The sequence below is a fragment of the Nocardia sp. NPDC058705 genome (assembly GCF_042749305.1).
Classification (GTDB): domain Bacteria; phylum Actinomycetota; class Actinomycetes; order Mycobacteriales; family Mycobacteriaceae; genus Nocardia.
The window spans coordinates 1-56326 of the sequence record NZ_JBHYRN010000001.1 but is presented as its reverse complement, the minus strand read 5'-3'; the positions used below and the strand labels follow the sequence as shown (position 1 = coordinate 56326).

At 66.0% G+C, this 56326-nt stretch carries 56 protein-coding genes; 23 read left to right on the top strand and 33 right to left on the bottom strand.

Features of this window, described 5'->3' with window-relative positions; genetic code table 11:
* Window positions 1–390, bottom strand: coding sequence for a nuclear transport factor 2 family protein (locus tag ACFW6D_RS00280; RefSeq protein WP_379323188.1), 390 nt, complete (start codon window positions 388–390; stop codon window positions 1–3).
* Window positions 391–450: 60 nt separating this feature from the next.
* Between ACFW6D_RS00280 and ACFW6D_RS00275 the strand changes: the two genes are divergently transcribed.
* A complete protein-coding gene (locus ACFW6D_RS00275; protein ID WP_379323186.1) occupies window positions 451–1050 on the top strand; it encodes a TetR/AcrR family transcriptional regulator in 600 nt (199 codons plus the stop codon).
* Between the two features lie 28 nt (window positions 1051–1078).
* Here the strand turns inward: ACFW6D_RS00275 and ACFW6D_RS00270 are convergent, their stop codons facing one another.
* The gene (locus ACFW6D_RS00270; RefSeq protein WP_379323184.1) at window positions 1079–1792 is read right to left on the bottom strand and encodes a methyltransferase domain-containing protein; all 714 of its coding nucleotides are present in this window, start codon (window positions 1790–1792) and stop codon (window positions 1079–1081) included.
* A gap of 294 nt (window positions 1793–2086) precedes the next feature.
* Between ACFW6D_RS00270 and ACFW6D_RS00265 the strand changes: the two genes are divergently transcribed.
* The gene (locus ACFW6D_RS00265) at window positions 2087–2230 is read left to right on the top strand and encodes a hypothetical protein (RefSeq protein ID WP_379323182.1); all 144 of its coding nucleotides are present in this window, start codon (window positions 2087–2089) and stop codon (window positions 2228–2230) included.
* A gap of 38 nt (window positions 2231–2268) precedes the next feature.
* On the opposite strand, the gene ACFW6D_RS00260 is transcribed toward ACFW6D_RS00265, so the two are convergent.
* Entirely contained in the window at window positions 2269–3390 is a 1122-nt protein-coding gene (locus ACFW6D_RS00260) for an acyl-CoA dehydrogenase family protein (RefSeq protein WP_379323180.1), read from the bottom strand.
* A gap of 90 nt (window positions 3391–3480) precedes the next feature.
* Here ACFW6D_RS00260 and ACFW6D_RS00255 point away from each other — a divergent pair, with 90 nt between their 5' ends.
* Window positions 3481–4179, top strand: a complete 699-nt coding sequence (locus ACFW6D_RS00255) for a winged helix-turn-helix transcriptional regulator (protein ID WP_379323178.1) — start codon at window positions 3481–3483, stop codon at window positions 4177–4179.
* A 3-nt stretch (window positions 4180–4182) separates the two neighbouring features.
* On the opposite strand, the gene ACFW6D_RS00250 is transcribed toward ACFW6D_RS00255, so the two are convergent.
* Window positions 4183–4731 (bottom strand): hypothetical protein, encoded by a 549-nt coding sequence (locus ACFW6D_RS00250; RefSeq protein WP_379323176.1) that lies wholly within the window; start codon window positions 4729–4731, stop codon window positions 4183–4185.
* Between the two features lie 116 nt (window positions 4732–4847).
* On the opposite strand from ACFW6D_RS00250, the gene ACFW6D_RS00245 reads away from it, so the two are divergent.
* Together ACFW6D_RS00245 and ACFW6D_RS00240 are read left to right on the top strand one after the other, a co-directional pair.
* Window positions 4848–5087, top strand: a complete 240-nt coding sequence (locus ACFW6D_RS00245; RefSeq protein ID WP_379323174.1) for a hypothetical protein — start codon at window positions 4848–4850, stop codon at window positions 5085–5087.
* A 76-nt stretch (window positions 5088–5163) separates the two neighbouring features.
* Window positions 5164–6366, top strand: a complete 1203-nt coding sequence (locus ACFW6D_RS00240) for a site-specific integrase (protein WP_379323172.1) — start codon at window positions 5164–5166, stop codon at window positions 6364–6366.
* A gap of 1 nt (window position 6367) precedes the next feature.
* On the opposite strand, the gene ACFW6D_RS00235 is transcribed toward ACFW6D_RS00240, so the two are convergent.
* Window positions 6368–6850 (bottom strand): nitroreductase family deazaflavin-dependent oxidoreductase, encoded by a 483-nt coding sequence (locus ACFW6D_RS00235; protein ID WP_379323170.1) that lies wholly within the window; start codon window positions 6848–6850, stop codon window positions 6368–6370.
* A gap of 341 nt (window positions 6851–7191) precedes the next feature.
* Here ACFW6D_RS00235 and ACFW6D_RS00230 point away from each other — a divergent pair, with 341 nt between their 5' ends.
* The gene (locus ACFW6D_RS00230; protein ID WP_379323168.1) at window positions 7192–8514 is read left to right on the top strand and encodes a family 1 glycosylhydrolase; all 1323 of its coding nucleotides are present in this window, start codon (window positions 7192–7194) and stop codon (window positions 8512–8514) included.
* 38 nt (window positions 8515–8552) lie between these two features.
* Window positions 8553–9275, top strand: a complete 723-nt coding sequence (locus ACFW6D_RS00225) for a TetR/AcrR family transcriptional regulator (RefSeq protein WP_379323167.1) — start codon at window positions 8553–8555, stop codon at window positions 9273–9275.
* Between the two features lie 11 nt (window positions 9276–9286).
* Here the strand turns inward: ACFW6D_RS00225 and ACFW6D_RS00220 are convergent, their stop codons facing one another.
* From ACFW6D_RS00220 to ACFW6D_RS00205, 4 genes are all read right to left on the bottom strand, one after another.
* A complete protein-coding gene (locus ACFW6D_RS00220) occupies window positions 9287–10285 on the bottom strand; it encodes a diiron oxygenase (protein WP_379323165.1) in 999 nt (332 codons plus the stop codon).
* A gap of 146 nt (window positions 10286–10431) precedes the next feature.
* Entirely contained in the window at window positions 10432–11025 is a 594-nt protein-coding gene (locus ACFW6D_RS00215; RefSeq protein WP_379323163.1) for a hypothetical protein, read from the bottom strand.
* Between the two features lie 87 nt (window positions 11026–11112).
* Window positions 11113–11853 carry a TetR/AcrR family transcriptional regulator gene (locus ACFW6D_RS00210; RefSeq protein WP_379323161.1) on the bottom strand — a complete coding sequence of 247 codons (741 nt, stop codon included), beginning with the start codon at window positions 11851–11853 and terminating at the stop codon, window positions 11113–11115.
* Window positions 11854–11860: 7 nt separating this feature from the next.
* On the bottom strand, window positions 11861–12574 hold the full coding sequence (locus ACFW6D_RS00205; protein WP_379323159.1) for a MerR family transcriptional regulator: 714 nt from the start codon (window positions 12572–12574) through the stop codon (window positions 11861–11863).
* Window positions 12575–12674: 100 nt separating this feature from the next.
* Here ACFW6D_RS00205 and ACFW6D_RS00200 point away from each other — a divergent pair, with 100 nt between their 5' ends.
* Together ACFW6D_RS00200 and ACFW6D_RS00195 are read left to right on the top strand one after the other, a co-directional pair.
* Entirely contained in the window at window positions 12675–14402 is a 1728-nt protein-coding gene (locus ACFW6D_RS00200) for a GMC oxidoreductase (protein ID WP_379323157.1), read from the top strand.
* Between the two features lie 102 nt (window positions 14403–14504).
* Window positions 14505–15440 (top strand): NAD-dependent epimerase/dehydratase family protein, encoded by a 936-nt coding sequence (locus tag ACFW6D_RS00195; protein ID WP_379323155.1) that lies wholly within the window; start codon window positions 14505–14507, stop codon window positions 15438–15440.
* A gap of 3 nt (window positions 15441–15443) precedes the next feature.
* On the opposite strand, the gene ACFW6D_RS00190 is transcribed toward ACFW6D_RS00195, so the two are convergent.
* The 7 genes from ACFW6D_RS00190 to ACFW6D_RS00160 all read right to left on the bottom strand — a co-directional run bounded on the left by ACFW6D_RS00190 (window position 15444) and on the right by ACFW6D_RS00160 (window position 23580).
* A complete protein-coding gene (locus tag ACFW6D_RS00190) occupies window positions 15444–16325 on the bottom strand; it encodes a DUF5995 family protein (protein WP_379323153.1) in 882 nt (293 codons plus the stop codon).
* A gap of 105 nt (window positions 16326–16430) precedes the next feature.
* Window positions 16431–18008, bottom strand: coding sequence for a regulator (locus tag ACFW6D_RS00185; RefSeq protein ID WP_379323151.1), 1578 nt, complete (start codon window positions 18006–18008; stop codon window positions 16431–16433).
* Between the two features lie 15 nt (window positions 18009–18023).
* A complete protein-coding gene (locus ACFW6D_RS00180) occupies window positions 18024–18701 on the bottom strand; it encodes a cysteine hydrolase family protein (RefSeq protein WP_379323149.1) in 678 nt (225 codons plus the stop codon).
* Window positions 18698–20080 carry an allophanate hydrolase gene (locus ACFW6D_RS00175; protein WP_379323147.1) on the bottom strand — a complete coding sequence of 461 codons (1383 nt, stop codon included), beginning with the start codon at window positions 20078–20080 and terminating at the stop codon, window positions 18698–18700. The genes ACFW6D_RS00180 and ACFW6D_RS00175 overlap by 4 nt, the downstream gene beginning before the upstream one ends.
* 57 nt (window positions 20081–20137) lie before the next feature.
* On the bottom strand, window positions 20138–20800 hold the full coding sequence (locus ACFW6D_RS00170; RefSeq protein ID WP_379323145.1) for a GntR family transcriptional regulator: 663 nt from the start codon (window positions 20798–20800) through the stop codon (window positions 20138–20140).
* A 42-nt stretch (window positions 20801–20842) separates the two neighbouring features.
* Window positions 20843–22150, bottom strand: coding sequence for a hypothetical protein (locus tag ACFW6D_RS00165; protein WP_379323143.1), 1308 nt, complete (start codon window positions 22148–22150; stop codon window positions 20843–20845).
* A gap of 500 nt (window positions 22151–22650) precedes the next feature.
* Window positions 22651–23580: an IclR family transcriptional regulator gene (locus ACFW6D_RS00160; protein WP_379323141.1), complete on the bottom strand. Its 930-nt coding sequence runs from the start codon at window positions 23578–23580 to the stop codon at window positions 22651–22653.
* A gap of 77 nt (window positions 23581–23657) precedes the next feature.
* Here ACFW6D_RS00160 and cysD point away from each other — a divergent pair, with 77 nt between their 5' ends.
* From cysD to ACFW6D_RS00130, 6 genes are all read left to right on the top strand, one after another.
* Complete coding sequence (cysD, locus tag ACFW6D_RS00155; protein WP_379323139.1) at window positions 23658–24563, top strand: sulfate adenylyltransferase subunit CysD; 906 nt, start codon at window positions 23658–23660, stop codon at window positions 24561–24563.
* Window positions 24563–26479: an adenylyl-sulfate kinase gene (gene cysC / locus ACFW6D_RS00150; RefSeq protein WP_379323137.1), complete on the top strand. Its 1917-nt coding sequence runs from the start codon at window positions 24563–24565 to the stop codon at window positions 26477–26479. Before cysD ends, cysC begins: the two co-directional genes overlap by 1 nt.
* A complete protein-coding gene (locus tag ACFW6D_RS00145; RefSeq protein ID WP_379323135.1) occupies window positions 26476–27696 on the top strand; it encodes a hypothetical protein in 1221 nt (406 codons plus the stop codon). The genes cysC and ACFW6D_RS00145 overlap by 4 nt, the downstream gene beginning before the upstream one ends.
* Entirely contained in the window at window positions 27693–28478 is a 786-nt protein-coding gene (locus ACFW6D_RS00140) for an SDR family oxidoreductase (protein ID WP_379323133.1), read from the top strand. Before ACFW6D_RS00145 ends, ACFW6D_RS00140 begins: the two co-directional genes overlap by 4 nt.
* Window positions 28479–28490: 12 nt before the next feature.
* Window positions 28491–29624: a sulfotransferase family protein gene (locus tag ACFW6D_RS00135; RefSeq protein WP_379323131.1), complete on the top strand. Its 1134-nt coding sequence runs from the start codon at window positions 28491–28493 to the stop codon at window positions 29622–29624.
* A gap of 248 nt (window positions 29625–29872) precedes the next feature.
* Window positions 29873–30448 (top strand): Uma2 family endonuclease, encoded by a 576-nt coding sequence (locus ACFW6D_RS00130; RefSeq protein WP_379323129.1) that lies wholly within the window; start codon window positions 29873–29875, stop codon window positions 30446–30448.
* Window positions 30449–30621: 173 nt separating this feature from the next.
* On the opposite strand, the gene ACFW6D_RS00125 is transcribed toward ACFW6D_RS00130, so the two are convergent.
* Entirely contained in the window at window positions 30622–31794 is a 1173-nt protein-coding gene (locus tag ACFW6D_RS00125) for a serine hydrolase domain-containing protein (RefSeq protein WP_379323127.1), read from the bottom strand.
* A 167-nt stretch (window positions 31795–31961) separates the two neighbouring features.
* Window positions 31962–32435, bottom strand: a complete 474-nt coding sequence (locus ACFW6D_RS00120) for a MarR family winged helix-turn-helix transcriptional regulator (RefSeq protein ID WP_379323125.1) — start codon at window positions 32433–32435, stop codon at window positions 31962–31964.
* Between the two features lie 106 nt (window positions 32436–32541).
* Between ACFW6D_RS00120 and ACFW6D_RS00115 the strand changes: the two genes are divergently transcribed.
* Window positions 32542–33672: a GDSL-type esterase/lipase family protein gene (locus ACFW6D_RS00115; protein WP_379323123.1), complete on the top strand. Its 1131-nt coding sequence runs from the start codon at window positions 32542–32544 to the stop codon at window positions 33670–33672.
* 15 nt (window positions 33673–33687) lie between these two features.
* Here ACFW6D_RS00115 and ACFW6D_RS00110 read toward each other — a convergent pair whose 3' ends face one another.
* Window positions 33688–33885 carry a hypothetical protein gene (locus ACFW6D_RS00110; RefSeq protein WP_379323121.1) on the bottom strand — a complete coding sequence of 66 codons (198 nt, stop codon included), beginning with the start codon at window positions 33883–33885 and terminating at the stop codon, window positions 33688–33690.
* Between the two features lie 215 nt (window positions 33886–34100).
* Here ACFW6D_RS00110 and ACFW6D_RS00105 point away from each other — a divergent pair, with 215 nt between their 5' ends.
* On the top strand, window positions 34101–35399 hold the full coding sequence (locus ACFW6D_RS00105) for a hypothetical protein (RefSeq protein ID WP_379323119.1): 1299 nt from the start codon (window positions 34101–34103) through the stop codon (window positions 35397–35399).
* A 137-nt stretch (window positions 35400–35536) separates the two neighbouring features.
* Here ACFW6D_RS00105 and ACFW6D_RS00100 read toward each other — a convergent pair whose 3' ends face one another.
* Entirely contained in the window at window positions 35537–36283 is a 747-nt protein-coding gene (locus ACFW6D_RS00100; protein ID WP_379323117.1) for a 3-hydroxybutyrate dehydrogenase, read from the bottom strand.
* A complete protein-coding gene (locus ACFW6D_RS00095) occupies window positions 36283–37647 on the bottom strand; it encodes an MFS transporter (protein WP_379323115.1) in 1365 nt (454 codons plus the stop codon). Before ACFW6D_RS00095 ends, ACFW6D_RS00100 begins: the two co-directional genes overlap by 1 nt.
* 99 nt (window positions 37648–37746) lie before the next feature.
* Between ACFW6D_RS00095 and ACFW6D_RS00090 the strand changes: the two genes are divergently transcribed.
* Window positions 37747–38715, top strand: coding sequence for a LysR family transcriptional regulator (locus ACFW6D_RS00090; protein WP_379323113.1), 969 nt, complete (start codon window positions 37747–37749; stop codon window positions 38713–38715).
* Window positions 38716–38794: 79 nt separating this feature from the next.
* Window positions 38795–39352, top strand: a complete 558-nt coding sequence (locus tag ACFW6D_RS00085) for a nitroreductase family protein (RefSeq protein ID WP_379323111.1) — start codon at window positions 38795–38797, stop codon at window positions 39350–39352.
* Between the two features lie 77 nt (window positions 39353–39429).
* On the opposite strand, the gene ACFW6D_RS00080 is transcribed toward ACFW6D_RS00085, so the two are convergent.
* The 5 genes from ACFW6D_RS00080 to ACFW6D_RS00060 form a co-directional block, all read right to left on the bottom strand.
* A complete protein-coding gene (locus ACFW6D_RS00080; RefSeq protein WP_379324195.1) occupies window positions 39430–39846 on the bottom strand; it encodes an SRPBCC domain-containing protein in 417 nt (138 codons plus the stop codon).
* A gap of 348 nt (window positions 39847–40194) precedes the next feature.
* Window positions 40195–40959, bottom strand: coding sequence for a MerR family transcriptional regulator (locus tag ACFW6D_RS00075; RefSeq protein WP_379323109.1), 765 nt, complete (start codon window positions 40957–40959; stop codon window positions 40195–40197).
* Window positions 40960–41046: 87 nt separating this feature from the next.
* Window positions 41047–41589 carry an MOSC domain-containing protein gene (locus tag ACFW6D_RS00070; protein WP_379323107.1) on the bottom strand — a complete coding sequence of 181 codons (543 nt, stop codon included), beginning with the start codon at window positions 41587–41589 and terminating at the stop codon, window positions 41047–41049.
* A 62-nt stretch (window positions 41590–41651) separates the two neighbouring features.
* Entirely contained in the window at window positions 41652–42977 is a 1326-nt protein-coding gene (locus ACFW6D_RS00065; protein WP_379323105.1) for a TerD family protein, read from the bottom strand.
* 77 nt (window positions 42978–43054) lie between these two features.
* On the bottom strand, window positions 43055–43513 hold the full coding sequence (locus ACFW6D_RS00060; protein ID WP_379323103.1) for a hypothetical protein: 459 nt from the start codon (window positions 43511–43513) through the stop codon (window positions 43055–43057).
* Between the two features lie 190 nt (window positions 43514–43703).
* Between ACFW6D_RS00060 and ACFW6D_RS00055 the strand changes: the two genes are divergently transcribed.
* Together ACFW6D_RS00055 and ACFW6D_RS00050 are read left to right on the top strand one after the other, a co-directional pair.
* Window positions 43704–44960, top strand: coding sequence for an MFS transporter (locus ACFW6D_RS00055; protein WP_379323101.1), 1257 nt, complete (start codon window positions 43704–43706; stop codon window positions 44958–44960).
* Window positions 44961–45053: 93 nt separating this feature from the next.
* A complete protein-coding gene (locus tag ACFW6D_RS00050; RefSeq protein WP_379323099.1) occupies window positions 45054–45920 on the top strand; it encodes a glucosyl-3-phosphoglycerate synthase in 867 nt (288 codons plus the stop codon).
* A 35-nt stretch (window positions 45921–45955) separates the two neighbouring features.
* On the opposite strand, the gene ACFW6D_RS00045 is transcribed toward ACFW6D_RS00050, so the two are convergent.
* The 7 genes from ACFW6D_RS00045 to ACFW6D_RS00015 form a co-directional block, all read right to left on the bottom strand.
* Entirely contained in the window at window positions 45956–47791 is a 1836-nt protein-coding gene (locus tag ACFW6D_RS00045) for an ATP-binding cassette domain-containing protein (protein ID WP_379323097.1), read from the bottom strand.
* A 12-nt stretch (window positions 47792–47803) separates the two neighbouring features.
* On the bottom strand, window positions 47804–48973 hold the full coding sequence (locus ACFW6D_RS00040; RefSeq protein WP_379323095.1) for a type III polyketide synthase: 1170 nt from the start codon (window positions 48971–48973) through the stop codon (window positions 47804–47806).
* A 46-nt stretch (window positions 48974–49019) separates the two neighbouring features.
* Entirely contained in the window at window positions 49020–50486 is a 1467-nt protein-coding gene (locus ACFW6D_RS00035) for a fatty acid desaturase (protein ID WP_379323093.1), read from the bottom strand.
* Window positions 50487–50740: 254 nt separating this feature from the next.
* Window positions 50741–51547, bottom strand: coding sequence for an LppX_LprAFG lipoprotein (locus tag ACFW6D_RS00030; protein WP_379323091.1), 807 nt, complete (start codon window positions 51545–51547; stop codon window positions 50741–50743).
* Between the two features lie 210 nt (window positions 51548–51757).
* Entirely contained in the window at window positions 51758–51892 is a 135-nt protein-coding gene (locus ACFW6D_RS00025) for a hypothetical protein (RefSeq protein WP_379323089.1), read from the bottom strand.
* A 206-nt stretch (window positions 51893–52098) separates the two neighbouring features.
* Window positions 52099–53664: a carboxylesterase/lipase family protein gene (locus ACFW6D_RS00020; protein WP_379323087.1), complete on the bottom strand. Its 1566-nt coding sequence runs from the start codon at window positions 53662–53664 to the stop codon at window positions 52099–52101.
* A gap of 251 nt (window positions 53665–53915) precedes the next feature.
* The gene (locus tag ACFW6D_RS00015) at window positions 53916–54260 is read right to left on the bottom strand and encodes a hypothetical protein (protein ID WP_379323085.1); all 345 of its coding nucleotides are present in this window, start codon (window positions 54258–54260) and stop codon (window positions 53916–53918) included.
* A gap of 210 nt (window positions 54261–54470) precedes the next feature.
* Here ACFW6D_RS00015 and ACFW6D_RS00010 point away from each other — a divergent pair, with 210 nt between their 5' ends.
* Window positions 54471–55028: a hypothetical protein gene (locus ACFW6D_RS00010; RefSeq protein ID WP_379323083.1), complete on the top strand. Its 558-nt coding sequence runs from the start codon at window positions 54471–54473 to the stop codon at window positions 55026–55028.
* 590 nt (window positions 55029–55618) lie between these two features.
* Window positions 55619–56209 carry a hypothetical protein gene (locus tag ACFW6D_RS00005; protein ID WP_379323081.1) on the top strand — a complete coding sequence of 197 codons (591 nt, stop codon included), beginning with the start codon at window positions 55619–55621 and terminating at the stop codon, window positions 56207–56209.
* The last annotated feature ends 117 nt before the right edge of the window (window positions 56210–56326 follow it).

The following is a 56326-nucleotide window of genomic DNA, read 5'->3' as shown; positions in this document are numbered from 1 at the left end:
TCATAGCGCGTCATGCCACGGCTTGGTGTCGGTGACCTGGACCAGCGACGTGATCTTTCCGTCTCGCACGCTCAGATCGTGCACGAACGAGGCTTCGAAATGGTTGCCCGTCGACCGGGCGGTCCGCCGGTAGGCCCCGAAGACGATGACCCGTTCCCGGTCCACTTCGACGAACTCCTCGGGGTAGGGCGCAACGTCGTACTCGACGGACACGGCGCCCCACACGTTCACAAGCATGGTTTTCGGATCAGGAACGGCGCCGCCGACCCCCAGTGGCATGCCCGCGCTCACGCGTGCCGTGAACGACCGATCCAGCAGGCCGGCGAGCACCCCGCCATCGGAATTCGCGAACGCCGTGTAGAGACTCTCGGCCACATCTCGTGCTGTCATGACGATCCACCATTCTAGAGAGACACCTCTAAAACAGAATTAGAGCATAGTCTCTAATTCATGGGAAGACCTCCGAGGCACGACCAGGACAGCTTGTTGGATTCCGCCGTCCAGCTCTTCGCCACGGGCGGGGCCCGCTCGGTGACGATGGCTGCGGTGGCACGGTCCGCCGGAGCGCCCAGCGGGTCGGTCTATCACCGCTTTCCGGACCGCCCCGCACTACTTGCAGCCCTCTGGTTGCGGTCGACGCGCCGGTTCTTCGATCAATACCTGCAGATCATCGGGGCGACACCGGAGCCGAGCGAGGCAATTGCCGCGGTCGCCTGGATCGTTGACTGGTGCCGAGGCAACCTCGCCGAGGCGATCGTGCTGCAAGCCGGCGCCCGCACGTTCGAACCGGACGAGTGGCCGGAGCAGGCCCGAAACGAGCTCGCCGAGCACGACCACGCACAGAACCAGGCAATGACGACCATCGTGCAAGCAATTGCCGCACGCACCGGCCACCCCCACGACCACATCACGTTCGCCCTCATCGACCTGCCGCTGGCAGTGGTCCGCCCCTACCTCCTCCAGGACGAACCGCCACCGGCACGGGCAACTGAATTGGTCACCGAACTCGCGGAATCGCTTCTCGCGATCACTCGCTACAACAGTGCCTGATCACCGTCGCTACGGCCGGGAGGTCGATTCAGCGCCCGATCCGGCACACCAGCATCTCGTTCCCGCCGATCTGGAACTCGTAGTCCACCTTCACGATTCGACTCCGGATGCCTGACCGAGACAACCCGTCCATCAACTCCTCGAGCCGCGGGTACCGCACCGAAGCACCGACGGGCATCAACGGAAACAGGCGAACCTCGGCGACGGCGACACGGGTTAGCTCGGTGATCGCCTGGAGGTGGAAGTCGTAGTCCAGGTCGTCGGCGTAGCTGAACAGCAAGTGCGAGCTCAGGACGAGGTCGAAGCTGTTGTCGGGGAACGGGAGTGTGGGGAGGCGAGCCGGGATGTAGTGCTGTGGGGAGGTGCGGGCGTGGGCGACGAACTGTTGTGCGGACTGGTGGCGGGCGTGCTGGTGGTCGTCCGGGTCGTCGAAGAATGTCCAGCGGTAGGCATCCGCGCGCTCGCGGATATACCTGTTGCCTCGGTCCGCTTCGGCCACGGCGGTCGCGGCCACGCGTTCGAGCCCGTCGTCGAAATAGGCGATGTCACAAGCAGTTACGTCGCCACCGCGGCCGTTCACCTCAGCGGCGAACCCCGCCGCACCACCCGGACAGTCCAGAATTCTGCGCCCGAGATCGTCTTCGGTGAGCGCGAACATCGCCTGATACTCGGCGAGTGAACGCGAGCTGACGAGAATCTCGCCGAATCCCCCGGTCCCCGTAGACGTGTCGTTGTCGATCATGGTCGTCCTTCCATTCCGGGACCGCCCGCAGGGCCGGAACAGATGTCGTCACGACAGATCTGGCCACCCGCAGGGCGGCCGCGCACAACTCGGTCAGCCGCTGGTCAGCGGCCACCACAGTTGCGCGAACATCATCACCCGGCGATTGAACCACGCGGACATATTCTCAGTCATGCGAAATTCTCCGCCTGGGACCTGGAGTTCCGAAAATGCCGACGACCATGTGCCGTTCGGGTGCCGCGTCGGACCGGTGCAGAACAGTCCGCTCCCTGCGGCCACCCTTTCCAGGCCTGTATGGACGGATCTGCCGATGAGCTCCACGGCGTGGTGCTTTCACGCGACGAAGGCCTGGTCCATCCGCGTCTTGCCGAGTTCTGGCGGGTCGTTGACTTCGTGCTGGCCAACGAACCGACCGTCACCGCCCACCTGTACAGGTAAGCCGGCGGGGCCATCCGTAGACGACGGCCCCGCTGAGCTCAGTCGAGGGGGTTGTGGCCCAACAGGACTCGGCCGGTGAAGTGGGTCTGTTTGGCCCGGGGCAGGGGGTGGAATTGGACGCCGTGGATGTCGCGGTAGAGGCGTTCGAGGTCGCAGGTGCGCGAATAGCCTGCGCCGCCGGTGGTTTCGATGGCAAGGCGGATGGTGGTGATGAGGGCGTCGGCGGCGACGGTTTTGCGGCTGAGGGTGCGGGCGGCGTAGGTGTCGGTGTTGGGGAAGGTGAGGTTCTCGGAGTCGGTGAACATCGCGGTGATGAGGTCGGTGGCGGTGGTGTAGGCGTTGAGCATTTCGCCTGCTGATTGGACGATGTGGGTGTCCGAGCGGCCGTTCAGCAGGTGGGCGGTGAGGTCTACGGCAGTGTCTGCGACGCCGAGGTAGGCGGCCAGCACCAGCGGAAGTGCCGCGCCGATCACCACATTCAGGACCGGCGGCCACGGACCGGCCGGGCGGGTCAGCGAGATCGCGGCGTCGGGGACGAACACGTCGTCGAGCACGACCGTGTGTGAACCACTCGCCCGCAAACCGAACGAATCCCAGGTCTTGTCGATACTCACGCCGGGCGCGGACAGCGGGATCGCGAAATGCAGCACCTCACCGCCGAAACGGACGCTGGTGACCAGCACGTCCCCCACCTCACACCCGCTCGCGGGCGCCTTGCGCGCACTCACCCGATACCCACCCTCGACACGCTCGGCATGCCCGTTGGAATCGACCCAGTCCGACGCGCCGGTGCTGACCAGAATCGCCCCACCCGCCACTTTCGCGAACACCGCCGACGCATCCACCCCGTGGTTGTGCCGCCACACCTGCGCCGCCACCAGATGTGAATGCATCGCGAACGCCACCGCCGTCGAGGGATCATGCCTGCCGAGTTCGCGCAGGATCTCCCCCATCTCCCGATGCGAGGCACCCCCACCGCCGAACTCGACCGGTACGAGGGCCGCCGAAAGCCCGCTCGAACGCAAACGGTCGAACGCGGCGACGGAGATCTCGCCGGTGCGGTCCCGCTCAGGAACCTCCAGGCGCAAGGTTTCACCGATCTCGCGGGCGAGGGAAACCCGGTCGGTGCTGGACGTGGTGTCAGAAACTGTCGAAGTCATGTTTCGAAGGTAAGAAGCGCCGCGATAACCAGATAGTCCAGAAAGTGGACTCCCCCGGTCCAGAAAATGGACCCCGTCGGTGAGGTGACCATGACAACCACGACCGTAGGCTACGGCCAGTACTGCCCGATCTCGCGCGCGCTCGACGTGCTCGGCGAACGGTGGTCGCTGTTGATCCTGCGCGACCTGTTCCTCGGCACCACCCGGTTCAACGATCTCGCCCGCGGCCTGCCCGGCCTGTCACGCAGCCTGCTCGCCAAACGCCTACGCCAGTTCGAACGAGCCGGACTCATCGAGAAACTCGGCACCGAACACCTGCTCACCGAAGCGGGCCGACAGCTCCAACCCATCCTGTTCGGCCTCGGCGAATGGGGCGCGCGCTGGACGTTCGGCGCACCGCAGGCAGACGAACTCGATGCCGCGCTCCTGGTGTGGTGGATGCATTCGCGCGTCGACACCTCGATGCTGCCGGGCCGACGGCAGGTGCTGCAGGTGCGGTTCACCGATGATGTGCGCCGGTTCTGGATCGTGGTCGAGGCCGCGGTGCCGTCGGTGTGCGAGACCGACCCCGGCTATCCCGTCGACGTCACCATCAGCGCCGACGTCGCCGGGCTGTACGAGGTGTGGTTGGGGCGCATGCCGCTCACCCACGCCCAGCGCACCGGGCGGGTCACCTTCGTCGGCCCGCCCGCCCTCACCCGTCGCATGTCGGCCGTTCTCCAGCTGAGCCCGGTCGCCGGATATGTTGCCGAGGCGGCTCGGCCGGAGACGGCAGCGCGCGCATCGTGAGAACTATTCGCCGGTACGCGCGGCGATCCGCATCGCCCAGTGATAGAACTGCGCGGGATCCCCCAACGTCGCCCGTGCCGCAGGGCGAGCGAGGACACCGTTCGCCGCGGACAGCAGGTCGTACAGGCCCAGATAGGTCCAATCCCACAGCATGCTGTCGAAGTTGTACGACATCATCGCCCGCTCCACACGCCCACGGATCTCGACGATCTCCTCCGGCGACAACCCTGCTCGACGCAAGCGTGTCTCGGTTCGGCGCTGATGTTCGGGGCCGAAGGAGGTGTCGAGAAACGGCTCGAGCAGGTCGCCCCAGATATCAGGATCGGCACGCACTTCGATCCCGTTGCGGCGGCAGAATTCGTCGAGTGCGGGTCTGTCCGCGGCGAGGACGAACAATGTCTCGCCGGTGACGGAGCGCAGCTGGGGCGGGATCGCGGAGGGGTCGGCACAGGCGATCTCGGACACCGCGATCGCTCCATCGGGGTGGACCGACGCGCCCGCGAAAGGATACGCGAGAAACCGGATCTCCGCGTCGGCGATGTCCACTCGCATCGCTCCATCATGGCCCAGACCCGGCGTCGTGAACTATTTCGAACAAAACGTGGCGGTTATCACTACTTGCCGTGTCATGTTGGCAACCGCCGTAATCAAAACGTTAGGCTTCGACCATGGTACGTACCGGAGCAGCACCCTCAGAGCCGTACGAACCGAATGTTCCTCTCCCCCAGCAACATCCGGCGCGTCTCGAACTGGTCAGTGAAACCGTCGACGCCACCGCGGCACCGACCGAAGAGGCCGACGACCACTTCCCACGCCTCGGCGACACCAGCTTCCTCACCGGAGCGGCCCGGCATCGGCTCGCCGCCTACATCCACACCCAGCTCGCCGAACTCGAAGAGATGCCGTGACATCACTCCGGTGAATTAAGCTGCGACGCCGGGCAATGAACGGCGGCAGCGGCGATTCACACGAGGAGTGGCGAACTTGAGCGACGCATCGGTCGTGCTTCCCGAACAGGTCCGCACCGAACTGCGCCGTGGGGTGCGCAGCGTCCTCGTCGACACCGCGGCCCTGCGACTGGTCCGCGAACGCTTCGACGACAACCAGGCAGCCGCGTTGCGCCGCTACCTCGAAGCGTCCCAGTCGGCGAACACCCTGCGCGCCTATCGAACAGACTGGATCGCCTGGGCAGGCTGGTGCGCGGTCGAGCAGCGGCAGGCGCTGCCCGCGGACCCGCTCGACGTTGCGGTGTACTTGGCCGCCTCCGCCGACGCCCGACGGGAAAGCGGCGCATGGGCATTCAGCCCGGCCACCCTGGATCGCAAGTCCGCCGCCATCGCCGCCGTCCACGCCGCCAACGGTCTCCCCTCGCCGACCCGCTCCGACGTCGTCCGGCTCACCCTGCGCGGTATCCGGCGCACCCGGCGCACCCCACCGACCCGTAAACGCCCGGTCCTGCTGCACACCCTCGACCAACTCCTCGCAGAACTCCCCGCACCCGAGTGGCCCACCGAACCCGCGCGCCGCCGAGACGGACTGGCACTGCTGGTCGGTTTCGCCGGCGCGCTGCGGCGCAGCGAACTCGCGGGCCTGCGGATCAGTGACGTGCACGTGCGCACCGACCACGCCACCGGCGAACCGCTGCTCATCGTGCACCTGCCGACGACCAAGACCGACCCCACCGGCGTCGCCGAGCAACGCATCGCCCTGCCCCGCGGCAAACACCCACGCACCTGCCCGGTCTGCGCATTCGCCGACTGGGTCCGGCTTCTGGAAGTCCACGCCGACTCCGGCGACGCGGGCGCGCGATCCTGGACCACGAACAACCTCGCCACCGACACCACGATCCACCGCTGCCACGGCTTCACCGGAACTCCGCTCGGTACCGACGAGGACCGCCCGCTGTTCCCCACGATCAACCGGCACGGATCGATCGGCGCCACGGCGCTGTCCGGCCGAGCGGTGGCCGAACTCGTCAAGCGCTATGCCGCACGTGCCGGCCTCGACCGCGACCTGTTCTCCGGGCACTCCCTGCGCGCCGGTTTCGCCACCCAGGCCGCACTCGGCGGCGCCAGCGACCGCGAGATCATGCGCCAAGGCCGCTGGGCCAACCCGCGCACCGTCCACGGCTACATCCGCACCGCGAACCCACTCGAAGACAACGCGGTCACCAAACTCGGTCTGTAGATCAGGCGATGCGGTCGAGGCGGAAGATTCGGAACTCGCGACCGGCGGCGAGCTTGTATTCCATTTCGTAGCCGGGCCAGAACTCGACGACCTGGTCCCACACGGGCTTGCGGTCGACACCGGTGATCTCGGCGACGGTTACCGGGAAGGCGGAGCTGCCGTTGAAACGGGCTGATGCGGTGCTCGCCGCACGGAGGTTCGCCGACCAAGCCGGATGCTGAGGTTTACCCCAGTTCGAGGCGACGAGAAAGAAGCCGTCACCGTCGGGGACACACAGCAGCGAGGTGGTACGCGGCTGGCCGGACTTGCGCCCGACCACCGTGATCTCGATCGACGGCAACCCGGCCAGATCGAGAACCCCGCGCCGTCCACCCGTGAGTCTGCGCAGCAGGCGCTCGGCAGGCAGCACGACGCCTGCACCATGCATCGCCCATGACTGCACGGCGATCAGGCGCGCGAGGCGCTGCGAGGGATTCCGAACCATTCCCGAATCCTGGCTCGAGCGAACCGGATTCGCCCACTCACGACCGGGCGCTGAGAGGGAACTCACTCGATCGACCGCGCCGTAGCCATCGACCTCGCGCCAGAGCGGAACCCCTCCCCTGTCTGTGCTGGTGAGTGCTTGTTCGGTTGGCACATGTCGAGAGCTGTGATGTGGATGCGGACCGAGGGTGAATACATATTTAGATGCGCATATCTACATAACCACATGTAGTAATGGTGACTGCTTCCAATGTCCGCCGCTCCGTTCCAATTCCCCCGCACAACCACCGCGATATCGCACACTGATCTCACCCCCCTCCTCCCCTAGCTGCCAGGAGCGCCATGCCCTCCCCCAGCGGTCGCCGCTTCCTCGCTACGGTCGCTCTGGCCGCCGCTGCCCTGCTCGCGACCAGCCCCTCCCCTGCCCTCGCCAGGCCACCGGCGCCAACCCACTTGGCACCTCTCGGGCCCGAATTCCTCTGGGGCGTGGCTGCTTCCGGCTTTCAAGCCGAAGGGGATGCGCCGGACAGCAATTGGCGTCGCTATGCCGAATCCGGTTCCACCGCCGACCCGTATCTGAACTCGGTCGACTTCCGCAACCGCTACCGCGCCGACATCGCCCTTGCCGCGAAACTCGGTGTGCGCGTGTATCGCATCGGCATCGAGTGGGCGCGGGTGCAACCGCAACCGGGCGTGTGGGACGAGGCGGCGCTCGCGTTCTACGACGATGTCGTCAGCGCCATCACCGAGGCCGGCATGCGGCCGATGCTGACCCTCGATCACTGGGTATATCCGGGCTGGGCGGCTGACCGCGGTGGGTGGCGCGATCCGGCGATCGTCGCGAACTGGCTGTCCAACGCTCGTCTCGTCGTCGACCGTTTCGCCGGGGCCGACCCGCTGTGGGTGACGTTCAACGAGCCGACGTTCTATCTGGTCAACGAGCTGCGCCACGGCGGGATCGGCGCCGCGGACGTCCTCACCATGGGTGAACGAATCGCCCAGGCGCACAACAGCATCTACGACTACATCCATGCCGTGCACTCCGGCGCGCAGGTGAGCAGCAATGTCGCCTACATCCCCGGCGTCGACGATGCGATCAGCGGACCACTGCTCGATCGGATCTCGGCACGCCTGGACTACATCGGCATCGACTACTACTACGGCCTGTCCCCCACCCAGCTCCAACTCCCCGATCCCGACAAACTATGGACGCTTCCGCTACAGCCCGAAGGTATCTACTACGCGCTCGACCACTACGCGCGAAAGTTCCCCGGCCGACCGCTCTACATCGTCGAGAACGGCATGCCCACCGAGAACGGGCGCCCCCGCGCCGACGGCTACACCCGAGCGGATTCGCTGCGCGACACCGTCTATTGGCTGCAGCGTGCGGTCGCCGACGGTATCCCGCTGATGGGTTACAACTATTGGAGCCTCACCGACAACTACGAATGGGGCTCCTACACACCACGTTTCGGCTTGTACACCGTAGATGTGCTGACGGACCCGACGCTCACCCGCACACCCACCGACGCGGTCGCGGCCTACCGGGCGATCACCGAAGCCGGCGGCGTCGCCCCCGACTACCGGCCGACGCGCCCCGTGGCTCCGTGTTCGCTCGTCGACGGACTCGCCAGTTGCACTGATCCGGTATCAGTGCCTCGGTAGCGGTTTGAAGCATCGTCGATTGCTCTACACTCGGGCGGGTGTCCAGCACAGCGTCACGCCCCTCCAACGCCGTGAGCGGCAGGCAGGCCCGGTGGCAGCCGCACAACGACAGCCGCCGCGAGCGGATCGTGCTGGCCGCGGTCGAGTTGATCGAGCAGGCGCCCGCCGGTGTCGAGGTTCCGATCGTGCAGATCGCCGAACACGCCGGTCTGGCGAAATCGGTGATCTACCGGCAGTTCGCGGGCCGTGACGAGCTGGATCGCCGGGTCAGGACCGAGATCGCCGACCGCTTCGTCGCCGACATCGAAGACGCGCTCGACATCGCCGAGGGTTCGATCCACCAGATCCTGGTGCGCACGATCGGTGGCGTCGTGACCTGGATCCAGGACCACCCCCGATTACGTGATTTCCTGCGGACCGGCCCGTCGGAGGCCGACCCCGATATCGATGCGATGAGCGCGCTCATCACCACCATCGCGGGGTCGACCAGGGCGCTGGTCACCGGCCTTGCCGGGGTCATCGGCGTCACCGACGAGGCCTCGGCAGACACGATGACTTTCGCCATCGTGTCGATGACCGAGGCCACCGTCACCCGGTGGGCCAACGACCCGAGCCCGGCGTTGTCCAGGGATCAGCTGATCGAGGAGGTCGCCTCCTACGCCTGGCACGTGGTCGACGGTGTCGCCCGCCGCCACGGCCTGAACCTCGACCCCGACCAGCAGCTGACCGATATCATCACGCAGCTGCTCGCCGGCGCCTGAACCGCGCTCACTCAGGCGACGCGGCGCGCGCTCCGTTCGGGCTCGCTGCGGTAACGCGACACGGGCCCGTCGATGCCGAATTTCCGCCACAGCCACTTCGCGGTGGGGTTCATCAGACCGAGGTCGGTGGCCAGCTTGCGCATGTCGCCGAAGTAACCGGCCAGGATCTCCTGGGAATGATCCGACTTCCAGAAGGCCTGCTCGATGACCTCGCGCGGAATGTCGAACTCGCGCTCGAACGACCGCGGCGGCGCCATGATCTCGTTGGCGAGCCAGCGCATCGCGATCGGGAACGCCACCGAGCAGACACCACGATTGAACTTGCCCATCCGGCCGATGTGGGCGGTGAGGAAATCCCCCGCGAAGGAGATGTGGCGCGCCTCCTCGGCGATGTGGATCTGCATGGTGCGCAACACCATCGGCGGGAGCGACGCACCCTCGCGGATCATTGCCTTCTGGTAGTGATCGATCGGTTCCTCGCCGCCGAGGATGCCGATGAACAGGATGACGTGGGCGTAGCCGCCCGCAACCCCGATCAGTGGCGAGAGTGCCCGGAACAGCGGCCGCATGCCCGGCACGTCGACGTCGATGCGGTTGACCAGTTCCTGGAACATCTGGATGTGGTTGCACTCTTCGGTCATCTCGTGCAAGCAGTACCGGAACTCGGGCGAGCCGTTCGGCAGCTTCATGATGTATTGCATCATTCCGCGGATCAGCACGCTCTCGAAGGCGGCACCGACCTTGATCGCGTTGGCGGTGCGCCACTTGCCGATCTCGATACGCCGTTCGAGGGGTTGGTCGCGGTACCACTGCGTAGCGCCAAGGGGGTCGACATTCGGTGAGAGAACCCACCGCACGTCGTTCGGGTCAAGGGCGAGCTCGGGCGAATCCCAGTCGATATCGAGGTAGGGATCGAAATGACGGTCGACAGACCCCTGCGACAGGGTTGCCAATGCCTCTCGGTACTCCTCGGTGATGAGTCCGCCACGGCTCGATTCAGTCAGCGTCATCGGTGCCTCCTCGGGTTGCGCGTGACGATGTACCCGGCACTGTTAGCGCCGTCACACCGTGACTCAAGAATAACTGAGACTGCCGGTCCCACGCAATCCTGACGCGATAAAACTCCACACCGAAAACCATCGGCCCGAACGATCGCCTATTCGACGAGCAGAACCACCAACTGACGAGCCAGATCGACGTCGCCGGGGCCACCGAGCCAGATCAAGGGGCGGCGTTGGTCGAGGTGGTCCAGGGCTTCCGGGAGCGCGGCGTAGATGCGGTCGGCACGCACGACGCACACCTGGGGAATCGGCTCGGAGACGTCGGGTCCACCGTCGACATCGAGGGCCAGCGACCCGGTCGACGCGTCGCCTGCGACCGCATCACGCACCACCGCGTCGCCGGATTCCGCCGAGTCCGAACCGCTGTGGACAACCAGGTGGCCGGGCGCGCCCGCCCAGTGATCCAGCCACGCCGGGCCGGGTTCGACCGCGGCGAGCACTGTCTGCACACTCATGCCGTAGAGCACGTCGGCGACCGCGGCCGGCAGACCGGCGACGTCGACGGTGCGCACCACCGAGCCGTGCTCGCGTACCCGTTCGACGAACCTGGCGAGCACCTCGGCCCGCTCGGCCGGGTCCACGAGCGCGTGCCTACCCGTCGACCGGCGCATAGGTACCCGGCGCTCGTCCTCGGGCAGGTCGAGCAGCCCGTCACGGACCCGGCGCAAGATCTCCTCGCGGGAATTCACTCGCCGCACTCTCCTTCGTTTGGCGACACACCCGCGTCGCCGTTCACGCATTCCTCTCCCCACATACCGCGGGAACTCTTCAGATCGCTACCGTACCGACCGGTCCACACCATCCGGGCACGGCACGACGAAGCCGAGCAGATGCAGTAGCTGATCGATGTTCAGGTCGAAGATCTCGGCGCGATCAGCGAAGGTGTCGCGGCCGTACATATCGAACACGTCGAAGTTCACGGCGCCGAACAGCGTGGTCCAGGCGGTGAGGGCGGCCGCGATCACCCGATCGGGAGCGGCGAGCCCGAACTGCTCGCGGATCGTCGCGAAGTCGGCCGCCGTCCGCGGAGTAATTGCCGGGCCGGTCGTCGGGCCGCTGAGCAGGCCCTGACGGTAAGCGCTGTCGACGATGCCGAGCAGAGTCGCGATCACCCGGACGCCCGGCGCCTCGGTGTCGGCGGCGGGCGCGGCATAGCCGGGGACGGGCGTGCCGAAGAGCAAGCCGTACCAGGCGGGCTCTTCCATGGCCCATGCACGGATGGCTCGCGCGGTCACCCGGAAACGGGTCGCGGGATCTTCCGGTGCGTCGAGCAGTGCCGCGTCGACGGCGTCGCCGAGTGCGTTGTAGCCGTCGACCACCAGCAGGGTCAGCAGCTCGTCGCGACTGCGGACATACCGATACACCGCCGAGGACACGACACCCAGGTCGCGCGCGACAGCGCGTAGCGACAAAGCCGCGGCGCCCTGGGTGGCGAGGTGCTCGCGGCCGATACGTTTGATGTCGGCGATCGTCTGCGCGCGAGCGAGGGCGCGCGGACCGGGTCGGTCGGAGCTCATGGTCCGATCATCGTCCACTCGCGGCGCGAGCAGGCGCACGGTGGGCCGCTGTGTCTTCTTCGGCGGCGGCCCGTTCGACCTCCGCGGCGAGGGTGGCGCCGCCGACCTCCCAGGCCATGGCGAGCAATCGGTCGCGGAAGCGGCTCAGGTCCACTCCCACGCCCTCGCCGCCGTAGCCGGTGCCTGCGGCGTCGCGCACGGTGTGCACCAGTTCGTCGGCGAGCACGGCGATGCGCGATTGGATCATGGTCCGCAGCACCCCGCTGAGCGTGACGTCGATGCCGACGTCGTAGAGGACGAGCGCGGCCTTGAACATCGAGTGGTCCTCGATGAACCAGCGATCACCACGGCGGGCCAGATACCCGGCCGACACGAGTTCGGCGAGCACGTCGGCGCCGCGGTCGCCCAGCAGCACGACGAGTTCGGCGTCGTCGATGAAGGACGAGCGTTCCACGGCCTGGCTCGCGCGCGGATCGAACAGCGCGCGCCAATCACCGGCCTGCGGTTCGGTGTCGAAGACCTCGCGGATGGCCTCCAGTCGCAGCCCGCGGGCCTGCATCGCGACGATGTCGCGCAACCGGTCCAGGTGCTCGTCGGAGTAGACGACTTCCTTGCCCGCGCGGCTGGGTTTCGGCAGGACGCCGAGTGAGTGGTAGTAGCGGATGGTGCGCGACGCCACGCCGCTGACGTCGGCGAGTTCCGCTCGGGTGTATCGGGCCACCGGACCAGCATAGGTCGAGCCGTGAACCTACTTTGACAGCTCTGGCTGTCGCCATTAGCGTTACCCGCGTCACTGTCGACACCGATCGAGGAGCTCCCCCATGCCCGAGCGCACCACCGATTTCGACGTTCTGATCGTCGGCTCAGGCTTCGGTGGCAGTGTCACCGCACTGCGCCTGGTGGAGAAGGGCTACAAGGTCGGCGTCATCGAAGCCGGTCGCCGCTTCGCCGATGACGAGCTCCCCAAAACCAGCTGGGACCTGCGCAAATTCGTGTGGGCACCCAAGCTCGGCTGCTACGGCATCCAGCGCATCCACCCGCTGCGCGACGTCCTGATCCTGGGCGGCGCCGGTGTCGGCGGTGGCTCACTGAACTACGCCAACACCCTGTACGTGCCGCCGGAGCCGTTCTTCCAGGATCCGCAGTGGCGCGAGATCACCGACTGGCGCACCGAACTGACCCCTTATTACGAGCAAGCGAAGAAGATGCTCGGTGTGGTGACAAATCCCCACATGACACCGGCCGACGAGATCTTCAAAGCCGTCGCCGAGGACATGGGCGTGGGCGAGACCTTCGTACAGACTCCCGTCGGCGTGTTCTTCGGAACCCCGGGCGAGACCGAGGCCGACCCGTACTTCGGTGGTGCCGGTCCCGAGCGCACCGGCTGTGTGGAATGTGGCGACTGCATGGTCGGCTGCAAGTTCGGCGCCAAGAACACCCTGGTGAAGAACTACCTCTACCTCGCGGAAAAGGCTGGGGTGCAGGTCATTCCGATGACCACTGTGTCGTCGCTGCGGCCGCTGCCCGACGGCACATGGGATGTGACCACCGAGCGCACAGGCGCCTGGGTGCGCAAGGCGCCCAAGACCCTGACCGCCAAGCATGTGGTGCTCGCGGCGGGCACTCTCGGCACCCAGAAGCTGCTGCACTCGATGCGCGACGAGGGAGCGCTGCCGAACCTGTCGGACAAGCTCGGCCTGCTCACCCGCACCAACTCCGAGTCGATCGTCGGCGCGGCGACCAGGACGCTCGGCCCGGATCAGGACTTCACCAAGGGTGTCGCGATCACCTCGTCGATCCACCCCACGCCCGATACCCACGTCGAGCCGGTCCGCTACGGCAAGGGCTCCAACTCGATGGGCATGCTGCAGACGCTCATGGTCGACGGTGGCGGTCGATGGCCGCGCTGGCTGCGGTTCCTCGGGCTTGTGCTCACCAATCCGCTGACCTTCCTGCGGTTCATGAGCACGAAGAACTGGAGCGAGCGCACCATCATCTCCCTGGTGATGCAGCACCTCGACAATTCGATCACCACCTACACCAAGCGCGGACTGTTCGGCGGACGCAAGCTGACCTCCAAACAGGGCCACGGCCAACCGAATCCGACCTGGATCCCCGCGGGCAACGATGTGACACGACGGGTCGCCGACAAGATCGGCGGCGTCGCCGGCGGCACCTGGGGTGATGTGTTCAATGTGCCGATGACCGCGCACTTCCTCGGCGGTGCGGCGATCGGCGCCGACCGCGAGCAGGGCGTGATCGACGCCTACCACCGCGTGTACGGCTACCCGACGCTCAGCGTCGTCGACGGCGCCGCCGTGTCGGCCAACCTCGGCGTCAACCCGTCGCTCACCATCACCGCCCAGGCCGAGCGTGCGGCCGCGTACTGGCCGAACAAGGGCGAGGTCGATACCCGTCCCGAGCAGAGCGCCGGTTACACCAAGATCTCCCCGGTCCGCCCGAACCAGCCGGTCGTGCCCGCCGGTGCGCCTGCCGCGCTGATGCTGCCGATCGTCGAGATCCGCAGTTCGGAGAAGACCGCTGGCTGATTCGACGAAAGATGGCCCCGGCCTTGTGGTTACCCACCGCGAGCCGGAGCTGTTTCGTCTCCCGGACACGTAACATCGCTGCTGACGACGGGGAGGCCTGCGATGGCGGTACTGGTTCTGGGCGGATACGGCACGGTCGGTGCGCATCTGGTGCGATTGCTGCGCGCCGAGGGGATCCCAGCGGAAGCGGCCGGGCGTGACGCGGCCCGGGCGGACCGGGTGGTCGATGTAAGTGACGGCGCCAGTGTCGACGCCGCCCTGGCCGAGACTTCCGTGGTGGTGAATTGTGTAGGCGCGGAGGATGTTCAGCTGGCCAGGACCTGCGCTGAGCGTGGGATCACCTTCGTCGATATCTCGGCCACATCGGACTATGTGCGGTCCCTCGAGGACATCGACCGGCCCGCGGTGCTCGGTGTCGGGTTGGCGCCCGGACTGACGACCCTGCTCGCCGTCGACGCGCTCGAGCAGCACCGCGGCCCTGTCGACATCATGATCGGCCTCGGCTCCGGCGAAACCCACGGCCCCGCCGCGACCGCGTGGACCTACCGACTTCTCGGTCAGCGGTTTCCCGACGCGGACGGCACGAGCATTCGCAATTTCACCGGGCGACAGAGCTTTTCACTACCCGAGGCGGCCGGTTATCGACCGTTTCCCGCCGTGCGCGCCGACTTCGCCGATCAGCATCGCCTCACCCGCGAATTCGGCGTTCCGGTGCGCACCTACCTTCGCCTCGACTCCCGGCTCGCGACTCTCGGTCTCGCCGCTCTCACCTGGGCGCCCGCCCTGCAGTCGCGCGCGCCCGCCCACATGCCGGGGAGCAGTGACCGCTGGGTCGCGCTCACTCGAGCCGCGGACGGATCGACCAGGTCGGCGAGTGGCCGTGGGCAATCACTGGCGACAGCCGTGGTCGCGGCCATCACGGTTCGCACGCTGATCCGCAACCCCGTTTCGGAGCCGACCTGGATCCACCAGCTTCTCGCGCTCGACGACATCCGTCGTGACTCGCTCGCGGCCGAGTTCCGGTTCGACCAATCCTGACGATCAGAGTGCGTTGATGCGGGCCAGTGCCTCGAAGGCCAGATCGCCCGCCTGCCACAACGCCGAGATCTCGGTGCGGATAGCGGGCGCGAGGGCTGGGTCCTGCAGGGCGAGACCATTGGTGAAGATCACCGTGTTCGCGCCGAGGTCGGCGGCGATGAGCATCTGTTCGGTGGCGACTCCGGCGCCGAACAGCTGGTCGAGTCCCTCGCCGACGAAGTAGAACCGCCACAGCGGGCCGAGATCGGCGCCGTAGGCCGCCTTCGTTCGATCGATGATGACGTCGCCGACCGAGGCGATACCCGCCACGATCTTGAAATAGTCCGGTGCGTTCTCGGGCTTGCTACCGACCGCCGCCACCGCATACGTCAGGTCGACGGTCAGATGTGCGTTGTAACCGGCCATGGCCGTGCGAGCACGGGATGCCCCGCAGTCCTTGGCGAGCGAAAAGTAATGCGCCCATTGGGGTTCTGCGATGCCGCCGGTGAACTCGGCATGCAGGTTGTCGAGGAATCGACGCAGCAGGTCGAGGCTGATCGCGTGGGCGTACTCACGGTCGACGAAAGCGGCGGGGTCGCGCTGCATCGGCATCACCGCGGCGTATTCGACGCCGTCGAGCCCGATCGCGAACAGCCCGCGGAGGTCACGGTGCTCAACGAGGATCTCGGTGATTCGATGATGGCGCGCCACCGCGTCCTCGAGCCGGTCCAGGCTGTCGGCGCCGTCGATCGCCGACGTGTCGGACAACCGCGCGAGTTCGGCGATGTCGGTCTGCGACAAGGTCGATCCGCAGGCGGTGTCCTGCACCGCGCCCGCCGCCGGGCCTACGGGCAACGCCAGCGCCACGACCGTGACACAGGCTGCGATTCCACTCGATACACGCACGCGCTGATTCCACCACCTCATCCGGCTGTTCGTACATCGACGCGCGTGCCGACACGCCCAGCAGGCATGTCGGCACCGCGATTTCCTACTCTCCAGCTACCGAGGTCAGCTGGCTTCTACGGCGGTCTCGTCGGCACGCGTCGCAGGTAGCACCGAGTAGGCCAGACAGACCAACGCGAAGAACAAGTACCCCAGTGCCACACCGGGCGCGGCAGCCCATTCCACCGCGTGCGCGTGGATCAGTCCGATCCAGCTCAGTCCCGCACCGATGAGCGCCGCCGCGCCCGCCGCCCTGAATCGTTTGTCGAGAACGAACGTGACGATCGCGCCGAGCACCAGACCGGCAAGCACCGCACCGGACCCGAACACCTTCAGCCCGTCATAGACCACACCCGCCTGCCCGAGAGCGTCGGACCCGACCTTCGTCGCCGAGGTCCCCGCCGCGGACAGCGCGTTGTCGATCTGGGTGACGGCCCACTCCGCCAGGTTGGGCAGCAGGGCGGCCACGACCGCGACCGCGTGGATGCGCGGCACCGCCTGAAACGCTTGCGCACCGATCAGCAGGCCGATATAGAGCAGGATCGGGACGATCGCCGGTATCGGCAGCAGCGTCGCGAGAATGCCGAAAAGACCGAGCAGACACATGATTCCGATGGTCAGACCGCTGGCGAGCGAGTAGCCGGTGCGCCCGCCCGCGTCCTTCCATCCGGGGTGGCCGATGTAGACCGCGGGCGGGAACGGTGAGCCGAAGCCCGCACCGATCACCGCGCCGAAGCCGTCGGCCAGCAGCACGCTGCGCAGGTTGTAGTTGTCGCCCGCTGCCGCGGCGCTTTCCACATTGCTCATGGCTTCGGTGAAGTTGTAGATGCCCAGCGGGATGGCGGTGGCCAGCAGCGGGGCGAGGTTGCTCAGCCCGTCGAAGAGCAGGCCGAGGCGCAGATCCGGCAATCCGAGCGCGATGTCGTGCGCTGCCTGGGCGACGTCGGGCGCCGACATGTACCCGCCGATCCAGCCGATCGCCGTGCCGACCAGCAGCGCGACCAAGCCGACCGGGATATTGCCCGGCAGTTTGATGTCGGTGAAGAAGCCGATCAGGATGATGGCCAGCACCGGCAGCCCGATCCAGGCGACCTCCCACATCTGCGCGGCGGGGCGCATGGCGATGAAGGTGATCGAGATACCGGCCAGCGTGCCGAGCATCGCGGCCCGCGGGGTGACCTTGCGGATGTAGGGGCCGACGAAGGCGCCGATCATCACGATCACGCCGATCATGAAGGCCCAGGCCAGACCGGCTGCCCATGCCCGCAACGGATCTCCGGTCGCCAGGTAGATCGGCAACATCACCACGAACACCACGATGAACATGTGCGGCACGCTCGGCCCGTAGGGCAGCGCGGTGACATCGGAGCGTCCTTCGCGGCGGGCCAGGCGCCGCGCCAGCACCATGTAGTAGAGGTTGCCGAGTACGAGGGCGATGCCGAGGGCGGGCAGCACCGTGCCGAGGACATCGGTACTGGGGATCTTCACCACGGCGATGGTGAGGGTGGTCAGAGTGAGGACGTTGACCAGGATGTTGAACGCCAGCCCGAAGAAGGCGTTGGTATCTCCCCTGGTCCACCACGGAAGTGCCAGTGGCGCAGGTTGTTCCGGAGTGGTGGTCTCTTTCGAGGTGTCGACGGACATGGTGGATCCTGTTCGCTAGGCCGTGACGGTGGTGCCGAGTGCGGCGATGACATCCGCGGAGTCGGCCACCCAACCGAAGATCGCGCCCTGGGCCGCGATCATCGCCAGTCCGACGCGCTGGAATTCGGGAAAGTACGAGCCGACGCAGTCCGCGACGACGAGGCATTCGTAGCCGCGATCATTGGCCTCGCGGACGGTGGTGTGCACGCAGACCTCGGTGGTGACACCGGTGACGAACAGGGAGGTGATCGAATTCTGCTGCAGCACAGTGGCGAGTTCGGTCCCGTAGAAGGCGCCCTTGCCCGGCTTGTCGATGACGGTCTCACCGGCGACCGGTGCCAGTTCGTCGATGATGTCGTGACCGTACTCACCGCGGATCAGGATGCGTCCGAAGCGGCCTGGGTCACCGATGCGCTGAGAGGGGTTGCCGCGCAGCAGTTTCGCCGGTGGGCAGTCGGAGAGATCGGGCAGGTGGCCTTCTCGGGTGTGGATCACCGTCATGCCCGCCGCTCTGGCGGACGCGAGCAAGGCGGCGAGGGGTTCGATGACCGTGCGCAGCAGCGCCACGTCGTTGCCGAGGCTTTCGCCGAAGCCGCCGGGCAGCAGGAAGTCTCGCTGCATGTCGATGATGACGAGCGCGGTCGTGGTGGGGTCGAAGGTGAACGGGCCTGGGGTGGCAGGGATTTCGGTCATCGTCGCTCCTGGAGAGATACCGGGCCGAGGTGGTGGGGCAGTGCCGCGGTGCGCGGTTCGTCCAGGAGCCATGCGGCGGCGGCGAGAACGACGTCGTCGGCCAGTGCCGGGCCGAAAACCATGAGCGAGACCGGCCTGCCGTCGCGGGTGGTGCCCGCGGGGACCGCGATCGCGGTCAGGTCAAGGAGGTTGCCGAAGTGGGTGTAGTGGCCGAGCACGGTGTTGGTCGCGATGGGGTCGGCCAGCACCTCTGGCACCGTGAAGGTAGTGCCGATGGTCGGCACCACGACCACGTCGACCTCGTCCCACATCCGGGCCACCTCGGCACGCAGTTCCTGCAATCGTTGCTGGGCGCGGAACACGTCCACCGCGCTGAATTGCCGTCCACTGTCGAGGATTTCCCTGATCACGGGCAGGATCGAGTCCGGCTTCTCGGTCAGGAACTCCTCGAATTCGACCAGGCGTTCCGCCACCCACGGGCCTTGATAGAGCAGCGCGCCCGCCGCCAGAAACGGTGTGAGTGTCGTGTCGACGCAGCTGAATCCCTTGCCGGGCAGCCTGTCCCGCGCGCCGAGATGTGCCGCGCGCATGGCGTCGTCACCGAAGAACTGGAGTTCGTCCGGCGCCGGTAGTCCGAGGCGGATCGGACCGCCGGGGAATCGCGCTCCCCTGGCTCTGGTCCACGGGTCCTCGTGATCGATCGCCATGATCACATCGGCGACCAGGTCCAGGTCCTCGACGGTGCTCGCCATGAGGGTGAGGCAGTCCAGCGATTTGCACGCGGGCACGAGCCCGACGGTGCTGATCAGGCCGCGCGAGGGCTTCCAGCCGACGATGCCGTTGAGCGCGGCGGGCACCCGGCCCGAACCCGCGGTGTCGGTGGCCACACAGAACGGCACCTGGCCGAGTGCGACCGCGAGCGCCGATCCGGAACTCGAACCGCCGGAGATCAGGTCGCCGCCGAAGACGCTGCGCGGCACCGGGTATGGGGTGCGGGTGCCGTTGAGGCCGGTCGCGAACTGGTCGAGATTGGTCTTGCCGACGAACAGCGCACCCGCGTCGAGCAGCCGCTGCACGGCCGGCGCGGTGCGGGTGGCGAGGTAGGCGTAGTCGGGGCAGGCCAGCGTTGTCGGGTAGCCGGCGACGTCGATACTGTCCTTCACCCCGAACGGCACGCCGTACAGCGGCAGCGTCCGTGCGCCCGGCATCCGTTCGATAGCCGCTGCGGCGGTGAGTAATTCAGCACGGGGTACCGGGGTGATCCAGGTGCCGTCGTCGCCGCGCGCGGCGATCGCGTCGGCCACCCGCGCCGCGGTTCTGGTCGGGGAGCCTGTGCCTTGATGCTGGGCGAGAATCTCCGTGACCGTAGAGCCTGTCATGTTGTCGATTGTCGACAGAATGCGTGACGGCGGTGGGCTCCGTGTGTTTCGGATGCGTTAGGAGATACCGAGTTTCAAGTATGTTTGCTCGCCGTGGCGGCGGAGCGCGGTCTCCGCCCGGAGCGGGTCGTTGGTCTCCAGCGCGGCGAGCAGCTCCTGATGCCTGCGCACCCCTTCCCGACGGGCGCCCACCTCGGTTTCCTCACGCAGATTGCGTGCCATCGCGAGCTGCAGTTTCACGAGGACCTGCTCGTACACCAGGTCCAGCTGCCGATTGCCCGCCAGCGCGACGATTTCGGCGTGGAAGCGGCGATGTGCGTCGTCGCGGGCGACCCAGTCCTTGCGCCGGTCGGTGGCGGTGAGCTCCGCGAGGGCGGTGCGTACGCGCCCCAGACGTAGATCCTCGCTCGGGAGCGCGACGGACAGCGCGTGCTGTTCGAGGGCCCGCCGCACTTCGAACAGCTGCACGATGTCGTGCGCCGACCACACCACCACGCGATACCCGCGGCGCGGCAGATGTTCGACCAGGCCCTGTTCGGCCAAGCGGCGCAACGCTTCCCGCACCGGCGCGCGACTGATACCCAACTGCGCGCACAGCGCTTCCTCGCCGACCCGCTCCCCCGGCGCCAAGGCACCGCTGAGCACCACCGCGCGCACGTGTTCGGCGGTCATCTCCACCAGACTCGCCGGGAGGTCGGTCGAATTCGATGCGGCCGTCATGAGTCGAGTCTACGAACACCGACGGCGCGGGGTTCGCCGCCGCTAGACCAGGCGCAGGCTGTTGATCATCTTCTTGGCCTGGTCCGCGGTGAGTTCGCCGGTAGCGTTGCGGTCGACGAGGATGGTCAGCACCAGGACGGTGCCCGCGGCATTGCGGAAGCCGAAGGTGTAGATGGAGTACGCGTTCGCGGTGCAGCCAGGGACCGCCGGGGCCCACGGACCCGAGGATTCCACGAACTGACCCTCGATGCCGCTCTGGGTTTTCATCGATGTCGCCGCCGTGACCTTGCCGCCGGTCGGGTCCGAATAGCCGCCCTCAGCAGAGCTTTTCGCGATGGTGGTGGCGGCCGCCGCCAGATCCTTCTCGGTAGTCGAGGTGACCGCGGCCATCGCACGATAGGCCGAGCCCGCGCAGTAGGCTTGGCCCTCGGTGGCCTGGCCGCGCCCGTCGATCGTGGCGAAGTTGTTGGTGATCTCCAGCGGATCTGTTGCGGCGTGGATCGTCCAGGCGGTCGGCACGTCGTAGGCGACGCGATAGGTCGGGATCAACACGCCTTTCGAGCCAGGGGCGATCGGCGCGGTGCTGGTGCCCGACAGCGGAGCGGCTTTTGTCGTCGTGATGGCTGTCGAACTCGGCGCGGCCGAGGTTTCGTCGGAGGAGCCGCCCGCGAAGGCCAGCGCGACTGCCACGCCGACCGCCAGCACCACGACCACGGCGACCACCGCGATGATCGCGCCTTTGCCACCTTTACGAGGCGGCGAATACTGCTGCGGCGCGCCGGAATAGCCGTACTGAGGCTGGCCGTATGCCGGTTGCCCGCCGAATGGTTGCTGGCCCGGTCCGACCTGCTGCCCGTACGGCTGCTGGCCGACCCCCGGCTGCGCCGGGTACTGGCCCTGCCCCGTCGGCGACTGCCCATACGGTTGCTGCCCGATCCACGGCTGTCCACCCGCCGGCGGCGCATATGGATGCTGCCCGCTACCGGGCTGACCCGGTCCCGGATGCTGCCACTGCTGCCCGGTCCCGGGCGGCCCGACCGGCTGCTGACCGAAAACGGTCGGGTCCGCGGGCGGGTGCTGTCCGCTGTAGGGCTGGGCCGGTGGTGGTTGCCAGGGCGGCTGTTGGTCGGCGGGTTGCGCGAAGACGGTCGGCGGCGCGATCGGATGTTGGCCGCTGCCGGGTGGGGTCGGCGGCGACTCCGGGGTGGGCGGCGCGCCGTCCTGTGGTCGGGCCGCCGGGTCGTTGGGCTGCCGCAGGAGGGTGGGGTCGGCGGGAGGTTGATCGGCGGGTTCAGGGGCGGCGCCCGACATTCCGGGTGCCTCCCACCACCGATCGGCGTCGTTTGCCACGTCCGTAGTCCTTCCTCGCCCTCTGACGCCGCGACCGTCGAGCACGGGCCGCGTTCGGTCAGATCCACCCGTCAGCGTAATGGTCAGGAGCCGCTGTCGAGTACTCGAAAACATGCGATCGAAACCTGTTCGGTGCGATAGGTGTTCGAGAACACCCCGCAGACGGACACGAGCCCCTGGCGGTGCCGCCCTTTCGGACAGCGGCCGACACACTCCGCCCAGTCGCCCGCCACCTTTGTCAGTGAGACGCCGGGCCCCGAGCGCAACTCCGCCCCCGAGCGCCACGTCCGACGCCACTCCCCAGCCCGCCGACGGTGACTCGCTCCCCGCAGCGGAGCCGGTGCCGGCAGGACCGAGACCTCACTCTCCCGTTCGCCGACGGCAATTCGGTTCGCCACAGCGGAAGTCACCCCCAATCCACTAACGGTGACTCGGCCCGCCCCAACGGACGCCAATCCCCCAGCCCATCGGCGGTGATCCGCTCCGCCCCAAAACGGATGTCACTCCGCCGGTTCGCCGACGGTGATTCGGTCCGCCGCAGCGACTGTTGCCCGCCCCAGTTCTCCCAAAGCCCGAGTGGACAGGCGAGTATCGGGGCAGCTGACGACCGCGGCGACGACGGCGCCGTTGCGGTCGCGGATGGGGGCGGCCAGCGTGACGACGGCGTTGTCGGGGCCGAGTTCGTCGGGGAGGTAGTCGATGGTGATCAGTTCGGTGATCACCGAGCTGAGTTGGGCGCGCAGTGCGGCGGTGATCGGTGAATCGCGCAGGCCCGCCATGACTTCCAGCATCGGGGCCGAGTCGTCGACCAGGCGCTCGACGGAGTAGCCGCGGGCGCGGATCTCGGCGAGTACGCGGGCGAGGCGTTTCCGGTGGGCCGGATCGGCGGCAGCGAGCCACGCCTTCTGCGCGGATTCCGGCGCCCAGGCGACGAATTCGCGACAGACGGGCGGTGCGAGCGGAAGGTGGCGCCCGGCACGGATCCAGCCGGCCGACGGCTGCCCGACCACCTCGGTGACCACAATGCTGCCCCCGGCACGTTCGGCCAGGAACACCGGCACATCGGCCTGTTCGGACAGCGCCCGCAGATGCGCGATCGCGGTGCGGCGCAGCGGGAATGCGGCCTCGGCCCGCCGGGCGACGGTCAGCAGACGCAGTCCGATGCCGTAGCAACCGTCCTCGTCGCGCACCGTCCAACCGTCGGCGGTGAGCTGGGCGAGCACGGCATGCGCGGTGGCGCGCGACAGTCCCGCTTCACGCACGATGCGCGCCAGCGACAGGCGTTCGGTGGCATGTCGCGACAGCAGCTCGAGCACCTTCACCACCCGCTGCGTCGGCGGTGATGCCGCGCCGGGGATTTCGGCATCGCCCATCGAATCCGGGGTCACCTCTTGACCGGCGCGCTCGGCCCAGCTTATCGTCGGTGTCACAATACCGAACAATAGCGTCGAATATTCGACATCGCAACCCGTCGGGAGGATTCCCGGCGAAACGAAGTGGGTGAGCAGTGCAAGCGGGGTACGAGTTATCGCATCTGGCGGCCTTGGAGGCCGAGTCGGTGCACATCTTCCGGGAGGTCGCGGCCACTCTCGCGCGACCGGCCCTGCTCTTCTCCGGCGGCAAGGATTCCGCCGTTCTGCTGCACCTGGCGCGCCGCGCGTTCTGGCCCGCGCCGCTGCCGTTTCCGCTGCTGCACGTGGACACCGGCCACAATTTCGACGAGGTGATCGAGTTCCGTGATCGCACGGCACAGCGCACCGGTGCACGCCTCGAGATCGCCCGGGTCCAAGACGACATCGACGCGGGCCGCGCGGTAGAACGCCCCGGCGGCACCCGCAACCCGTTGCAGACCACCACCTTGCTGCGCGCCATCGGCGAACACCGGTTCGACGCGGCGTTCGGCGGTGCGCGCCGGGACGAGGAGAAGGCCCGCGCCAAGGAGCGAGTGTTCAGCTTCCGCAACGGTTTCGGCGAATGGGACCCGCGGGCGCAGCGGCCCGAGGTCTGGAACCTCTACAACGGCCGCCACCAGCCCGGCGAACACATCCGGGTGTTCCCGCTGTCGAACTGGACCGAACTCGACATCTGGGAGTACATCGATCGCGAGGCCGTCGACCTGCCGTCGCTGTATTACGCGCACCGGCGTCAGGTCATCGAACGCGACGGAATGCTGCTCTCGGCAACACGATTCATCACCCCGGCGCCGGGCGAACGCACCTTCGAAGCCACGGTGCGTTTTCGCACGGTCGGCGACGCCACCTGCACCGGCTGTGTCGAGAGCACCGCCGACACCCCGGCGAAGGTGATCGCCGAGACCGCCGCGACCCGGCTCACCGAGCGCGGCGCCACGCGTGCCGACGACCGGATCTCCGAGACCGGCATGGAAGACCGCAAGCGAGAGGGCTATTTCTGATGCGCCGCAACCTGTTACGACTGGCGACCGCGGGCAGCGTCGACGACGGCAAGTCCACCCTCATCGGCCGATTGCTCTTCGACTCCAAGTCCCTGTTCGACGATCAACTCGCCGCCATCGAACGTGTCAGCACCGAACGTGGCGGCGCCGCAGCGGATCTCGCGCTGGTGACCGATGGCCTGCGGGCCGAACGCGAGCAGGGCATCACCATCGATGTCGCCTACCGCTACGTGACCACGCCGCGCCGCAAATTCGTCATCGCCGACACCCCGGGCCACGTCCAGTACACCCGCAATATGGTGACCGGCGCGTCCACCGCGGACCTCGCGCTTATCCTGGTCGACGCCCGCACCGGCGTTTCCGAGCAGACCCGCAGGCACGCGTTCCTCGCGACGCTGCTCGGCGTGCCGCACCTGGTGGTATGCGTGAACAAGATGGACCTGGTCGACTGGTCGCAGGAGCGTTTCGAGGAGATCCGCACCGAATTCGCCGCGTTCGCGGCCAAATTGACGGTGGGCGACCTGAGCTTCGTGCCCGTTTCGGCGCTGCTCGGCGACAATGTGGTCGACGGATCCGAGCACATGGACTGGTATCCGGGGCCGCCGTTGCTGCGCCACCTCGAGGACGTGCACATCGCCTCGGACCGCAATCTGATCGATGCCCGGTTGCCGATTCAATACGTCATCCGGGGACTCGACCACCGCAGTTACGCGGGCACTGTCGCGGGCGGCATTTTCAAGCCCGGCGACGAAGTGGTCGTGCTGCCCGCCGGCCGGTCCTCGCACGTCCGGGAGATCTGGGGTCCGGGCGGAACCAAGGTCGACGAGGCATTCACCGGCATGGCGGTCTCGCTGACGCTGGACGACGACCTCGATGTCGGACGCGGTGACCTGCTCGCCCGGCCGGGTAACCGTCCCCACATCGGTGTCGACCTCGATGCGATGGTGTGTTGGTTCTCGGAGACTTCGCAGTTGCGCGAGGGTGCGCAGTACCTGGTGCGCACCGCCGCGCAGACCTCGTCCGCGCAGGTCACGGCCATCGACTACCGCCTCGACGTGAACACGCTGCACCGGGTGGAGGACGTGGAGTCCTTGTCGCTCAACGACATTGCGCGCATTCGCTTACACAGCCGTCATCCCTTGCTGTCGGATCCGTATCGGGAGAATCGGCGCACAGGCAGTTTCATCCTGATCGATCCGGTGACCGATCAGACCGTCGCCGCCGGGATGGTGACCGGCCGGGAGACCGGCGGAGCACAGATCGACCGGCATAATCACGCAATCGAGCCGCTTTCAGTCAATATTCTGACTGAAACGAGCCCGATTGTGCAATTACGCCAGTCCGTCGTGTGGCATCGGTCCGCAGTGGACCGCACCGAGCGGGCCCACCTCGGCGCCACGATCTGGCTGACCGGACTGTCCGGCTCGGGAAAGTCGACGATCGCGGTCGAACTGGAGCGCCAGCTGGTCGCCGCCAACCGCCCCGCCTACCTGCTCGACGGGGATAATCTGCGGCACGGTCTCAATGCCGGCCTCGGCTTCTCCCCCACCGACCGGGACGAGAACGTTCGCCGAGTCGCCGAAGCTGCCGCGCTGTTCGCCGACTCCGGCACCGTCGCCATCGTGTCGGTGATCAGCCCTTTCGCCGCCCAGCGAGCCAACGCCCGGACCATCCATGCCGGCCAGGAACTGCCCTTCCACGAGATCTTCGTCGACACCCCGCTGCCGGAATGCGAACGCCGCGATCCGAAGGGCCTCTACGCCAAGGCCCGCGCCGGTGAACTGCCCGGCTTCACCGGGATCGGCTCGCCGTACGAACGGCCCGAGCACGCCGACCTCGTCATCACGCCCGACCTCGGGTCCCCTTCCGACATCGCTGCCCACATTCTCCGAGAGCTAGGAATCGCAGACCGTTGACCCATTCCAGTACCACCACCGAAGCCGGTACCAGCAGCTCGCCACCGGCGCCACTGACTGCACCATTTCTCGCCGCGGTCGCGCAAGCCGAAACACTCATCGCCGGTGCGGAATTCGTCCGTAGCGACCAGGACCTCGCCGAGGGCTACGACTACCTCGCCGCCAGTATCGCTGCCTGCCTGCGCCTTTCGGGCGCCCACGGCACGTCGCATCCCTATTTCGTGTCCTCGACCGGGCCGTACGCCAAGATGGGCCTCGACAACCCGGACACCCTCTACTACCACGCCAATATCGAACCCGGCGCCGAGTATGTGGTGAGCGGGGTACGTGGCAGCACCGTCGATCTGAGTTTCCAAGTGCTCAAAGGTGATTACACCGCGACGGACGTGCCCGGTGGTGCCGACGCGTTCGATGACCGGCGCATTCCGATCGCCGCCGACAGCAGCTTCTCCCTTCGCTTCGGGCCGGCGAAACCCGAGGCAGGCCCGGACTACTTCCCGCTCGGGGAAGGCGCGTCCATGCTGGCCGTGCGGGAGGTCTACAGCGACTGGTCCGAGCGCAAGGGCTCGATCCGGATCGAACGCGTCGACACCATCGGCACCGCACCCGTCGAACCGGACCTGGCGCGCCTGCGCAAACGGTACGGCGCGGCGGCGAAAATGCTGCTCACGCGGGTGCACACCTGGTTCAACTTCCCGAAGTGGTTCTATCTCGATCTGCCGGTGAACACCCTCACCGCACCTCGGCTCACCCCCGGCGGGCTGAGCACCCAGTACTCCTCGGTCGGACATTTCGAACTCGCCGACGATCAGGCGCTGGTGATCACCGTCCCGAAATCCGATGCGCCGTATCAGGGTTTCCAGCTGGGCAGTCTCTGGTACATCTCCCTGGACTACGTCAACCATCAGACCAGCCTCAATCACGCTCAGGCACAGGTGGATTCGGACGGGATGATCCGGATGGTGGTGAGCAAGCAGGATCCGGGTATCGCGAACTGGATCGAGACCACCGGTCGCACACGCGGCATCCTGCAGTTCCGGTGGCAGCGCACCGATCGACCGATGACCGAGGCCGATGGCCCGACCGTCGCCGTGGTGCCGATCGACGCAGTCGCGCAACACCTTCCGCATTTCGAACACAACCGGATCGACGCCGCGGGTTGGCGCGACCGGATCTCGGCCCGGCAGCGGGCATTCGCCGAAAGGATGCTCGGATGAGCGGGGCACTGTTGGACGGCAAAGTTGTCGTTGTTTCCGGAGTCGGGCCGGGTCTGGGCCGGTCGATCTGTCTGGAAGCGGCCGCGGCGGGGGCCACGGTCGTGCTCGCGGCGCGCACCGAATCCCGTCTACTCGAGGTGGCCGGCGAAATCGAGGCCGCGGGGGGCGCCACGTTGAGCGTGCCCACCGACATCACCGACGAGGCCGCTGTCGATAATCTCGTGGCGCGCACAGTCGACACCTTCGGGCGGGTCGACGCACTCGTGAACAACGCGTTCTCGGTGCCGTCGATGAAACCCCTCGACCGCACCGACTTCGACCACATCCGGTCGAGCTTCGATATGACGGTGCTCGGCGGTCTGCGGATGACGCAGGCGTTCACGCCCGCGCTCACCGAGTCCAAAGGCGCTGTGGTGATGATCAATTCGATGGTCGTGCGCCATTCCGAGCCCCGGTACGGCAGCTACAAACTGACCAAGGCCGCACTACTGGCGATGTCGCAGACCTTGGCGACCGAGCTCGGCGGCAAGGGTGTACGGGTCAACAGTGTGCTGCCCGGCTATATCTGGACCGACCAGCTGAAGTGGTACTTCGGCCAGGTCGCCGAGAAATACGGCATCACCGTCGAGCAGGTCTATGAGCAGACCGCGTCGAAATCCGATCTGAAGCGCCTGCCCGAACCCGACGAAATCGCCCGTGCTGTCGTGTTTCTCGCGTCCGGGTGGTCCTCGGCGATCACCGGTCAGACCCTCGACGTCAACTGCGGCGAATACCACAACTAGGAGCTTTCGACGATGACTGTGCGCACCGACGTCGGCACCGTGGCCGACCTGCACGCCTCCGCCACCAAACTCACCGGCCTCACCGATTTCGGCCCCGACGACTACACCGAGGCGTTGCAGGTGCTGCTCGACTCGTATCGCGACGAGGCCGGGCTCACCGAGCTGGGCTCGAAGATGTCGCGGTTCTTCCTGCGGGGCACGCTGGTCGCCCGGGCGCTGAGTGAAGCCGCGTGGGCGGCGAACCCCGGCTACGTCGAAACACCGGTCACCCAACCGATTTTCGTCACGGGCCTGCCCCGAACCGGCACCACCGCACTGCACCGATTGCTGGCCACCGATCCCGCAAACCAGGGTTTGGAGATGTGGCTGACCGATTTCCCGCAGCCCCGTCCACCGCGCGACACCTGGGCCGACAACCCCGCCTACCAGCAGATCGACGCGGGCCTGCGACAGCATCGGGTGCAGAACCCCGAATTCATGGGCCTGCACTACATGAGCGCTTCCGACGTGGAGGAATGCTGGCAACTGCTGCGCCAGTCGGGCACGTCGCATTCCTACGAGTGCCTCGCCTACGTACCGGGCTACTCGCAATGGCTGGCCGGCCAGGGCTGGACCCCCGCCTACGCCCGCCACCGCCGCAACCTGCAACTCATCGGCATGAACGACACTCGCCGCTGGGTCCTCAAAAACCCCAGCCACCTGTTCTGCCTCGACGCACTCCTGGCGACCTACCCCGACGCCGTCGTCATCCAAACCCACCGCGATCCCGCCACCATCATCCCCTCGGTCTGCAGCCTCAACGAACACGCCACCCGAGGCTGGTCCACGGTCTTCACCGGCGAAACCATCGGCCGCACCCAACTCGACCTGTGGTCGCGCGGCCTCCGTGAATTCACCGCCGCCCGCACCCGCCACCCCGAAGCCACCTTCATCGACGTCGACTTCGAAGACCTCCGCACCGACCCCCTGGGCGTCGTAGACACCATCTACGCCCGCATCGACACCACCCTCACCCCCGAAGCCCGCACCGCCATCACCACCCTCGACAACGAAAGCCGCACCGGTGCACGCAAACCCACCCACCACTACTCCCTCGCCGACTACGGCCTCACGGAAGAAGTGGTCGCCGAACGCTTCGGCAGCTGACTCGAACGGTCGGCTACCGACATTCATTCGGGTAGGCATGATGCCCGGCGACCCGCAAGCGATTCGATGTTGTCGTTGGCATCGAATCGCTGCTGACCGCTCTTCCAGCTGCGCCCGATCGGATGCGAAATGACAGCGCGCGAGCTAGCACCCGCCTTGTGCGCACTACCCACGGCACACGCGACCCGACTGGCTCAACGTGCGACAATGACGCGAAGACGCAGTGGACGGGCATGCGGAGGCTGAGGATGACGGTCGAGATGGTGCCGAGCCCGCGCGGGCAACCGATCACCGTCGCCGAGTACGACGCTCTGCCGACCGACACCAGCCAACGCTACGAGATCGAGAACGGACTCTTGCTCGTGGACGCTCGCCCAGCGCCACCGCACAGTCGCGCGATCCAACGTTTGCTTGTCCAACTGAACGGCCAGCTTCCGAGCGGATGGGAAGCATTCGCGAAAATCGAGGCTGAACTCAGCGGTAAGTCGCCCCGGCGCGTGCCGGATGTAGTCGTCGGGCCTGAAGAGATCGACGAGCAAGCCCGAATTCGCAGCGACCAGCTCGCGCTAGCCATCGAGGTCGCCTCATCCGGCGAGTCCGCGGTGCGCGACTACTCCATCAAGGCGGGCGAGTACGCCGCCAATCGCATCGCCCACTACTGGGTGATCGACCTCATCGACGTCGGCTCGGTCGGTCTCACGATCTACACCCTCGACGACGGCGACTACCGGATCACTCCCCGCGCCACCGGCGCGGTGCACATGGACGAACCATTCCCCCTGATCATCGATCTGAACGCCCTTACCGGTCGACGCACAAGCTGATCACCCGTACGAGCTGACCTGGTCGGTGTCACCCATCGACCTCGACCCCGCACCGCCGGGCCAAGTCGGTCTCGTAGCCCTGGCCTGATGTCGCAGTCGGCGTCGCGGGGAATGCGGTGCGAGCCTACGGCATCCGAATCCGGGCGGGCGGTGTCGCAGCGTGGCCGAAGTAACTACTTGTCGCCCATCGCGGTTCGATAGAGGGTATCGAGGGCGTCGTCGATGGGGTGGGGTTTCGGTGTGCCGTCGGGGCCCAGCTCGTTCCAGCGGGCGAAGTTCATCGCGACCGACATCTGGCGGATGCCGTCGGCGCTGGTGAGAGATAGCGCCAGGGCGCCGAAGGCGCTGCCGTCGTGGCCCCAGAATGTTTCGCCGGTCGCGGTCTGCACGCGGTGCAGGCCGTGGCCGTATTCGATCTGCGTGCCGTCCAGGGCGATGACGGGCACCGTGCGCTGCATCTGTGCCAGCGATTCCGGGCTCACGATCTGTCCGGCGAGCAGCGCGCGGTAGAAGCGGTTCAGGTCTGCCGTGGTCGAGACGATGCCGGCGCCGGGCATCGTCCAGGACATGTTGTAGACGCTGTAGTCGCGCGGTGGGTCGATCGTGCCGAACAGGCCCTCGTACAGTCGCGGATGCGGAGCCGACAGGGTCGGCTGGTCCGGAAACGCGGTGTGGGCGAGGTCGGCGCGGCGGATCACATTCTCGGCGATGTAGGTCTCGAACGCTGTTCCGGTCACCTGCTCCAGCAGTTGGGCCAGCAGGAAGTAGTTGGTGTTGGAGTACACGCCGGGGGTCGCACCGGGCGCACCGGTGGCGGGCGCGTCGACACCCATTCTGATCAACTCGATCGGGTCGAACTCGGTGAACCGGTGCTTGTCCAAGCTCTCCGCGGACAGCTGCGTTCCGCCGAAAAAGGCTGAGAGAGAGGGGAACGAGTACGGCAGGTGCTCGGCCAGACCGCTCGTGTGGTTGAGCAGCATCCGAATCGTGATCTCGGTGCCGCGCTCGCCGGGGACCAGGCGTGGCAGGTAGTCGGCGATCGGTGTGTCGAGCCCGATCCGTCCCTGCTCGACCTGCTGCATGATGGCGGCCGCGACGAATGTCTTGGTGATGCTGCCCATTCGGTGGACCATGTCGGGCCGGATGGGCTCGCCGGAGATGACGTCGGCGACGCCCGACGCGCCACTCCACACCCGGTCCTCGTCACGTACTTCCATGAACACACCGACCATCCCGGCGTCGCGGACCGCATCCAGCGCGGATTGCAGCACAGCGGGGTCCGGCAGGGAACCTGTTGGTGCAGTGCCTGTTTCGCTCGCCTGCATCGTGCATGCGCTGATGGTCAAGACTGCGCCTACAAGTACTGCCAGTGGAATCTTCACGCTTTCGGTCCTCTCGTGGTCGGCCGCCGCGGTCTCCGGGCGACGTACCCACACACTGACAGCTGTGACTGGCGGGGCGCTTTCGGAATCCTGCGGTCCGGCACGGTCGTCTGCGAAAGCGCGAACAGCGCTCAGGACCGGTCAGCCAAGGCGGTGGCCGCCGGGTTCGTGGCGTCCCGGATGACGCGAAGGCCGGTGACCAAGCCGTCGAGTTGAGCGGGAGTCAACTGGCCGGTGAGCCATTTCTCCAGGGCCGCGAGGTAATCGGGCAGGACCTCTTCGAGGCGCTGCACACCACCGTCGGTCAGGGCCGCGTAGGCGCTGCGGCGGTCGGCCGGGTCGAGTTGACGTTCGACCAGGCCCGCGGCGGCGAGCCGGTCGACCAGGCGGGTGACACCGCTGGTGGAGAGCTCGGTCTGCGTGGCAAGGTCCGACATCCGCAGGCGGTGACCTGGCGAACGACTCAGCCGCAGAAGGGCATTGAGGTCGAGGCCGGAGAGGCCGTGCGCCTTCCAGGTCGGCTCCAGCTTGGCGAGCAGGCCACTGTGCGCCTCGAACAGCAAGCCGGAGATGGTGAAACGGGGGTCGTCGAACAGATCGGACATAACACCAGCTTAGCCCATACTTGCCATGCGGATAGTTGACACGAGGAATACTTTCCCGTAGACCTATGTCAACGCATTATTCCGCACAGCAACTACTGGAGAGATCATGCAGAACAACACCTGGGTCGCGGGCTTCCGGACCGGCGTCATCGACCCGACCGAGCAGATCAAACTCGCCGAATCACGGGAGTTCGGGGACGAAACCGTGCGCCACGTCCTGCACATGGCAGGCGGCGGCGACGCGGTGCGCGTGCGCTTGACCAACCGCTACGGGGTCGCACCGCTGCGGATCGGCGCTGTGCGGATCGCCCGGCGCAAAGCCGGATCGGCGATCATCGAGGATCGGGAGGTCACCTTCGGCAGCACGGCGGCGGTCATCATCGACGCGGGCGCCGAGTCGGTGAGCGATCCGATCGAATTGCCGGTCACCGCAGGCGAAGACCTGCTGCTCAGCCTCTACCTGCCGGAATCGACCGGCCTCGCCACCTTCTCCCACCAGCCCGGCGAGATCGCCTACATCGTCGACGGTGACCAGACCGCGGAGGTGGAACTTCCTGACGCCCTCGAGGTTCCGTTCCGATTCTTCGTCACCGGAATCGACGTGCTGGTCAGCGAACAACCTCCGATCGCAGTCGCGTTCGGTGACTCCTGGTTCGAAGGTGTCGGCACCACACCGAGCGCCAATCGTCGCTCGGTCGACGTCCTCAATGACCGCCTCGCCCGGGGCTGGGTGGTCAACAACGGCATCGCGGGCAACCGCCTCACCGCTGAGCAGATCGGCGAATCAGGCGTGCGCCGTTTCGATTCCGATGCCCTGCAGGTCCCCGGGGTGACCGACATCCTGATCAACTTCGGCATCAACGACCTCATCCTCGGCGCGATGGGCGGCCAACCCAGCGCCACCACCGAAGAACTGATCGCCGGCTTCACCGACCTGGCCGACCGCGCCCACGCCGCCGGACTGCGCATCCACGCCGCCACCATCGGCCCCTACGCAGGCTGCGTCTACCCCGGCATGCCCCTACTGGAAACCCAGCCGACTCGCCATGCCGTCAACGAATGGCTGCGCACCACAACCCTTTTCGACTCGATCTTCGACGTCGACCGCGCCGTGAACGACCCCCACCGACCCGACTGCATCCGCCCCGAATTCGACAGCGGCGACGGCATGCACCTCAACGACGCGGGCGCCGCGGCCATGGCAGCCACCGTCGACCTCACTGCCCTGTTCCGCTGAGGCTGGATCGCAGGGTCACCTCGAAGGCGGTTCGGGCAACTCGTCCAGATCGGCGAGAGTGGTGTGCACGAACGCCGCGATCCGGTGCCGGGCGGCCGGACTCAACCGTCCGACGCGGTCCGCGGTCAACGGACTGTCGGCGATATCGACCGAGGGGAGGGCACCGGCCTCCCCTCGGCCTGCCTCCGACCCCATCTCCGGACGTAACGTCATCTCATCCCCCACATCATCCGAACAATCGGCGGGTCGCCAGCAAACATCTGGATTACAACATGATCAAACGTCCACAACAAGTGCCTTTGCCCGCGAATTTTGCGGATTCCGGGCATTTCATCGACCACGACCTGATGGTAACGAATTGATCACCGCAGCCGACAATGTCCTGGTTGAAGGCATCAATTCGGATCGTGTGGCGAGGAGTGCTGAAGGTGAGTGGAACGGCGGCAGTACACGCCGCTATCGGGGCGTTGATCGGCCTGACCTCGGGTTATGGGGTTCAGCGCATCGCCGACACTGCGGCTGGCTCACAGATTTTCGGGACCGCGCCGATGACCACCGCGGTGATCGCCGCGCTGGTTGCGATCACCGCGGTCAGCCTGTTCAGCTGGGGCCGGGTCCGCTATTGCGTGGTTTACGGGATCGGTCTGGCCGGGCTGGCGATCGTGGGCGCCGTCAGCGCGCTGCCCGCGCCGGATGAGTGGAACGAGTTGCCCGTCGCGCTCGGTGTCGCGCTCGGGTTGTTGATCGTGCCCGCGCTCCTGACAACGGCAGTTCAGGTGTGGTTCTTCGGTGGCCTCGTAGCGGCAGGGGTGCTCGGGTATCAGTGGGAGAACCTGCTCGGCGGGGACCACTTCCGCTATCACGATTACCCCGGTTCCCTCGACCCACCGGGGCGGATGTGGCAGTTGGTGGTGGCCGTCGCGCTGGGGGCAGGACTGTTGCTGGCGATGCGGTGGCGGCGAGCCGACCATGTCGATGTCGACCTGTCAGGGCGGATAGTCGCGTTCGGCGCCGCAATAGCGCTGACATCCGGCTTGCTCGCGCGACTGTCGACCGAGACCGGCCGACTTCCTGTCGCGTCGGTACTGCTGGTGCTCGCCGTCTTCGCGGCGGGTGTTCGGTGGTTGCCACAGGGGTCGGCGACGACGTTGGCCGCGATGACCGCAGCCGCGGCCGTTCTCGTCATCGAACCGGGATTGGATCGCGAACCTTCGATTTTCACGCTCGTCGCCGGAGTCGCCGCAGTGATCGGCGGCCTTGCGGTCGGGCTTCGGCAACGCCGCGCGGCCCTCGCCGTCGGTGTGTGTGCCGGTGCGGCGTTGATCGGCGCGCTGTCTTTCGTTTCCGATACCGACTGGGTTCGAATTGCCGCCGGCGCGGTGCTGCTCTTCGCGGCGGCGATGGCAGGTGCGGCGACGCTGCCGCTCGAACCTTCCCTGCTCGCCGGTTGGACCGTGTTGCCGGTGCTCGCGTCGTTGACCGCGCGGGAGCTGCCGACGAGTAACGATGGCGCGGTGCCGTCGTGGGTTGGCGTGACACCAGACACGGATCACTACACGATGTGGGCGGGTACTGTGCACGGGTTCGTGGAACTGACGTCCACGACACCACCCGCCTTCGAACCACGTCCGGATCTGATCGTCCCAGGTTTGATCGCCGCGGCCCTCTGCACAGCCTGCGCGATCTGGCTGACCCGCCGCGACTCCACAGTCGAAAGTACCGGCTGAAAACCGTCGCGCAGATCCTCTGACCGACCCCCCATCCGGACCGTCGGCGTCAACGAATGGGTTGCAGGCGGGTCGGTACCGTTCAAACGGTCCATTCACTCCCCTGAAGCCGGCCCGCCTCCCGAACTCCCCCTCGGTCACCGGGCGCTCCACCCTCCGTCCATCACGTAGGAAGACCCGGTGACCATGCCCGCGTTGTCGGAGGCCAGCCAACCGACCAGTGCCGCAACCTCTTCCGGCTCGATCAACCGTTTGATCGCACTCTCGGTGAGCAGCACCTTCTCCAGCACTTCCCGCTCATCGATTCCGTGCGCGGCAGCCTGATCGGCGATCTGCTTGTCCACCAACGGTGTTCGCACATAGCCGGGGCTGACGCAGTTGCTGGTGACCCCGTGCGCACCACCTTCCAGCGCCGTCACCTTCGACAGCCCCTCCAACCCGTGCTTCGCGGTCACATACGCGACCTTGAACTGCGACGCCCGAATCCCGTGCACCGACGAGATATTCACGATCCGCCCGAAACCCTGCTCGTACATGTGCGGAAGGGTCGCGCGAATCAGCAGGAACGGCGCTTCGACCATCAGCGTCTGCATCGTGCGGAACCGATGCGGCTCGAAATCCTCGATGGGGCTGACGCTTTGCACACCCGCGTTGTTGACCAGAATGTCGGTCTCGAGCCGCAATTGCGCCAACGCGTCGACCTCGAGCAGGTCGACATTCCACGAATGCCCGCCGATCTCGTGCGCCACCGCTTTCGCACCGACTCCATCGATATCGGCGACGGTGACCTCGGCCCCGCGTGCGGCGAGCTCGCGTGCACAGGCGGCGCCGATACCACTCGCGGCACCGGTGACCAGCGCCTTACGTCCCGTAAGAGCTGCCATCAGGCAACACCTTTCGTGGCCGCAGCATCAGCGAGGTCAACAGATTCCAGGTCGATTCCCCGAGTTTCCTTCGCGCACAACACCGCAACGATGGTGACGCTCGCGGCCACAGCCAGGTACCAGGCGATCGGCACCGAGGAACCGAACTCCGACAGCAGCTTCACCGCGATGATCGGCGCCAGCGAACCCGCCACGATCGAGGTGACCTGGTAGCCCATCGACACACCCGAGTAGCGCATCCGCGTCGGGAACATCTCGGCCATGATCGCGGGCTGACCGGCGTACATGAGCCCGTGGAACACCAGTCCGATGACAATGGCGGACAAGATGATCAGGTGGTTGCCGCTGTCCATCATCGGGAAGGCGAAGAAACCCCAGGTAGCCGCGGCGACGGCACCGGCCAGGTAGACCGGGCGGCGGCCGATGCGGTCACCGAGCCTGCCGGCCAGCGGAATCACCATGATGTGCACGGCGTGGGCGATGAGCAGCCACCACAGAATGTTGGTGGTGTCGGCGTGCACGTGCACCTTGAGATAGGTGATGGAGAACGTGACGACCAGGTAGTACATGATGTTCTCGCCGAACCGCAGACCCATCGCGGTGAACACCCCACGCGGATAATTGCGCAGCACCTCGAACGGGCTGAACGAGGCGGCCTTGGCCTGATCCATCGACTGCTGCGCCGCCAGGAAGATCGGAGCGTCGGTGACCTTGGTACGCACGTAGTAGCCCACCAGCACGACCACCGCCGACAGCCAGAACGCCACGCGCCAGCCCCAACTCAGGAACGCCTCGTCCGACAGGGTCGAGGTCAGCACCAGCAGCACGACCGTGGCGAGCAGATTTCCAGCCGGCACCCCGGCCTGCGGCCAACTCGACCAGAAGGCGCGACTGCGACTCGGGCTGTGCTCGGCGACCAGCAGCACCGCACCACCCCATTCGCCACCGATCGCGAAGCCCTGGATGAAGCGCAGGATCACCAGCATCGCCGGTGCCCAGTAACCGATTTGGGCGAAGGTGGGCAGACAGCCCATCAGGAAGGTCGCCGCGCCGACGAGCACCAGGCTCACCTGCAACAACTGCTTGCGGCCGTAGCGGTCGCCGAAGTAGCCGAAGACGATGCCGCCGAGCGGGCGGGCCGCGAAACCGACGGCGTAGGTGACGAAGGCGGCCAAGATCGCGTCGAGATCGCTGGTGTCCTTGGAGAAGAACACCTTGCTGAACACCAGGGTCGCGGCGGTGCCGTAGAGGAAGAATTCGTACCATTCGACGACGGTGCCCGCCATCGAGGCGGCCACCACCCGCCGCAGTCCGGTGGGGGCTTCGTCCGGGTCGGTCGGACGGGTCGTGCTGCGCACGGTCATCGCACTACTCCTTCGATGTTCCAGGTCACATCACGATGGAAATGTGATGCAGCCCACAAGCCATGGGGAGAGTATTCGTGCAGACGGATCTCGATGACAATGGCCAGTTTCGCAGCGGCAATCTGCGAAACTGCACACGTGAGCCATTCTGCTTCGACGTCGGGACGCAGGCCGAGCGCTGACGATTTGCTGGTACTACTCGCCGTCGGCCGGTCCGGGCGCTACATCACCGCCGCCGAAGAATTGGGCATCAACCACACGACGATCTCGCGGCGCATCGCGGCACTCGAACACGCCATGGGCGGGCGGGTGCTGACCCGCGTCAGCGGCGGCTGGGAGCTCACCGATCTGGGCCGCGAGGCGCTGACCGCGGCCGAAGCGGTGGAGGCGGCCGTCAAATCGCTGGGCTCGACCGCGGGCGAGCGCACACTCGAAGGCGTGGTGCGCATTTCGGCCACCGACGGTTTCAGCGCCTACCTGGCCGCACCCTCGGCCGCCCGCGTCCAACGCCGACACCCCGGTATCGCCGTCGACATCATCGCCGCGACCCGGCGAGCATCCACCCAGCGAACCGGACTCGACATCGAGGTGGTGGTCGGCAAACCCCAAGTCCATCGCGCCGAAGCGATCGGACTCGGCGACTACTGCCTGCGCCTCTACGCCTCCCGCGACTACCTCGCCGAACACGGCACCCCCACCACCATCGCCGACCTCGCCGATTACCCCCTGGTCTACTTCATCGAATCCATCCTCCAAGTCGACGACCTCGACCTGGCCCTCGCCTTCGCCCCCACCATGCGCCGCTCGGTCTCCTCCACCAACGTCTTCGTCCACGTAGAAGCCACCCGAGCCGCCGCGGGCATCGGCCTACTCCCCTGCTTCATGGCCGACCGCCACCCCGACCTCGTCCGCGTCCTGCCCGACGAGGTCCGTGTCCAGCTCACCTATTGGCTCGTCATCCGTCCCGAAACCCTCCGCCGACCTGAGGTGGCTGCCGTCGTCGAGGCCCTACGGACAACAGTCCGCGACCTTCGCGAGGACCTACTCGGCGACCGCCCGATCACCTAGAACGAAGTCTGCCCCTTGCCATGGCCTTCGCAACTCGTGGAGCAGGCATATTCCGCACCGCATTCCGGTTGGGACAGGAGTGTTCATCCCTGCGGGTCGGCCCCGCCTCCACCCACTGCTGGCCGGGCGATTCAGTCCGCACGCGTTCGATCCCGAGGCGACAGTGGACGACGCGACGGTCGAACTGCTGCTCGAGGCGGCGCGGTGGGCGCCGTCGGCGGGGAATTCGCAGCCGTGGAGTTTCTATCCGGTTCGGCCCGGCGAGGTGGAACACAAGCGGATCGCGGTGCATCTGACACCCAGTTCAGCTCGGTGGGCGTTGGACGCCGGTCTGTTGATCGTCACGTTGACGCACAGATTCGTCGACGATTCCCGCATCCCGTACTCGGAATTCGCCGACTACGATCTCGGCCAAGCCGTCGCCCATCTGACAATCCAAGCCCAGGCCATCGGCCTCGCCTGCCACCAATTCCGCGCCTTCGACCTCGACGCCGTCACCACCGACCTCGCTCCGGACGCCGGATGGGTGGTGATGTCGATGATCGCCGTCGGAGTTCCGCTCGGTGAACCGCGCCGCGGACAGCGGCTCTCGATCGAGGACATGCGGGCGGCACCCTGGAACACCGACAGCCAGTGACGCAATCCGCCTGGCCGCAGGTCTCAGCGAACAGGCATCACCAGCGCGGTTCCCACTCCAGAGCCGTGGCGATCCAACTAGAAGAGGTTCTGGTGGCCGATGTCGAGCACGTCGCGCAGCCGCGACAACCTGCCGTGCCACATCCGTTCCATTCCGTTGCGCGCCATCTTCTGTCGGCGGTCTTCGATATCGAATCCGCTGTGCGTCAACAACAATCGAGTGCCACGCCCCTGCGACAACAATGTCCAGTCGATAACCCAGCGGGTCGGCCGTTCTGCTCGCAAGTCGACCCAGCTCAGGGTCAGCTGCTCACTCGGACGGGCCGCTAGAACTTCGCAGGCGATCTCACCGACAGAGGTCGCTTGCCGCCTGGCCGCCGACGATGGCTGTGGCGGGACGGTGAAGACGAAGTGGGTTCCCACTGATGCGACGAATCCGGTAGACGGCATCAACCACCGTTGCACCACACTCGGATCGGTGAGCGCGTGCCACACGTCAGACGGCGCATGGGGAAGGAAGTTGCCGATCTCGACCGACGCAGGGTCGCGTGTCGGGTCGGATATCACCACGCCACCGCTGCCCAAGTCGTCAACCGATCACAGCGCCAGACCACCGCGCTGCAGATGTATCCCGTCCGCTGCGACACCGTCAAGGGTGGGGCTGCATTCATCGGTCAAGCCTATGCCGCAGACTCCTGTGCCCGTCGATGTTCGGGTCCTTCCCGAGAAGACCACACCCTGCCCGGGTTTCAGGCGGCGGCCGTGGCGCGCAGGAATCATCCCCCGCACCACGCGCACGCACTACCTCAGTCGTTACTGCGCGATGTTCGGACTCCGATCCCGTTACTCCCGTGCAGTATTCGCGGCCGTGATGAACGCGATCTGCGCGGGCGACGGTCCGCAGTACTCACTTTCGATTCGGGCGGACTCCTCGGCCTGCATTCGGTACATGCTGTCGCGCAGGCCTTCGTCGCCGCCGTGGAACTCTTCCAGGAGCGCCATCCACCGCGCGGCCATTCGTTGCGCCTCGGGTGTGGTCGGGTCCATTCCCGCTGCGATCGCCGCATCGACCTGGGGGATCAGCTCAGCCCAGTCGGCTTCGGCTTTCTGAATCTGCTTCTCCCCCAACTCTTCCCGACGCTCGGCGAGCTGCGCCAGTTGATTTTCGGTGAAGTATGTCTTGATGGTGTCGTCGACCATGACGGTCCTCCTGATCAGTTCCAGGAAGTGGTCCGTGGATGTATCCGGCTTGCGCTGCACCGTGGTAGCCAGTGCCTCGACCAAGGCGTGGAGTTCCCGGGTCGCTTCGAGCTGTGCGGCCAGATAGTCGCGATGAGCGGTCAGCACCTGCGCCATCGGCACGGCACCCTCGAGCAGATCCGCGATCTGGTCCAGGCCCAGGCCCAGTTGACGCAGGGCCAGCACCTGGTAGAGGCGCTCGACATCGCTCGCGGTGTAGAGCCGATGGCCGGTGCTGGTCCGCTCCGCGGGATGTACCAACCCGATGCGGTCGTAATGGTGCAGCGTCCGCACCGTCAGCCCGGCCTCGTCCGCGAGTTCGCCGACCTTCCACACACGCCCGGTTTCGCGCAGGTCCATCCGTTTCATCCCACTTCCACCAGCGCACTGTGCGCCGGTGTTGTCGACGGTAGGACCTGACCTTACGTCAGGTGCAAGCCGGAAATTCGGCCGACGCTAGACCCGATCCAGCGCCTTCCACGGCTCGGGCGGAAGTTCGACGACGATGCTGTCACCCGGTCTGACTTCGCCGCCCGCGGTGACCACACCCATGATCCCGGCCTTGCGCACGAGGGTGCCCGTCTCGTCGTGGTGGACGAGCCGCTTCAAGAGTCCGGGCCGGAAATTGTCGATCTGGGCGCACGGGTTACGCAGGCCGGTGACTTCGACAACCGCGCGCGCACCGATACGGAGCAAGGCCCCTGCCGGCAGCGCGAGAAGATCGATTCCGCTGGTGGTGACGTTTTCGCCCAGATCACCGGGGAACACCTCGAATCCGTGGTCGGCGACCTCGGTGAACAGCTCTTCGTGCAGGAGGTGAACCTGCCGGAGATTCGGCTGGGTCGGGTCCTGCGCGACGCGGGAGCGGTGTTTGACCGTCGTTCCGGCGTGGATATCGCCCTCGACGCCGAGGCCGGTCAGCAGGCGAATGCTGGGGCGAGTCGGCTTGGTGAACGAGTACTCACCGTTGCTGTTCACCGCGATCACTGTGCCCCTCATCAGTGTGAACCGTCGAGGGGAGCGTAACCCGGAGGCCATCGCAGATCAGGTGATTTTTCGGCTCAGCGCGGAGTAGGGCATTGACCAACGTAGCGGCTCAGGCCGAGACCGTTGGCCTTCTTGCTGCGGCCGACCGGGCCGTTCTTGGCGGAACGAACCCAATTTCCTTCGGTATCGAGGACGGGCATGCGCTCGCTGAACGCGCGGCTGTAGTGGATGGTGCCATCGACGGTGAGGATGCCGTCTCGGACGTCGATGTGGGCGACGGTGGCCCAGAAGGAACTCTTTCCGTTGCCGATGACGACGGTGATCTGGTCGGCGTCCTCGCCGGGGAGTCCGTCGGGGCCGGGGCGGCCGTAGCGGACTCGGACGCGGGGCTTTCCGAATTTGTCGATGGCGCCGCCCCCGTTGTCTACGGACTGGTACACGTTGAGGAGGAGGTCACCGTTTTCGGTGGGGCGGACGATGACTTGTTCACGGGCGGGTTGGTTGTTCACGCCGGGGCCTTGGGAGTCGCCCTGGTGGTGGATGAACGGCCACTTCGCGATGTCGCCCTGGTGGCCTTTTTCGCCGCTCAAGACTACGTAGTCGCCGGTGATCTCGTTGCGGCAGAAGAAGTAGACGTCGAGGTCGCCGACTCCGCGCTTGGTGCAGCGGCCGTAGTCGTCGTACTCCGCACCGCGCCCGTCCCATTCGAGGCCGACGGTCAGTACATAGCCGGGGTCGCCCTTACGCAGGTCGATGGTGGCGCGGCGATCGGGGGAATCTTTGGTCAGGACGACGTCGACCTTACGCAGATCGACCGACGGAGCAGGTGTCGCAGCTCGCGGTGCGGGCGTAACAGCCTGCGGCGCAACTACTTCGGCGGACTCTTCTTCCGCATCGACAACAATTCCGTGGTCCGTCGCGAATGCTGCCAGCCCGGCGCTGTATCCCTGACCGATCGCGTCGAGCCGCCATCCACTCCCCCGCCGATACAACGCGACAGCTTGCAGCACCGTCTCGGAATCCAGGCCGGGCGGCACGAAACTCACCGACTGACTCGACCCGACGACAGAAACCCGCAGCCCGGCGATCGCGCCGAACCGAATACCCTGCGCCTCGGTACTTCCGGTGATCACCACACGATGAATCTCGGCGGGCAGAGCCGAAAGGTCCACCGCGACAACAGCATCCGATTCCAGCCGAACCCCGGATGCCGACGGATTGTTGAAGAAGACGAAGTCCGCGTCGGAACGCACCATGCCGTCGGCGGTCAGCAGCACGGCGGCAATATCCACCGCACCAGCCGGACTGTCGAGGTCAAGGCGCACCGTGTACTGCCCGTCGACCAGATCCGTCTTGGATCCTTTGCCCACCTCGACCATCGTTGCCGCGCTCCCACTCATGAACCCTGTCCCCTCCATCAGCCGACTGGGTGCCAGGCTACTCGAACCCTTGCCGGTCCCTCACCGCCGCGACCGGCTCACTGCGGGTATTTCTCGTTCTTACGCTGCATCTCCGACTGGCCGGGTTTGCTGAAGGCAGCGAGCTTCTTGGCCGGGAGGGCTTTGAGCGCCTCGTTGTTGTTCAGGAACTCCTCGCGCAGCGTGTCCTTCTCCCGACTGGTGATCATGTCAACTGCATCGAAGTACTCGGTTTCCTTCTCACCGCACTGACCCGCGCGGGTGGTGTCGTTGAGCTCGCCGGTACCGAAGACCTTTTTGCGGGCTTCCACCTCGGGAACAATGTCACCGTTGAACTTCCATTTACTCATTTTCTCGACTTCTGCGTAATCACGATAGAAGGCGGCATCGTGCGCCTCGGTGCAGAAATAGGCCACCATCTGATCGGTTGTCCACGATGCGGCGTTCGCAGGGCCGGCGAGCACTGCGGGCAAAGCGGCGGTGGCGCCGAGGACACACATCAATTTGATGAGTTTCATGCTTTCACCCTCGCGCGGGCGCGCCATTTATGGGTTGATCCGCCCGTCCCAACGGCGAGTCGCGCAAACAATCAGCTACCTTGACAGCCGCATCGGGTGAAGGTATTGCCTGTCTACGCGTTGTTCGTCCGTTGTTTCGGTGCCCGCTGAGTGCTTGTGGAACGGTTGTCCGCGGCGAGAGGGGGTGCCGATGCGTGCGGAGTCGCCCTCGGTGGTCAGCGCTGCGTGGCGGCAGCCGGTGGTCTGGGCGGCCATGGGGTTGTTTCTGCTCAACGGGCTCGGTTATGCCGCGTTGGCGTCGCGGTTGCCGGAACTGCAAGAGCGATACGGGCTTTCGGATGCGCAGGTGGGGTTCGCGCGGATCGGGTTCGTCGTCGGGCTCACTGCGACGATGTTCGTGGCGCCCCAGATCGTGGCCCGATTCGGGGCGGCGCGCGCCGCACCTGTTGCCGCGGGGTTATACCTGGCCGGAATCGGGCTGTCGGGGATGGGGTTCGGCCTGTGGGCGACGATCGGGTGGCTGCTTGTCGCCGGGACGTTCAACGCGCTGCTGGATATCGGGCAGAACGTGCTCGCCGCTCGCCTGGAGAAGGTTCGCATGAGCGCGGTCACGGACGCGCGTGCGAACAGCTTGCTCTCACCTCTGGAAGGGTTCCAAGCGGTCGGTGGGACTCTCGGCGCCGGCTTCGGGCTGGTGACGGCGGGACGTATTCCGTTGCTGCAGTCCTTCATCACACTCACCGCTGTCGGCATCGTCGGCACCACGGCTGTATTCGTGATCCTCCGCCGCTTCCATACTGCAACTGCGCCAACGGAAGTGGGCCGCACTCCCCCACACGTGGCCCCTACGCGGGTTTCGCCGAGGGTTCGCCCGCTCGAACGGATCCGGGTGGCATATCCACCCTCGCTGCGCTGGTTGACCGCGATGAGCTTCTCCGCGTTGCTCCTGGAGGGAATGCTCACCAACTGGCTCGCCATCCTCGCGGTGCACTCGGGCGCATCCCTGACCGCGGCCACCCTCGCCCTGACACTGTTCATCGGCTCCATCTGTCTCGGTCGGCTGGCATTCGGACCGCTGAGCCGCCATCTGGATCGGGTGTGGTCGGTGCGCATCAGTGGTCTGCTCGTCATCGTCGGGATCACCGGAATCGTGACCCACTCGACGACCGGAAGCGCGGCGCTGGCGGTGGCAGCGGTTGTCAGCGGAATCGGCTTGGCGAATCTGCACCCGTTCTGCACCGGATCGGTCGGCCACGGCGTCGACTCCGGCGGCGAGGAACAGGCACTCGGCAAGCTCAACCGAGTCGCCTACACCGGAATCGCCCTCGAAGGGGTGCTGATCGGCGCGTTGGCCGCTGTCTTCGGGCTCGCGGTGGCGATGGCCGTTATCGGTGTGCTCGCGATTCTGTTCGTCGTCAAAGCACCGTTGTTCACCACCCATCTATAGGTAGGACCAGCGCGATCGGAGAATCGTTGGGGTCGGTCACAGGATCGGCGCGCATCGGTGGCGGGTATGGGGACGGTGTCGTTGACTGGCCGGATGGACGTCCGTGAACTGACCGACCGTAAGTGGGGTCGACGGGTCTCGGTGGTGGTGCCTGCGCTCGATGACGAGGACACCGTCGCCGGAGTGGTCGCCTCTGTTCAACCTTTACTCGGTGGGCTGGTCGACGAGCTGATCGTGCTCGATGCCGGCTCCACCGACCGCACCATTGCGCGAGCGCGCGCCGCCGGCGCCGCGGTCTATACCCGCGAGGAGGCACTGCCCGAGGTGGCCGTGCGGCCGGGGAAGGGCGAAGTGCTGTGGCGGTCGATGGCGGTGTGTACCGGTGATCTGATCGTCTTCCTCGACGCCGATCTCGTCGAACCGGATCCGCAGTTCGTGCCCACGCTGCTCGCACCGCTGCTCACCGATTCGGGTATTGCGCTGGTGAAGGGCTATTACCGCAGGCCGATGATCGAGGACGCCGACGGTGGTGGCCGGGTGACGCAGCTGGTGGCACGGCCGCTGCTCACCGCGCTGGCGCCCGCCCTGTCGGAGATCATTCAGCCGCTCGGCGGTGAATGTGCCGCCACCCGTGGGTTTCTCGGGCAGATCTCCATCGCCAGTGGCTACGGCGCGGACATCGGAATCTTGATGGACTGCTGGCAGCGTTGCGGCCTGGCCGCCATCGCCCAGGTGGACCTCGGTATCAGGCTGCACCGCAATCGGCCGACGCACGAGCTCGCGGTGATGAGCCGCCAAGTGGTGGCGACTCTGCTGGACCGACTCGGTATCCGCGACTCCGGGATGGGCCTGGTCCAGTTCCTCCCTGACGAATCAGGTTGGCGTCGAACACCTTCCGAAGTCAGCCTCGCCGACCGTCCCCCGATGCGGAACGTCACCGAGTTTCGTCACATCGCCTGAAACGCCGGTCCCCCGAAAGGAACCGGCGTTACGTGTCAGACAGCGACCAGACCGAAGTCCAGCTTCACCAACTGGTCGGCGCAGTCGAAGTATCGGTCGTCGTGGGTGATCACGATGACCGTCTTGCCGCGCCGCTTCAGATCGGTGAGGATCTCGCGGTAGAACACGTCGCGGAAGCGCGGTTCCTGGTCGGCGGCCCATTCGTCGAAGACGTAGATCTGGCGGTCTTCGAGCAGGGCCGTGAGCAGGGCCAGGCGTTTGCGCTGGCCTTGCGACAGGTCGACGGTCGACAAGCGTCCGTCCTTGACCGTCACCTTGTGCGAGATCTGCAGCTCGTCGAGATAGCGCTGGACGTCGGCGTCGATGCCGGGACGGTCGAAGCCCAGGTAGTCCTCGAACAGGTGGAAATCGGTGAACACCGCCGAGGAATTCTGTCGGTACCACTCGATGTTGTCGTGGTCGATCCTCTCCCCGTTGAGCGACAACGACCCCGAGCGTGGCACGTACAGACCGGTGATCAGTTTGGCGAGCGTCGACTTCCCGCTGCCGTTACCGCCGACGATGAACGTGATCTGCCCCGGTTCGAAGACCAGGTCGATCGGTCCCAGCCGGAAGCCGGCGTCCTCGGACTCGTCGAGCCCGGGCGGCGGTGCCAGTGGGCGCACATCGGCGCCACCGTGGTCGACCCACTTCTTGCCGTTCACATCCACCGCGCCGCCCTGATGCGCACCGGGATGCGCGGGATGCGGGTGCCTCCCGTTGTGCGGCGGCATCCCGGGACGCGGCGGCGGTCCACCAGGTCCACCCGGCCCACCTGGATGCGACCCGGGCGGCGGCGGCACTGCCGAAGGCGCCTCCGAGCGATACACGTAGCTGACGTTGGTCAGTTCCAGCTTGGCCTCCCCCACCGCCGGACGCTCGACATACGGCAGTGACTCCTCGTCGTGCAGGGTCGTCATCGACAGGTTCATCGCGCGGATCTTGTCCAGCGCCACATCACCTCGCAGCAGATCGGGGATGCGGTGCATGAAGTTCTGCATCGGCATCGCCAGGAACGTCGTGACCAGCACGTACCCGACCATCGTCTCGCGCGGCAGATTCAGTGCGGCCGCGATGCCGAACAGGATCAGTGCCATCGTGCCCAACTGCAACGCCTGGCCGAAGCCCTGCGCGTAGGAGAACTTCGAGCCCGCGTCGGTGTTCTGATCGCGCAGCGTGCCCGCCGATCCGAGCAGGTGGCGGTCCATGAAGTCGCGGCGACGGCCACGGTGCAGCTTCAGTTCCTTGATGCCGAGGGTGACGGCCTGGAACGATCGCAGCAGCGCGTCCTCGTTCTCGCGGGCCTCACGGTAGATACCGCGCACTCGCTTGAGAACCATTTCGACACAGGCGATTGCGACCAATGTGCCCGCGACGGTGATCGCGAAGATCGGTCCCGACACCACGGCGAGGAACACGAAGCAGCCGACGATGGTCGCCACATCCACGCAGATCGACGGGATAGCGGTGACCGCCTGCGACAGCGAGCGCACGTCCTCGGTGAGCGTCGCCATCAGACGATGCATGCCGAGCCGTTCGAGGTGTTCCAGTGGGGCGGAGACGATTCCGGAGCTCAGGTCGCTGCGGAGCCGGTAGATCGCCTCCTGCGACAGGCGGATCAGCAGCACCTGCGACAGCACACCGCTGACGAGGATCACCAGGCCCGTCGCCCCGAAACGGAGCAGCAGGTTGTCGGGTTGCGGGCGGGGTGAGACGACCGCGTTGATCAGTGTGACCAGGTAGGTGTTGGCGGCACCGCAGATCAGACCCGCGGCGACGACGGCCGCGATCCTGGCCGGCGACAGCGCGGCGAGAAAACGGAGCAAATGCATGATGGACGGCTCTCAGCTGCGGATGACATCGAAGACGATGCCCTCGAGGGTGACACCGGGTGCGAACGAGAACGCCACACCGGTCGAGATCGGTGCCGTGGTCTGTGCGTCGCGGATCATCCGCTCCAGCACGAAGATCAGCGAGACACTGAGCATGTTGCCGTGCTCGGCGAGCACCTCCCAGCTCGGCGCCGCGAGCTCGGCGGGAATGCCGAGCGAGTGCGCCGACTCCTCGATGATGCGGGGACCACCGGGGTGGATCGCCCACAACTCGATATCGGACTTGTCGAGTCCGTTGCGCGCCAACACTTCCGAGACAACGGGGTCGACGCCGCGGTAGATGTAGTCGGGCAGGCTGGTCGCCAGTTCGCAGGTGATGCCCGCGTCCTTGACGCCGAGCACGATGCCGTCCTCGGCGTCGTCGAACAGGTGGCTGAAGCTGTCGCGGATCACGACACTGCCGGGCGCGAGCGGCTGCTGCACCTGATTGGCGCCGATCACCACCGCGCCGCACCCGTCACCGAACAGGCTGTGGGTGATCACGTCGTTGACGTCGTCGTCGAAAACCGCGTTCACCGAAGACAATTCGATGCACAGCACCATCGCCTTCTTGTCCGGGTGGGCCCGGACGTAGTCGACGGCGGCGCGGATGCCGTTCATGGCCGCGGCGCAACCCATGAAGTTGATGACCATCCGCCCGACCTTCGGCGACAGACCCAACTGCTTGACGACCGCGACGTCTACGCCGGGGGCGATGAAGCCGGTGCTGGTCACGAAGATCAGCTGGCCGATGTCCTCAGCCGGGTTCTCCATGCCTGCGACCGCACGCCGGGCGACGTCGACGGCAAGCGGCACCGCGTGCTCGAAGAACAGGTTCATCCGCTCCCGGATGGTGCCGGGCTTGCGGCTGAACTCGAGAAACTCGGGATCGAGCGGGTCGATCGCCAGGTGGCGGGTGTCGATTCTGGTCTTGGCATAGATGCGCGGAATGCGTTTGCGCTGAACGGGATCGGAGAACAGCTCGGCAACCCGGCCCGCGTTGACAGCCTGATCGACAACCAGCGACGGCGAGCCGGTGGCGACCGCTTCGATCACGCCCACAGTCGTCGGGGGCGTGGGTGGTAGCAGGTCGTGCCCGCGCTCGTGCTCGGGCGTGCGGAGCAGGTCAAAGGAGATAGACACGGGCACAGTTCCTTTCGAGACAGATGAGATGTGGCAGCGGGCCGGGTCAGACGGTTCCGATGCCGGAGAAGCCCTGCGCGGTGTAGGTGACGCAGGTCTTCAACGCTGTGGGCGCGAGGTGTTCGCGCACGATTCCCCACCGGTTCTCCTCGGCCTCGCGGGAAGGCGCGAACAGATAGGTCCGGCACAGCTTGGGGAAACGGTCTCCGAAGAAGCTCTTGGCGGGCAGCCACTCCACACCGAACTTCGCGGCTTCCTCACGCACCACGTTCTCCGACGCGATATTGGCAAAGCCACTGCGCTGGAACGGAAGTACGTGATGGGCACGATGCGAGCTCAGACCGGCCGAAAGGAAGCAGTCGACGTACTTGTTGCCGACCACGGTCAGGTCATAGGCCTGCTCGAGCTGGTTGACCGCCCAGTCCTCGGTCTCGACGTGCAGCTCCTCGATCGGGACCTCGAAGTCGTGGCTGGCCACCACCATGAAGGTGCTGATCCACAGCGTGATCACGAACTGCAGACCCCAGGCCAGCAGGTCGCCCGCGAACGCGAACGCCACGAACTCGGCCACCAGCAGGAACCGCATGCCGAACGAGCCGATGAAGTGCGGCAATGCACCACGCCAGCTGCCGTACATGTCCTTGATGCCCACCTTGCGGGTGAGCCTGCAGACGTCGAGCAGCCGAATGATCATGCCCGTCAACAGATGTCCGAACTTGTGCACCGTGTGCACCGGCACCCGATACAGGCGCGGGATCTGCATCATCATCGTGAAGACGTTCTTCTTGATGTCGACTTCACTCTGGGTGTGCGGGTGGTGCAGCAGCGCGTGGCCGTCGGCGGTGACGAAAGACAGTGCGACATAGTTCATGTCGAACGCGTTCACCGCGTACTTGTTCCAGCCCTTCTGCGCGCGGTGGATCGCGTAATGGCCGAAGCCGGCCAGCGAACTTCGCAGCAGCACCATCGCTATCACGAAGGCGGGCAACGGCATCCAGCTCGTGTCGTAGAGACGCAGCGCCTGCACGGCGATGTAGGCGAAGATCAGCACGCCGACGACGATGTTGAACGCGCGATCCATCCGCTTCAGGCGCACCGCCAACTCGGGTTCCTTGAGCCGGGCCTTGACCTTGTGGAGGAGGTCGTCCTTGTTGTCGAACTTGTACTTCGGGGTGTCGTCCCAGCTGTTGAAGCCATCCTTGAACAGGAAGTCGGGGGCGTTGTTCTTCGGATGGATGTCCTCGGGCGTGGCAGCGCGATCGAGACTGTAACGCTCGATCATCCGCGCGATTTTTTCCGGATCACGGTGGTAGGAACCGATGATCGAGGTGATGTCGCGATTTTTCGTGCGGCCGATGAAGAATTCACCGCCTGGATGCTTGGAGATCCACTCACTCAGGTCGTAGGCTCTGCCGTTATAAACCCATACGTTGTTGACGGGAGGCCGACCCCCCGGGCCGGGTGGTGGCGGGAGCTCACGCTCCGCTTCATCAGGTCGATCATCGATCGTCATTAGTTCTTCCTCCGTGTCCGATCGGCGTCCGATGCGTGTTGCCTGCCGACCAGCGTCCCGACACGTATAGTCCTTGTGGCGCCTTGCATCTCGCTGAACATTCTCTTATTGGATGCGCACTCGTGCGTTCATGATTCGGTTACCGCGAGCGACACCCAGACGACACACCGGTCCGGGGCCGCGGGAGGGCACTGCGTGCCAGGTTCCGCTGACCCCGGACCGGTGTGGGTTGGTCCGGTATTACCGCCCGAATATCAGCCGGCGGGCTTGACGATGTTGACCGGCTTGGCCCAGTTCGACAGGCCGACGGTAACCTCGCCCGAGTCCTTCTTCACCACGGCGCGAACGAGATTCGGGCCGTCGCCGGTGGACGCGGCGTCCGAGGGCTTGGTGGAATCCGACGCGGGCGGGGCGGTGTCCTGGATCCACACGGTGATCGGCATGGTGCCCGCGTTCTGACCGATGCGCGGCACGATCGGGTCGATCACGGCGGCGTCGATGGTGCCGGAGACCTTGACGGTGTTGATGCCGTCGATCACCTCACGGCCCTCGGTCTTCGCGTTCTGGATATTGGCGATCACGTTCGCGATGCCCTTGTCCTTGTCCAGGATGACGCCCGGATCGTAGACCTTCTCGGCCGGACCCGCGGGCACGTAACGACCACCGGACTGGGTGTACAGAACCTTGTCCACCACAAGGAATTTCGCCTCGGTGAAGGAAGCCTCCGGGGTGAGCTTGACCTTCGCCTCACCCATCGCCGCGCCCGAGCCCTGAGTCTCGTTGGTGACATCGGCGGAGACGGTTTCCACCGGCAGATCGGGCAGGTTCTTGACGTCGATGTTCAGGTGCACGTTGTGCAGGGTCTGCGTGGTCTTCGCCGACTCCTTCACGATCTGCGCGCCGTCGGGCAGCGCGCCGGTGGGCGCCGGGCCCGCCGTGGTGGCCGAATCGTCTTTGGTGCAGCCGGATACGAGGGCCGCGACGACCGCCGCCACCGCGACGACCGAAGTGATGCCGGAACGTCGCGCGAAGCGCCGACGCGAGGTGGGGTTCGGTGTCATGTCGATCAAGTTTCATCCCCTGGAGATGGTCGTATATCGCTGTGGAGGGGCAGCCGTAGCTGCCGCCGCCTGCGACCAACTGTGCAGACCATCGGACATCTCGTGCTCCCCCGTCGGCGATAGTACCCGAGGAATTCGATTTGCGAGACCTCTGGTCGCACTATGTATTTCAGGTATCAATCACCTGGATCGACACACTGTTTTCCCAGTTCAGCCGACTGTGCGCAACCGCGGCCGGTGCTCGTCGACCGGCGTGAAGACCTCGATCCACTCGTCGTCGGTCTCGAGCAGCGCCACCATCGTGAAGTGCATCGGGAGGTCGCCGACAGCGGGATACTGGATCACCTCCCCTGAGCAGCGAACAGAACACTTCAGGATTCGTCGCTCAGTCAACACCGCCCTGGTCGCGAAATTCAGCAGCGCTCGAGTCGGTGTTCGTGAATATCTCGGCAAGCACCCGGCGAGATGCCCGGCAACGGGCCATTTGGGTGGCATAGCGTTTCTGCTGCTGAAGTTGGCCCAGTTGGCGTTTGCGGATCGGAAGGCATCGATCAGTCGAACGAGCGCCAGAACCACGTGCGGTGTTCGGCGTCGAAGTCGACGCGCGAGATCGTATTCGGCGCCAGGGATTGCACATACTTCGCCGTACCATCGAACTTCGGCCAGGGCGGGGCACCGACAGCATTGGGATCGCCGGTGTGGGCGAAGCGGGACCAGTAGGCGATCATCTGATCGGACAGATCCCGCGATAGTTCGGGCAGCGGTTGCGAGTACGCAACATCGAACAGGTACGGCAGCTCGGCGATATGGTAGGCGCCGACGTCGAAGCTCGGACTGGGAAACTGCTGGCCGGTGGCCGAAGCGAACCATGGCGCATCGCGGTCGGCGAATTCGTACGCGTAGGTCGGTGTGTGGTGGGCCAATGCTGCGAAGGTGTCGCCAGCCGGGCGAGCCCAGGCGTAGTCGGTCATCGAATCACCCAACGCCGCAGAGCAGTTGACTCCGTCGCACGGATATTGCGCCGCTACTCGGTCGGCTCGGTCGCCGAACAACTGGGTGAGCTGTTCGCGGTACTCCTGCAAGGTGAGAGGGTGACCGTTCTGCAGCTCGATCGCGAACGCTCGGAACCGCTCCTCATCCTTGTTGATCCCCAACAGGACCGGCACCCGCGCGAATTTTCCGTCGACAAACGCGTGATCCGCGCCATCGACAACGGACGCGAACCGCTCCTCTGCGGTCACCTCGATCAATTCGGCAACGTCCTTGTGCCGCAGGCAGTTCAGCGCACCGGCCGTTGCCGGACAGCGCATCCGGTCGGCTATCGCGAAGCCCTGCCGCTGCGCTGCCTGCCGATCGCGTGGTTGTTCGGGTCCACTTCCCGCCGGCTCGGGACTGCCAGGCCGCAGGTTGAGGCAGGGACTGCTCTGCATGATTGCCCGGTGAAACAATCCGACGGACTCGTCGGAGACCAGGTGTGCGCAGGTGGCGTAGCCGCCGCCGGACTGACCGAAGAGTGTGACATTGCCGGGATCGCCTCCGAAGGCAGCGATGTTGTCGCGCACCCACCGCAGTGCCGCGCGCTGGTCCTGCATCCCGTAGTCGCCGGAGAGTCCGTCCGAGTGTGCCAGGTATCCGAGTACCCCCAGCCGGTAGTTCATAGTGACAACAACGGCATCGCCCTTGGTGGCGAGTCGTGTCGCGTCGTAGATGCTTCCGGTGCCGAAGATGTTGTCACCGCCGTGAATGTAGACCAGAACCGGTGACCGCCGTGCAGCCGTCGGCGCTGTGACGTTCAAGTAGAGGCAATCCTCGTTCTCGCTCGCGACGCTGAGTGGGTTCTGCAGAATCTGTGGACACGCGGGCCCTGGAACAGCGGCGTCACGAATCCCCGCCCACCGCGGCACCGGCCGCGGCGAGGCCCAACGGAAGTCGCCGGTCGGCGCTGCGGCGTACGGGATCCCTTGAAACACACGGTGTTCGGTGGCGACGCTGCCACGCACCGCCCCGGAGTCCACCTGCACCACAGCCGCGTCGACCGATTCGGCTTCGGTGCCACACGCCACGGTGAGTGCCGCCGCCCCGGCGATGATCAGCCCGAGAATCGTTGCGTTCTTCATGCGCCCGACACTATGGGCGCCGGCCCGATCCGCCTTCCCCCACAGGTCTCATGACGACCCGATACCCCAGTACTACGCACTGGCCAACGAATTTCTCGCGGCACCATCGGCCAGCCGGAGCCGCACCGGAATTTGATGCCAGCACCCACCCATAACCGAACTCGATCAGATACGGCCAGTGCGGCCCTTGGGGCTCTGGAATTGCCGACCCGTTCACCCGAATCGGGCTGCAGGCGGCGACCGTTCAGCATTCAAGCCTCGGGCGCCCCGATAGACCATCGAAGTTCGATCGCGGAACGAGCCTTCGCCCAAGCTCTTTGGAACTGCTCAGCAGTTATCACTTCGAGGGAGGAGACCTCGACGTGCCAATCATTGGTGCTGGATTCCGAGAGGACGCCATACTTGCTCTCGTATGCGTTGACCGCGCGGATTCCGCCGTGATCCCGTATGCGCATCACCTCGTCCAACGCTGCGGCGGTGGTCGGTTCGCCGTCTGAACCTCGCAGATCGACCTGCCGGTTCGGCCAACCATCGTCATCGATTTCGAGGAGGAGCCAGATGTCCCCGTCCGCGTAGTAGTCACGAATCCACCGCATCCGCCCAGTATCGCGGCCTCGCGATCGCCGAGGCAACGTAGTGGCATGCCGAAGTCATTGGCGCACAGTGAAAGAAGGTGAATAGCATCACTGCGGTGTGGCGTTGGTTGAAGGGCAGAGGCGAGGATCGGACGTCGACGGTGATCGCGGCGGCCGGTATTGGGGATGTGGTCCAGCTGACGCAGTTGCTGGATATCAGGACTTCGACTGATGCGGCTGCACGCCGAACCGGTCGCTTGGCTCCGACGGCTGATCGATACTCTGTTCATGGGGAAGAAGACTGGCCACAGCTACGACCGCGCCGAACCGGCCGACCGATCTCTGCAATCAGCGGCGGCCAACGCTGCGCTCCTACTCGAGGAAACGATGTCGGCCACCGATCACGCCGTCAGCATCGACCTCGACCCGGTCATTGAGTTGGATGGCGAGCTCTTCATTCGCCGTACGCCACTGCGGGATCGGATACTCCGAGTAGTAGCCGAACCGGTGCTCAACGCTGTTGCGATACAACCGGTTTCGCGTTGGCCAGAGCACTTGCGCAGCGCGGTCCGCCGGATGCACCCACCGCAAGGGCCGCCCGCCTGTGACGGCGTGCTGGACGCGCTGGTAGACGATTACGCCCGCAATATCGAAAGCTTGCTCGGCACGATCCGATTCGCGGCGCAGGTGGAGATCCGGCCGGAAGGCTATTACGCCAATATCTGGGATGATTTCGTCTTGGTCTCCCGCACGCACGCGGCTCGCCTGTCCTTGAATGCGGCCGACTGACGCCTGTCGGCGGCTCTGGCTCGATTGCCCGAGCAACCGACGCCGTGCACGGAAACCGCTCGGTAAAGCGGCATGATCGTGCATTCGGCACCGGGCGCCTGGTCAGTAGAGTTCGACTTCCCACGCCTGCAGGTCTACTTCTCCCGGTGGGAGTTCGCCTTTGCAGTACTTCTAGAGCCACAGTGCGGCGCGGCGTTCGGCATACTTCTCGTTGACGGGCTCGCCTTGGTCGTCGAGCTCGAGAACGTTGGCGAAGATGGCGAAGCGGATCTCCATTTGCGAGGGTGAGTCCTTCAACCAGACAATTCCGCGACCGCGCGGCGCAGCTCACCCAACTGAGCCAACAACTGCCCGCGCTCACCCTCGAGCTCGATCGGATCCTTCGCCATGGGTTCCAGTTTGCATCAGGATGTCGACGCCGTCGTACCGGAATCTGCGACGACGGTAGATGAAACGCCCCTCAATTCGGCAGATGCGGACGTCCTTGACCGCCCTGCGGCGTGTCCGGAACTTGTCGTGCCTCTGCTCGTATCTCTGAGACCCACCCAGTTACGCGTAGAAGTATCGGCAATCCGCTTAGGGTGGGCAGCGTGACCGACGAATTCGCCGCCGCGACGAAAATCCATATCCACGAGGACGAGTGGGGTATGCGCTGCCTCCACCCGATCGCGGCTGCCGCCGAGGTCGCGGCCGACCTGCGCGAAGCCGAGGCCGCGAGCAGGGCCAACCGCGCGCCCGACGGCGTCGGCTGGACCGACGTGCACCTCATCGCGGCACCTGCCCACGACTACGCGGCCGCCGGGCTGACGTTCGCGCAGGCCCACGCCGCGCTCACCCCGATCATGCCGCGGATCCGGCGGTTCGTTGCGACGGCAACGGCAGGCTTCGACGAGGGCGTACAGGATCCGTGGGGCAGCTACGAGGACGACGCCTACTGCTACGGCATCGACGAGTCCTGCTTCGTCAAACTCGACGGCGACGAACCACTGATCCAGAAGATCTGGTACCGGGCCGAAACCGAGGACCCCGCGCGACTCGACCGCCTCCGGCGGGCGATCGTCGCCGTCGACCGGCTCGTCCCGTCGGTCATCGCCGACTACTGGCTCGACTGCTCCGGCTCCGTCGCCGATGGCGAATTCCTCGACCGCTACATGCGGATGCTTGTCCACGAAGACGAGTAACGAGCGCCAAAGGCTAGTGGGATGATTCCAAAGTTGTTGGACAGTAAACGATCTGATTGAATCGGTACGTGCGAGCTACCCCTCTGGTGTTGCGTGACGGTGACCGAGAGATCCTGC

What these genes read in the sequence shown, in the direction of transcription:
- ACFW6D_RS00280 (WP_379323188.1), bottom strand. Translation starts at nt 390, where the DNA reads ATGACAGCACGAGATGTGGCCGAGAGTCTCTACACGGCGTTCGCGAAT.
- ACFW6D_RS00275 (WP_379323186.1), top strand. Translation starts at nt 451, where the DNA reads ATGGGAAGACCTCCGAGGCACGACCAGGACAGCTTGTTGGATTCCGCC.
- ACFW6D_RS00270 (WP_379323184.1), bottom strand. Translation starts at nt 1,792, where the DNA reads ATGATCGACAACGACACGTCTACGGGGACCGGGGGATTCGGCGAGATT.
- ACFW6D_RS00265 (WP_379323182.1), top strand. Translation starts at nt 2,087, where the DNA reads ATGGACGGATCTGCCGATGAGCTCCACGGCGTGGTGCTTTCACGCGAC.
- ACFW6D_RS00260 (WP_379323180.1), bottom strand. Translation starts at nt 3,390, where the DNA reads ATGACTTCGACAGTTTCTGACACCACGTCCAGCACCGACCGGGTTTCC.
- ACFW6D_RS00255 (WP_379323178.1), top strand. Translation starts at nt 3,481, where the DNA reads ATGACAACCACGACCGTAGGCTACGGCCAGTACTGCCCGATCTCGCGC.
- ACFW6D_RS00250 (WP_379323176.1), bottom strand. Translation starts at nt 4,731, where the DNA reads ATGCGAGTGGACATCGCCGACGCGGAGATCCGGTTTCTCGCGTATCCT.
- ACFW6D_RS00245 (WP_379323174.1), top strand. Translation starts at nt 4,848, where the DNA reads ATGGTACGTACCGGAGCAGCACCCTCAGAGCCGTACGAACCGAATGTT.
- ACFW6D_RS00235 (WP_379323170.1), bottom strand. Translation starts at nt 6,850, where the DNA reads ATGGTTCGGAATCCCTCGCAGCGCCTCGCGCGCCTGATCGCCGTGCAG.
- ACFW6D_RS00230 (WP_379323168.1), top strand. Translation starts at nt 7,192, where the DNA reads ATGCCCTCCCCCAGCGGTCGCCGCTTCCTCGCTACGGTCGCTCTGGCC.
- ACFW6D_RS00220 (WP_379323165.1), bottom strand. Translation starts at nt 10,285, where the DNA reads ATGACGCTGACTGAATCGAGCCGTGGCGGACTCATCACCGAGGAGTAC.
- ACFW6D_RS00210 (WP_379323161.1), bottom strand. Translation starts at nt 11,853, where the DNA reads ATGAGCTCCGACCGACCCGGTCCGCGCGCCCTCGCTCGCGCGCAGACG.
- ACFW6D_RS00200 (WP_379323157.1), top strand. Translation starts at nt 12,675, where the DNA reads ATGCCCGAGCGCACCACCGATTTCGACGTTCTGATCGTCGGCTCAGGC.
- ACFW6D_RS00195 (WP_379323155.1), top strand. Translation starts at nt 14,505, where the DNA reads ATGGCGGTACTGGTTCTGGGCGGATACGGCACGGTCGGTGCGCATCTG.
- ACFW6D_RS00185 (WP_379323151.1), bottom strand. Translation starts at nt 18,008, where the DNA reads ATGTCCGTCGACACCTCGAAAGAGACCACCACTCCGGAACAACCTGCG.
- ACFW6D_RS00180 (WP_379323149.1), bottom strand. Translation starts at nt 18,701, where the DNA reads ATGACCGAAATCCCTGCCACCCCAGGCCCGTTCACCTTCGACCCCACC.
- ACFW6D_RS00175 (WP_379323147.1), bottom strand. Translation starts at nt 20,080, where the DNA reads ATGACAGGCTCTACGGTCACGGAGATTCTCGCCCAGCATCAAGGCACA.
- ACFW6D_RS00170 (WP_379323145.1), bottom strand. Translation starts at nt 20,800, where the DNA reads ATGACGGCCGCATCGAATTCGACCGACCTCCCGGCGAGTCTGGTGGAG.
- cysC (WP_379323137.1), top strand. Translation starts at nt 24,563, where the DNA reads ATGCGCCGCAACCTGTTACGACTGGCGACCGCGGGCAGCGTCGACGAC.
- ACFW6D_RS00140 (WP_379323133.1), top strand. Translation starts at nt 27,693, where the DNA reads ATGAGCGGGGCACTGTTGGACGGCAAAGTTGTCGTTGTTTCCGGAGTC.
- ACFW6D_RS00135 (WP_379323131.1), top strand. Translation starts at nt 28,491, where the DNA reads ATGACTGTGCGCACCGACGTCGGCACCGTGGCCGACCTGCACGCCTCC.
- ACFW6D_RS00130 (WP_379323129.1), top strand. Translation starts at nt 29,873, where the DNA reads ATGACGGTCGAGATGGTGCCGAGCCCGCGCGGGCAACCGATCACCGTC.
- ACFW6D_RS00120 (WP_379323125.1), bottom strand. Translation starts at nt 32,435, where the DNA reads ATGTCCGATCTGTTCGACGACCCCCGTTTCACCATCTCCGGCTTGCTG.
- ACFW6D_RS00115 (WP_379323123.1), top strand. Translation starts at nt 32,542, where the DNA reads ATGCAGAACAACACCTGGGTCGCGGGCTTCCGGACCGGCGTCATCGAC.
- ACFW6D_RS00110 (WP_379323121.1), bottom strand. Translation starts at nt 33,885, where the DNA reads ATGACGTTACGTCCGGAGATGGGGTCGGAGGCAGGCCGAGGGGAGGCC.
- ACFW6D_RS00100 (WP_379323117.1), bottom strand. Translation starts at nt 36,283, where the DNA reads ATGGCAGCTCTTACGGGACGTAAGGCGCTGGTCACCGGTGCCGCGAGT.
- ACFW6D_RS00095 (WP_379323115.1), bottom strand. Translation starts at nt 37,647, where the DNA reads ATGACCGTGCGCAGCACGACCCGTCCGACCGACCCGGACGAAGCCCCC.
- ACFW6D_RS00090 (WP_379323113.1), top strand. Translation starts at nt 37,747, where the DNA reads ATGGCCAGTTTCGCAGCGGCAATCTGCGAAACTGCACACGTGAGCCAT.
- ACFW6D_RS00075 (WP_379323109.1), bottom strand. Translation starts at nt 40,959, where the DNA reads ATGAAACGGATGGACCTGCGCGAAACCGGGCGTGTGTGGAAGGTCGGC.
- ACFW6D_RS00070 (WP_379323107.1), bottom strand. Translation starts at nt 41,589, where the DNA reads ATGAGGGGCACAGTGATCGCGGTGAACAGCAACGGTGAGTACTCGTTC.
- ACFW6D_RS00065 (WP_379323105.1), bottom strand. Translation starts at nt 42,977, where the DNA reads ATGAGTGGGAGCGCGGCAACGATGGTCGAGGTGGGCAAAGGATCCAAG.
- ACFW6D_RS00060 (WP_379323103.1), bottom strand. Translation starts at nt 43,513, where the DNA reads ATGAAACTCATCAAATTGATGTGTGTCCTCGGCGCCACCGCCGCTTTG.
- ACFW6D_RS00055 (WP_379323101.1), top strand. Translation starts at nt 43,704, where the DNA reads ATGCGTGCGGAGTCGCCCTCGGTGGTCAGCGCTGCGTGGCGGCAGCCG.
- ACFW6D_RS00050 (WP_379323099.1), top strand. Translation starts at nt 45,054, where the DNA reads ATGGACGTCCGTGAACTGACCGACCGTAAGTGGGGTCGACGGGTCTCG.
- ACFW6D_RS00045 (WP_379323097.1), bottom strand. Translation starts at nt 47,791, where the DNA reads ATGCATTTGCTCCGTTTTCTCGCCGCGCTGTCGCCGGCCAGGATCGCG.
- ACFW6D_RS00035 (WP_379323093.1), bottom strand. Translation starts at nt 50,486, where the DNA reads ATGACGATCGATGATCGACCTGATGAAGCGGAGCGTGAGCTCCCGCCA.
- ACFW6D_RS00030 (WP_379323091.1), bottom strand. Translation starts at nt 51,547, where the DNA reads ATGACACCGAACCCCACCTCGCGTCGGCGCTTCGCGCGACGTTCCGGC.
- ACFW6D_RS00020 (WP_379323087.1), bottom strand. Translation starts at nt 53,664, where the DNA reads ATGAAGAACGCAACGATTCTCGGGCTGATCATCGCCGGGGCGGCGGCA.
- ACFW6D_RS00015 (WP_379323085.1), bottom strand. Translation starts at nt 54,260, where the DNA reads ATGCGGTGGATTCGTGACTACTACGCGGACGGGGACATCTGGCTCCTC.
- ACFW6D_RS00010 (WP_379323083.1), top strand. Translation starts at nt 54,471, where the DNA reads ATGCGGCTGCACGCCGAACCGGTCGCTTGGCTCCGACGGCTGATCGAT.